This window comes from Pseudomonas brassicae (genome assembly GCF_010671725.1).
GTDB lineage: Bacteria > Pseudomonadota > Gammaproteobacteria > Pseudomonadales > Pseudomonadaceae > Aquipseudomonas > Aquipseudomonas brassicae.
In genome coordinates, this window is record NZ_JAAHBU010000152.1 from 1 (window position 1) to 49592 (window position 49592).

Here is a 49592-nt window from a genome sequence, read left to right on the forward strand (position 1 = left end):
CCAGGCATAAAAAAACCCGGCACAAGGCCGGGTTGATTGAATACGGGGCTCAGTCTTTCTTGGCGAGCTCGACCCGGCTTTTTTCCAGGTCCTCGCAGGCTTTCTTGATCATGTCTTCAGTGATCTCGATTTCCCTGCCCTGGGCATCGATGATCGACCCGCACGCCGGGTTCGGGTGGCCGGGTTGCTTCGCTTCGTTCGTGCTGTTGTGCAAGGTCATTGCCTGTCTCCTCATCAGGTTTCGCGCTCAGACTAGATCTGCGACATGACCGCTCAGTGACAGTTCCATCGACGATCCGTGACGGTTCCCACTCCACCAGAAAGCAGGACAATTCGCAGCGCCACTTTAGAACTAAACGCTCTAGCGACTGCTGCGCATGCTCTGCGCCGGGCTGGTGTAGGCTGTAGCCATCTGTGAATCAACGAAAGCGCCCTATGCCCAGCCTCCTGTCCTCCCGCCAACGCAGGCCCTGCAACTGGCCTGGCGTTTCATTCGACCCTACCGCAGGCAGGCCCTGGCCGCGCTGCTGGCGCTGGTGGTCACCGCCGGCATCACGCTGTCGATGGGGCAGGGCATTCGCCTGCTGGTCGACCAGGGTTTCATGACCCAGTCACCGCACCTGCTCAACCAGTCCATCGGCCTGTTCATGCTGCTGGTGGTGGCGCTGGCGATAGGTACCTTCAGCCGCTTCTACCTGGTGTCCTGGATTGGCGAGCGCTGCGTGGCGGATATTCGCCAGCAGGTATTCGATCACCTGGTGTACCTGCACCCAGGCTTTTTCGAGCGCAACCGCAGCTCGGAAATCCAGTCGCGCCTGACCGCCGATACCACCTTGCTGCAATCGGTGATCGGTTCGTCGCTGTCGTTGTTCCTGCGCAATGCGCTGATGGTGCTGGGCGGCATCGTGCTGTTGTTCGTCACCAACCCCAAGCTCACCAGCATCGTGGTGCTGGCCTTGCCACTGGTGCTGGCGCCGATCCTGATCTTTGGCCGGCGCGTGCGCAGCCTGTCACGCCAGAGCCAGGACCGTATCGCTGACGTCGGCAGCTATGTGGCCGAGACCCTCAGCCAGATCAAGACGGTACAGGCCTACAACCACCAGGCCCGTGACCAGCAGCGCTTCGGCCTGACGGTGGAGGCGGCCTTCACCACGGCCCGCCAGCGCATCGTGCAGCGCGCCTGGCTGATCACCCTGGTGATCGTGCTGGTGCTGGGTGCGGTGGGGGTGATGTTGTGGGTAGGCGGGATGGATGTGATCGCCGGGCGCATTTCCGGTGGCGAGCTGGCGGCGTTTGTCTTCTACAGCCTGATCGTCGGCAGCGCCTTCGGCACCTTGAGCGAGGTGATCGGCGAATTGCAGCGCGCGGCCGGGGCGGCCGAGCGGATTGCCGAACTGCTGGCGGCGCGCAGCGAGATCCATGCGCCCGTGACGGAGCTGGAGCGCCTGCCGGCGCGGGTCAGCGGTCGCCTGGAGCTGCAGGATGTGCATTTCGCCTACCCGTCGCGGCCTACGCCGGCCGCCATCGACGGCTTGAGCCTGAGTGTGATGCCGGGCGAAACGCTGGCGCTGGTCGGGCCTTCCGGCGCGGGCAAGTCGACCTTGTTCGACCTGCTGCTGCGCTTCTACGACCCGCAGCAGGGGCAGATCCTGCTGGACGGCCAGGCGCTGACCCGGCTCGACCCGCAGGACCTGCGTCGCCACTTCGCGCTGGTGGCGCAGAGCCCGGCGCTGTTCTACGGCAGCGTCGAAGACAACATTCGCTACGGCCGTGCCGAGGCCAGCAGCGCCGAGGTGGAGGCCGCTGCGCGCAGTGCGCACGCGCATGAATTCATCCTGCAACTGCCGCAGGGTTACCAGACCCACCTGGGCGATGCCGGGCTGGGCTTGTCCGGTGGGCAGCGCCAGCGCCTGGCGATTGCCCGGGCGCTGCTGGTGGATGCACCAATCCTGTTGCTGGACGAAGCCACCAGTGCCCTCGATGCGCAGAGCGAGCACCTCATTCAACAGGCTTTGCCTGCCCTGATGGCCGGGCGTACCACGCTGGTCATCGCGCATCGGCTGGCCACCGTGCAGCATGCCGACCGGATCGCGGTGATCGACCAGGGGCGCGTGGTGGCGGTCGGTACTCACCGCCAGCTGATTGCCGAAAACCCGTTGTACGCGCGCCTGGCGGCCCTGCAGTTCACGGCGGCATGAAGGAAATGTGACAGGATTTGTGCGGCTGTCACATTTCTGTAGCAATGCCCTGAGACTATCGGATCAGCTGTTGCGTAATGCTCAATGCAGGTTGGCTGCCATCGCTCGATGGCAGCTTTTTTTTGCCCGGTGAACGAGGACAAGGACGTCTTTGACTGGTGACACCTGGCGGTCGCCAGTTCCCCTATCCCTTGTTCCGAGATCCTTTCTGATGTCTCTGCGTAAATCCTTGCGACTGCAAATTCTTGCCCTGCTGGGCGGCAGCCTGTTGGCGATGCTGCTGATTGCCCTGGTGTGCTTCCAGTTCCTCTCGGCCAGTGTGCGCGGCTACGGCCAACTGGTCGAAGGGCCGCTGCAGGCTTCGCAACTGATCGACGAGGCCAACCTGCAATTCAAGGTACAGGTACAGGAATGGAAGAACGTGCTGCTGCGCGGCAAGCAGCCCGCCGAGATGGACAAGTACTGGCAGCAGTTCAGCGCCCGCGAGCAGCAGGTACAGGCGCTGTTGGCGCAACTGGTGCGTGACAACGGCGCGGATGCTGCGCTGCAGGCGCGACTGCAGACCCTCAAGGACAGCCATGCACAACTGGGCAGCGCCTATGCCCGCGGGCGCGATGCGTTCGTGGCCGCCGGGGCCGACCCGGCGGTGGGGGATCAGGCGGTCAAAGGCGTGGACCGTGCCACCAGCGAGCAAATGAGCGAGCTGGTCAGCCAGTTGCGCGCCGATGCCCAGGTCCAGGCTGCCGCCATCAGCGACAGTGCCCAGCGTACGGTATGGCTGGGCTTGCTGGTGATGCTCGGCTCGGCGCTGGGCATTGCGCTGTTCAGCCTGTGGCTGGTCAACCGCAGCCTGATCGAGCCGATCCGCGGCCTGATCGAGTATGTCGCGCACCTCAGCCAGGGCCGCTTCGATGCCCGTGTGGCCAGCGACCGGCAGGACGAGCTCGGACGCCTGGCGGTGGCGGCCAACACCCTGCGTGATTTTCTCGCGGACACGGTGGGGCGCCTGCAGGGCAATGCCGCTGAGCTGGATACGGCCAGTGGTGAGCTGCGCAGCCTTGCGGCCGGCATGGCGCGGGGTACCGAAGACCAGTTCCAGCGCACCGATCAGGTGGCGACGGCGATGCACGAAATGTCTGCCACGGCCCAGGAGGTTGCCCGGCATGCCGCGGATGCCGCCCGCGCCGCCGATGACGCCGACCACAGTGCCCAGGCCGGCGAGCAGGTGATGCAGGCAACCATTGCCACCATCGACGCGGCCAATCAGGAAATTGCCGGCACGGCGGCGGTGATCCGCCATCTGGAGCAGGACAGTGCACGTATCGGCAAGGTGCTGGAGGTGATCCGCGCGATTGCCGAGCAGACCAACCTGCTGGCACTCAATGCGGCGATCGAGGCGGCGCGTGCCGGCGAGGCCGGGCGCGGCTTTGCGGTGGTGGCCGACGAGGTGCGCAATCTGGCCCAGCGTACCGCGGCGTCGATCGCCGAAATCAACCAGATCATCAGCGCCGTGCAGTCCGGTGCGGTCGAGGCGGTCAAGGCCATCGAAAGCGGCCAGGCGCGCAGTGAGGAAGGGGCCGAACAGGTTCAGCGCGCGGGCCAGATGTTGCAGCGCATCACCCATGCGGTGGAGGCGATCCGCGACATGAACCGCCAGATCGCCACGGCCGCCGAAGAGCAGACCAGTGTGGCCGAAGACATTTCGCGCAACCTGGTCGAGATCACCCGCATCGCCACCAGCAACCAGTCTGCCGTGCAGCGCACTGAACAGGCGGGGCATCGCCTGCACGACCTGTCGGGGCAGTTGGGCGAAGTGACGGCGCGGCTCAAGGCCTGATGGGGGAAATCCGCCACATGCTGGCACTGCAGCCTGGCAATGTGGCGGATTGTCGCCAGAAAAACCGCTAAAGATGGGGTGCGACCACACGTCCTAGCTATTAGCCGTTGGTCTTGATGAAGTTGGCCCGTTTCATGCTTAAGGCGACCCAGGCTTAAGCCTTGCAAGATACCCAGGGTTGCCACGGCAGCCACGGCGTTACGACCGTTCCCCCCCGCTACAACGATACCCCAGCCGCCAGCCAGGCCATTGCCTGGGCGTCACGCGCAACAGGCGTGGCCAGCGCGAGCAGAACCATAAGAGACGGGCGTGCATTCAGGGCGTGGCGGTCATTGCCAACTACTTCACTTCAATTGGATTGAACTATGAAAAAAATCCTGCTGACGCTCCTGTGCCTGAGCGTCGTTGGCTGCTCCAAGCCCGGTGAACCGGAAAAAACCGTCGACGTCCTGCTGATCGGCGGCGGCATCATGAGCGCAAGTCTGGGGACCTACCTCAACGAGCTGGAGCCTGAATGGTCCATTGACGTCTACGAGCGCATGGACAAGGTTGCCGAAGAAAGCTCCAACGCCTGGAACAACGCCGGTACCGGCCACTCCGCCTTCTGCGAGCTGAACTACACCAGCGAAGCCGCTGACGGCAGCATGGACATCAGCAAGGCGGTGGGCGTCAACGAACAGTTCGAGATCTCCAAGCAGTTCTGGGCGTACCAGGTCGAGCAGAAGGTGCTGAACAACCCGACGTCGTTCATCAACAACGTGCCGCACATGAGCTTTGTGTGGGGCGACAAGAACGTCGAGTTCCTCAAGAAACGCCACGCCGCCCTGCAACACAGCTCGCTGTTTCGCGGCATGGAGTACTCCGAAGACCACGCGCAGATCCAGAAGTGGGTGCCGATCGTGATGGAAGGCCGTGCCGCCGACCAGAAGATCGCCGCCACCCGCATGCCGATTGGCACCGACGTGAACTTTGGCGAAATCACCCGCCAGCTGTTCGCTTCGCTGACAAAGCACGACAACGTCAAGCTGCACACCTCGCACGAAGTGCGTGACATCGTGCGCAATGCCGACAGCACCTGGACCGTGGTGGTCGCCGACCTCGCCAACAAAGGCGTCGAGTCCAGCGTCAAGGCCAAGTTCGTGTTCATCGGTGCCGGGGGTGGCGCGCTCAAGCTGCTGCAGAAGTCCGGTATCCCTGAAGCAGACGGCTATGCCGGTTTCCCGGTGGGCGGCCAGTTCCTGATGACCGATAACCAGGACATCGTCAAGCGCCACAAGGCCAAGCTGTATGGCAAGGCGTCGGTCGGCGCGCCGCCGATGTCGGTGCCGCACCTGGACACCCGTGTCATCGATGGCAAGGAAGTGCTGCTGTTCGGCCCGTTCGCGACCTTCTCCACCAAGTTCCTGAAAAACGGCTCGTTGCTGGACATGTTCTCGGCACTGACCACCCACAACATCATGCCGATGACCCATGCCGGTATCGACAACATCGACCTGAGCACCTACCTGATGGGCCAGTTGATGCTGAGCTTCGAAGACCGCATGCATAACCTGCGCGAGTACTTCCCGAACGCCAAGAACGAAGACTGGAAGCTGCTGCAGGCCGGCCAGCGCGTTCAAGTGATCAAGAAAGACCCTGTGCACGGTGGCATCCTGCAGTTCGGTACCGAGGTCGTGGCTGCGCAGGACGGCACCATCGCCGCGCTGCTGGGCGCATCGCCAGGTGCCTCGACGGCGGCACCGATCATGCTGACCGTGCTGGAAAAGACCTTCAAGGATCGCATCAAGACCCCTGAGTGGCAGGCCAAGCTGAAAGAGATCGTGCCGACCTACGGCCAGAAGCTCAACAACAACATTGAGCTGACCAACAAGACCCGTGAGTGGAGCAGCTCGCGTCTGAACCTGCTGTTCGTGCCGGTGCTGCCGGACGAGACCGCGGTGGCGGTGTCGCAGTAACGCCAGGTTCATCCCTCGCGGCTCAGGCCTGCGCCCGCTAAGCGCAGGCCTGACCGTGGCAGCACCCGCCAGAAACCACAAAGCCCGCGCATGCGGCTTTGTGGTTTTTGCCAAGCTGGTCGGAGAGACAGGATTCGAACCTGCGGCCTTCTCGTCCCGAACGAGACGCGCTACCTGGCTGCGCTACACTCCGCTAACAAAAAGTCTACTCACAAATCCTCGTTCGGCAAGCCTCTGCTCGTCGCCTGATGCCTGCCGGGCCGGGTGGCCGTTACAGCTCCTTGACGGTGCGGATCTGGTCCTTGTTGATGCGGGTATTCTTGCCATCGAGTTGTTCGAACTCGTAGAAGCCCGAGTCATCGTCGTATTTGGGGGTGTCGACGGCCTGGATCTCACGCCCGTCATTGAGCGTGATCACGGTAGGCGACGCACACCCGGCCAGGGTGCCCAGGCCCAGGGCCAGCAGGAAGGCGGGGAGGGTCCGTTGAATCATGTGCTTTCTCCGATCAGGGGGACGTTTGCGGTTAATGTGTGTGAGACGCGCCAGGTCGCGGCAAGTTCCTTGCAACTTGAGCATAGCGGCTGAACACCGGCATTGACCGGGAACAATGCCAGGCGCCGCAGGCGGGCGGGGTGGCAAAGGCCTGTGATATAACACCGTCCATTCCTCCCCTGTTATGGATGCAAGGCCCCATGAAAGCCAAGGCTGATGTACCGTTCGTGCCGCTCAACATTGCCGTGCTGACCGTCAGCGATACCCGTACCCTGCAAACCGACACCTCTGGCCAGGTCTTCGTCGATCGCCTGAGCGACGCCGGCCACGCCTTGGCCGCACGCGTGCTGCTCAAGGACGACCTCTACAAGATCCGCGCCCAGGTCGCCAACTGGATCGCCGACGAACAGGTGCAGGTGGTGCTGATCACCGGCGGTACCGGTTTCACTGGCCGCGACAGCACCCCCGAGGCGGTCGCCTGCCTGCTCGACAAGCAGGTCGATGGCTTTGGCGAACTGTTCCGCCATATTTCCCTGGCCGATATCGGCACCTCCACCGTGCAGTCGCGAGCCCTGGCCGGCCTGGCCAACGGTACGCTGGTGTGCTGCCTGCCCGGTTCGACCAATGCGGTGCGTACCGGCTGGGACGGGATTCTTGCCGAGCAGTTGGATGCACGTCATCGCCCCTGCAATTTCGTCGCCCACCTCAAGCAAGCCGCTGCGTGTGAAAGCCGTGGCTGAGCCTGGCGTAGCACAGCCGCTACTGCCGGTGGAACAGGCGCTGGAACGCCTGCTGGCGCTGGCCGACGCCGCCCCCATCCGCGACTGTGAAAGCGTGCCGCTGGCCAAGGCCGGGGGGCGGGTATTGGCCGAGGCGCTGGTCGCCGGCCTCGATCTGCCGCCGTGGCCCAACAGTGCCATGGACGGTTACGCGTTGCGCCTGGCCGACTGGCAGGGCGAGCCGCTGGTGGTCAGCCAGCGGATCCTCGCCGGGCATGCACCGGCGCCGCTGCAGCCTGGCACCTGTGCACGCATCTTCACCGGTGCGCCGTTGCCGGCCGGGGCCGACTGCGTCGAGATGCAAGAGAACGCCCAGGTGCTGGACGATCAGCGCGTGCGTTTCACCGAGCCACTGCGCCTTGAGCAGAATGTGCGCCCACAGGGCCAGGAAACCGCGCGGGTGAAACGGTGCTGGACGCCGGCACGCGGCTCGGGCCGATCGAGCTGGGGCTGGCGGCCTCGCTGGGATGTGCGGTGCTTTCGGTGGTGCGCAAAGTGCGTGTGGCGGTGTTGTCGACCGGCGACGAACTGGTCGAGCCGGGCCTGCCGCTGGGGCCGGGGCAGATCTACAACAGCAACCGCCGCCTGCTGCTCAGCTGGTTGCAGCGCCTTGGCTGCGAGGTGGTGGACGCCGGCATTCTGCCGGACGATCTGACGCTGACCCGCGAGCGCCTGGGGCAGCTCAACGATGTCGACCTGATCTTGTCCACCGGCGGGGTGTCGGTGGGTGAGGCCGACTACCTGGGCATCGCCCTGCGCGAAGCGGGCGAGCTGGCGCTGTGGAAGCTGGCGATCAAACCGGGCAAGCCGCTGACGTTCGGGCATTTTCGCGGGGTGCCGGTGATCGGTTTGCCCGGCAATCCGGCCTCGACGCTGGTCACCTTCGGCTTGCTGACGCGTCCGTACCTGCTGCGCCGTCAGGGTGTGCAGGATGTCGCGCCGCTGCAGTTCAGCGTGCCGGCCGGGTTCGACTGGCCAAAGCCGGGCAACCGTCGCGAGTACCTGCGTGGGCGCATGGAGCATGGCCAGGCGCTGATCTACAAGAACCAGAGCTCGGGTGTACTGCGCAGCGCCGCCTGGGCCGAAGGCCTGGTGCAGGTGCGCGAAGGCACCGCGCCAGGCAAGGGCGACAGCGTGCAGTTCATTCCGCTCAGCGAGCTACTCGGCTGATGGCAGCAGGCCTGCGCTGGCACGGTTGTCGCCCAGCGGCACCTGTGCGGCCAGGCGTGCATGCACGCTCTCCAACTGCGCAGCGGCCAGGCTCCAGTCATGCTGCTCACGCACAAACTGGCGTGCGGCGTGTGACAGTTGCTGCATGCGCAGGGGGTGGCTCAGCAGGCGCGTGATGATCATGGCCAGCTCGTCGGCATCATCCCCCGCCAGGTAATGCTCGCCATTGCGTACGGCCAGCCCGGACACGCCCTGCGCGGTGGTCACCACCGGCAAGCCGGCGGCCATGGCCTCGAGCAGCTTGATCTTGCAGCCCCCGGCATGGCGCAGGGGTGCAAAGAACAGCGCGCAATGGCGCTGCAGCTCACGCAGGTCGGGCAGGTAGCCGATCCATTCGATGCGCGGGTCGTTCCAGCGCAGCTTCCAGTGGGCCGGCAGGGCATGCCCGACCACCGCCAGGCGCACCGCAGGGTTGTGTGACCAGACGTGGGGAAGTATGTCCTCCAGTGCCCACTCCAGCGCCTCCAGGTTGGCCCCATACTCGAAATTGCCGACAAACAGCAGGCGCTGGCTGTGCGCGCAGGGGTTGATGTGCTGGTAGTGTTCGGCGTCTACGCCATTGATCACCACCGTGGCCGTGCGTCCGGTAAGGCGACCGATCTGTTCGGCATCGCAGGGGCTGACCGCGACCACCTCGCTGGCCTGGCGCAGCACCCGTGATTCCCAGCGCCGATAGCGCCAGCGGTCGAAGCTGTTGAACGGGCGCAGCCACAGCGGCAGGCGGTCCTGACAGACGGCACCGCCCACCGACTCGACATGATGCTCACTGACCATGAACGCAGGCCGCTGGCCTGCAGTGCCTTCTCGAAGGGTTGGAAGCTGTAGCTGTGTTCGATCTGGATCACGTCCCACGGTTCGCGCAGCAGGCCTTCGAAGCAATGGCGCAGGTGCGGCGCCAGGCCGTTGATGCTGGCCGCATCGGGTAGCTGACATACAGCGCGGCCAGCAGGTTTAGCGGGCTGTGCAAGGGCCTTCGCGGCAACACGATGAGGCGCTCTACCCAGGGCTCGAGTGCCTGGCGGGCGGCGTCGCCAAGGGGCTCCTTCGATTGCGTCAGCAGCGTGATCCGATGCCCGCGCTGGGCCAGGCCGCGCAGCAGGTGATATTGCCGGGTTTTGCTGCCGCTGGTGGTAGGCCAGGGCAGGTAGGGCAGTGTCCAGAGTACGCGCATGAGCCATTTCCTCTCTTGCCCCGGGGGGGGGCGTCGACAGGCAGATACGAAAACGCGCCCTCATGGGCCTCAGCTGATCGCTGCGGCCGGGGCGCGTCCATAGATATCAGTAAAGCGCACGATGTCGTCCTCGCCCAGGTATTCGCCGCTTTGTACTTCGATCATGACCAGCTCGATCACCCCTGGGTTGCTCAGGCGGTGCTCACGCCCCGGTTTGATGAAGGTCGACTCGTTGGTGTCGAGCAGAAACTCCTCTTCACCGTTGGTCACGCAGGCCATGCCGCTGACGACGATCCAGTGTTCGCTGCGGTGGTGGTGCATCTGCAGCGACAGGCACGCCTGCGGGCGGACCATGATGCGCTTGATCTTGAAGCGCGGGCCTTCCTCCAGCACGGTGTAGGTGCCCCAGGGGCGGGTCACGGTGCGGTGCAGGCGGTAGGCGTCGTGGTCCTGGCGCTTGAGTTGCTGGGCAATCAGTTTGACTTCCTGGCTGCGGCTTGCGTCGGCAATCAGCAAGGCGTCGGGGGTGTCGATGATGATCAGGTTGTCCAGGCCGATGCCGCCGACCAGCCGCCGTGGCGAGTCGATGTAGCAGTTGCTGACGTCCAGCAGTACGGTCTCGCCGTTGCACTGGTTGCCCTGGGTGTCGCCCGGCACCAGGCTGCGCACTGCACGCCAGCAGCCGATGTCGCTCCAGCCCAGGTGGCTGGGCAGTACTGCAACCCGGGTGGAGTGCTCCATCACGGCGTAGTCGATGGAGATGTCGGTGACGGCTTCAAAGCTTTGCGGGTCCAGCTCCAGTTGCAGGCAGCCGCTGCCTTGTTTGCTCGGGCTCTGGCGCATGCACTGGCTGACGGCCTCCAGCACCTGTGGGGCGTGGGTTTGCAGCTCGTGCAGGATGGCGTCGACACGCAGGCAGAACATGCCCGCATTCCACAGGTGCTGGCCACCGTCAACGTAGCGCTGGGCAGTGTCGGCGTCGGGCTTTTCGACAAAGCGCGCCACGCGAAAGCCGTGTGCATCCAGCGGCGCGCCTTGCTCGATGTAGCCGAAGCCGGTCTCTGGTTGGGTCGGCACCAGGCCGAAGGTGGTCAGCCAGCCCTGGTCGGCGAGCGCGCGGGCGCGTTCAACGGCCTGCCCGAACGCCGTCAGGTCGGTGATCAGGTGGTCTGCCGGCAGCACCAGCAGTTGTGCATCTTCGCCATACTCGCGGGCACAGTGCAGGGCTGCGGCGGCGATTGCCGGTGCGGTGTTGCGCCCGAAGGGTTCCAGAATGAAGTCCAGGGGCATGCCTGCCTTGTTCAATTGACGGTATTCATCCTGGGTGCGGAAGAACACTTCGCGATTGGTCACCGTCAGTACGCGGGCCACACCCTCCAGCGCGCAGGCCCGGGCGAAGGTCTTCTGCAGCAGGCTCTGGCCGTCGGGCATGCGCATGAACGGCTTGGGCATGGCTTCGCGGGACACTGGCCACAATCGGGTGCCGGCACCGCCGGCAATGATGCAAGGAATCAGTACGCTCATTTCACACAGCCTCGTGTCCGGTGCACTGCGGGTGCAGTGCGATAGCAGGGGAAACCTGGCAGGCATTTGCTCAATGAGTCAAAAAAGTGACTTTTATCACTGGCGACATCCGTGAGGGCCAATTATTTGTCGAATCATGCGCCTCGATTAAAGGTCTTTCAACGCTATTTGTGTGAAAAGGCGGTTTTTCCTGTAGCTGGCATGCAGCAAAAGCGTGGTGTAATCGGTCGATATGACATGTGCCGCCTGGCGCAGGCTGCTGTCGGCAGCGGGTGGTGGACCGGGGAGGTGGTATGAGCGAGCGCAAGGCGTTGTTGATTCTGCATGGCAAGCAAGCCATGAACGAAGCGGTGCGGGAGGCGGTGAACGGTTTGCGCGAGCGCGGCTGGCAGCTTGACGTGCGCCTCACCTGGGAAGGCGGGGATGCACAGCGCCTGGTGCGGGAGGCCCTGGCTGGCGGTTATCCGCACCTGGTGGCCGGTGGTGGCGATGGCACGCTGCGTGATGTGGCGCAGGCCATGGCCCAGGCCGGCACTGCGGCCAGCCTGGCCCTGATGCCGCTGGGCACTGCCAACGATTTTGCCAGGGCCGCCGGTGTGCCGTTGGAACCTGCCCAGGCGCTGGCGCTGCTCGACGTGCCCGCCCAGGCGATCGACCTGGGTGGGGTGGGCGAGCAGGTGTTTCTCAACATGGCCACGGGCGGGTTTGGCAGCCAGGTCACCGCCAACACCTCCGAAGACCTCAAGAAGGTGCTGGGGGCCGCCGCTTACCTGTTTACCGGGCTGTCGCGCTTCAGCGAACTGCGCGCCGCTTCGGTGGCGTTGCAGGGGCCGGATTTTCACTGGCAGGGCGAGCTGCTGGCGCTGGGTATCGGCAATGGACGCCAGGCCGGCGGCGGGCACCTGCTGTGCCCGCAGGCACAGGTGGATGACGGCCTGCTCGACGTCAGTATTCTGCCAGCCCCGCAGGAAGTGGTCGGCACTTTGCGCGACCTGCTCAGCGACGGCCTGGGGCTGGACAACCTGTTCGTGCGGGCACGCCTGCCGTGGGTCGAGCTCAAGAGCGCCGAGGGCCTGGACATCAACCTCGACGGCGAGCCGCTGCAGGGCGACAGCCTGCGTTTCGAGGCGCTGCCCGGGGCGCTGCGGGTGCACCTGCCGCACGACTCGGCGCTGCTCAGTCGTCCAGGCTGATGATCTGCTCGCGCACGGCGAACAGCACCAGACCGGCCACGTCAAAGATCTGCAGGCGCTTCATGATCTGTGAGCGGTGCGTTTCGACGGTCTTGATGCTCAAGCCAAGGCCGTTGGCGATTTCGCGGGTGGATTTGCCGCGCACGATCAGGCGCAGGATTTCCAGCTGGCGCGCCGTGAGGTTGTGGTTCTCGGCGGCGTCAGGCTTGTTGCCCTGGGCGCGCAGCAGCGCCTGGTTGATCACGGTGTGCGCGATGGCCGGGCTCAGGTAGCGTTCGTCGCTGCGCAAGGCTGCCAGCGCCTGCTCCAGCTCGGCTGCGGTGGTGTCCTTGAGCAGGTAGCCGTGCGCGCCCATCTCCAGAGCGCGCATGATCAGATCGGGATCGGTGTGCATCGACAGGATCAGCACCTTGCTGCGACAGCCGGCGGTTTGCAGGCGGCCCAGGGCCTCGAGGCCGCCGGTCGAGCGCATGGAAATATCCAGCAACACGATGTCCGGGTCCAGTTGCACAACCAGTTCGAGCAGTTGACTGCCGTCACTGGCTTCGCCGATGACGGCATAGCCGGGAATGTCGGCCACCAGGGCGCGCACGCCGGCACGAATCAGGGAGTGGTCGTCCACCAGCAACAAATTACAGGTCATGGGGCTTTACTTGTAGTGGCGCGCTCATGGGTGCGCGGTGCCCAGGGGAACAGCACGTCGATATGGGTGCCCTGGCCGGGCTGGCTGGTGACGGTCAGGCGGCCGTTGAGCAGGCCGACCCGCTCACTCATGCCGGCCATGCCGCGCTGGCCTTCGTCGCCAGGGGCGGCTGCCGGGGTGAAGCCCTGACCGTCGTCACTGATCGAGAGGGCCAGCCCTTCAGGGGTGCGTTGGATGCGTACGCTCAGGTTGCGGGCCTGGGCATGGCGCAGCGTATTGGTGACGGCTTCCTGGGTAATGCGAAAGGCCGCAATGGCCATGTCTTCGGGGATGCCGCCCAGGCGTTGCTTGCACTCCAGGCTCCAGTGCACATCGGTGTTCTCGAGCGTGCGCAGCAGGTGCGCGCGCAGGCTGGCCTCAAGGCCCAAGCTGGCGAGTTGGCGCGGGTTGAGTATCGCCGACACGTCGCGCACGTTGGCGAGGGTGTCGTCCAGGGTACTGCGCAGTATGGCGCAGTGTTCCTGCAGTGCTGCCGGCAGGCGCCGTTGCAGCCAGTCGGCTTGCAGCTTGGCGGCTGTCAGCAGTTGGCCGATGTCGTCATGCAGTTCGCGGCTCAGGCGCTGGCGTTCGCTTTCCTGCACTTCAAGCAGGCGATGGGCCAGTTCCTGTGGGCGCATGGCAATCGAGCGTGCGGCCTGGCGCAGTTGCCAGCCGATGGCGAGCAGTGCGGCCAGTTGCAGCGCCAGCAGGCTGCCCGGCATCGGCGCTGCGCGCAGGTACAGGTACAGGTTTGCTGCAGCCGACACCAGGCACAGCAGGGCGCTCAGCCAGTGCAGCAGAGTCGCCCCGGGCAGGCGGCGCTTGAGTGTCTTGAGGCTTGAGAGCATAGGGAATGAAGCCACTGAAGTATCGCTGTTGAAAGCCGGTCAAAGGTCGAACTAGAGACGTTTGTGGTAACGCCTTCAATAACTTTTTACAGTCGCGCGAAGCACCCGCAACAGACACTTCTGAGTACGCTGCAAATGCCGAACTACAGCACTGCAAACTGTCGGTGAGCGGCTCGCGTCGGGCATAGTATCACTTCATTTGGAAATGGTCGCGGGGCATGCAGGTTGTCTTAATGATCAGTTTTTATGGGTGGTACGCCCGTTCCGAATGATGTGAAGTCTAGCATTTTGCCATCATCCGTGGCGATGGCAAACTTTGAGTAGAAGGTCTTCTGTATTTTCTCGGTGCCCTCTGACAGAACTATCTGTGAATTCTGTAAGTTAATTCTTAGTGTTGAGAAAACGCATGCGAAATAATCTGCTGCGCATGCTCTTTCTCAAACGCTTAGTTCAACAAGTTCGTGTGTCGAATGCAGAGGGTAAGGCGGGGGAAGTGTGAGAGGTGGGCAGGTGCTTCAGGCGGGTTTCCAGTTCGCTCAACAGGCTCAGTTGTTCGTGGTTGTCCAGCGACAGTTGCCCGGTGTGCGGGTCGATCAGTTCCAGTTGCCAGGCCAGCAGGCTCAGGCATGCCTGAAGCGTCGGCAGGGCGTAATGCAAACGATTGCGTGATGGCTCTGGTGCGAGCCGGTCTCGCAACTGTTGGCAGAAGTCGGCGATCTGCGGTTGTACGTGCCGTTGTGCCTGCCCGGCCAATGTGCCGAGGGTGCTCACCAGGCAATCGCAGGCATCGGCATCCTCGCCAATCAGGTCGAGGTGCGACAGGCACTCCTGGGCGCGGGTCAGCAAGACGTGGGCGTCGACCAGGAAGTCGGGTAGGGCGCTGATGTCTGCCGTCGTGTCGGGCATCAGTCGTTTCCCGCCGGTGGCAGGCTTTCAAAGGGGGCGAGAACGCTCTGGAATCCGTGGTTTTGCGGGGCGCACGGACTGGACGGCCACAACAAGGCAATAGCAAACAAGAGCCTGACTCCATTCATGCAATGAGAATGGCGTCACATTAATGGCTAAAGGATATTGCGAATATCAGGTCTCACCTGATTGTCGCTAAGGGTTTCCCCGATACCACGCCGCGTTTGCGACACTTTTAGGCGATGTGCGACAGAACGAGGCGTGAGCGCAGTAAACCATGATGCTAAAGTGACATCAATGCCCCCGGCAGCATTTTATTTTGGGGGTCAAGCCACGACGAGTGCGGCCGATACAGGGTCGATCTATTCAATTTTTGCAACACGCCTGGGGGTTGTTTAATGGCTGGCATTCTCGACACGGTAGACCAAAGAACGCAGCTGGTAGGCGAGAACCGCCTGGAAATCCTCATGTTTCGCCTGGCCGGTCGGCAGTTGTTCGCGATCAACGTGTTCAAGGTGCAGGAAGTGCTGCAACTGCCCAAGCTGACGCTGATGCCGCAGCGCCACGCGTACGTGTGCGGTGTGGTCAACCTGCGCGGCCAGACCCTGCCGGTGATCGACCTGTCGCAGGCGATCGGCATGCGTCCGCTGGTGCCGGGCCCCGACAGCACGATCATCGTCACCGAGTACAACCGTTCGGTGCAGGCGTTTCTGGTGGGTGGCGTGGACCGCATCGTCAACATGAACTGGGAGGCGATCATGCCGCCGCCGGCCAGCGCCGGGCGCCAGCATTACCTGACCGCGATCAGCAAGGTCGACGAGCAGTTGGTCGAGATCATCGATGTGGAGAAGGTGCTGGCCGAAATCGTGCCTTACAACGCCAAGGTCTCCCGCGACAAGCTCGAAGATCCGGTGCTGGCGCGAGCGCGCGGGCGCGAGGTGCTGCTGGTGGACGATTCCACCGTGGCCCTGTCGCAGTTGCGCGAAACGCTGGGGCAATTGGGCGTCAAGATGCATGTCGCCAGCGATGGCCTCAAGGCGTTGAAGATGCTCAAGGCGTGGGCTGACGCAGGCGAAGACATGTGCGAAAAGCTGCTCATGATCTTCACCGACGCCGAAATGCCGGAGATGGACGGTTATCGCCTGACCACCGAGATCCGCAACGACCCACGCTTGCGCGGCCTTTACGTGGTACTGCATACATCGTTGTCTGGCAGCTTCAACGAGTCGATGGTGAAAAAGGTCGGCTGCGACAATTTCCTCTCCAAGTTCCAGCCCGACAAACTGGTGGACGTGGTGCGCCAGCGCCTGGTGCTGGATGACGCGACCGTGTGATCCCGTGATGATTGCCGGCAGCCGTTGCCCGGCGCGCGGTGTAAGCTGGCGCCTTTGATCATGAGGGAGCAGGCCCATGCGTCTGAGCGCGTTGTATCGTTACCCCATCAAGTCGGCCCAGGGGCAGTCCTTGAGCCAGGCACCGTCGGGCCCACTGGGCCTGCTCGGGGACCGACGCTGGATGCTCGTCGAGCAGGATAACGGGCGTTTTCTGACCCAGCGTGCCTACCCGCAGATGAGCCAGTTGTCGCGCTTTATGCGACTGACGGCGGTCTGCGCCTGAGTGCTCCGGGGCTTGACCCGCTGCAGGTTGCAGTGCCCGAGCCAGACAGCGACTTGCGCGGTGTGACCATCTGGCGTGACACCTTGCGTGTACCCGATGCGGGTGATGCGGCGGCCGACTGGCTGAGTCACTTCATCGGCAAGCCGGTGCGCCTGGTGCATGTGCCTGAGCCACGTACCCGTTATCTGCCGGCAGGTTACGGCGATAACGCTGATCGGGTGGCGTTCGCCGATGGTTTTCCGCTGTTGCTGATTGGCCAGGCGTCGCTCGATGACCTGGTACAGCGCGTTGGGCGACCGCTGCAGATGCTGCGCTTTCGGCCCAATCTGGTAGTGGAGGGCAGTGCACCGTTCGCCGAGGATGGCTGGGAGCGCATTCGCATTGGCGAGTTGACCTTCCGCGTGCTCAAGCCTTGCACACGTTGCATCCTGACCACCATTGACCCGCAGACGGGCGAGCGCAGCGAAGACCGCGAGCCGCTCACCACGCTCAAGACCTACCGGCAGAAGGAGGGCGATGTGCTGTTCGGGCAGAACCTGGTGGCGGACGGGGAGGGCGTGCTCGAGGTGGGGATGCCGGTCGAGGTGCTATAGACGCCGGCTTTGCCGGCGAAGGGCCTGCGCTGGGCATCAGCTCCACCACAGGCTCGCGCACGGCTGGCGACGCGCTTACTGGTCGTCGAAATACCGCTCATGCCAATCCACCAGCGGCTGCGGCGAATTGAGCTTCTGCCCGTAGATCACCGAGTACGACAGTACGTTCTGCACATACTGGCGGGTTTCGTCGAACGGGATCGACTCCACCCACACGTCAAAGCTCAGGTGGTCGGCACCGCGCAGCCACTGGCGTACGCGCCCAGGGCCGGCGTTGTACGCCGCTGAAGCCAGCACCCGGTTGCCATTGAACTGCCCGTGTACCTGGCTCAGGTACGCCGCACCCAGCTGGATGTTCTTGTCCGGGTTCAGTACCTGCGCCGGCGAGGCCAGCGGTATGTTGAACTTGCGCGCGGTCTCCTTGGCCGTGGCCGGCATCAGTTGCATCAGGCCACTGGCGCCCACATGGGAGCGCGCGTCGTCCATGAAGGCGCTTTCCTGGCGAGTGATCGCGAACACCCAGCTCGAATGCAGGCCGCGCACCTTGGCTTCACGCACCAGTGTGTCGCGGTGGGCCATCGGGAAACGGATGTCCAGGTCGTCCCAGTACTGCGCCTGGCTGATGGTGCGAATGGCCGGGAAGTACCAGCGCATTTCGTAGGCCAGGCGGGCCTGGGCAACCATTTCGTCACGGTTGAAATGACGGCTGACGTGATACCACTCACGGCGCCCGTCGACGATCTGGCCGCGCGCATGGAACTCCAGTGCACGGCGCACGCCTGGGGTATTGCGCACCTTGTTGATCAACTGCTGGCTGAGCACCAGTGGCCGGTTGTTGAGCTGGTATGGCGTTTGCGCCCGGTCGGCGGCGAGGAAGCCGTAGAAATCACGCTCGCGCGCTACGGTCTTGTACAGCAGCGGAATCTGCGGGTTCTTCGGCTGTGCCAGTTCCAGGCTGCGCGCCTGCCAGTAGCGCCAGCGGTTGGTACTGGCCAGGTCTTGCGGCAGGCGTTTGGTCAGCTCGTAGGCGTCTTCCCAGCGTGCCAGGCGCAACAGCAGGCGCAGGCGCCACTCGGTGACGGTGTTGTCACGCAGTTCGGGGTCATATTTGCTCATCAGCGGCAGCGCCCGCGGGTCATAGCGGCGCGCCAGGGTCAGGCCGATCTCGCGTGCAATCGCGACTTTCTCGTCACGCGAGAAATGCATGCGGTTGGCGTAGTCGTCCAGCAGCGCCATGGCCCGCTCCGGGTCTTGCCGGGCCAGGCGGCGCAGGCCCAGGCTGACCACGTCGGACATCGCTTCGTCGGCCGGGGTGAAGCGTGACGGGTTGTTCAGCAGTTCCGGCTTTTGCGCCACGTCGAGCAGCAGTCGACCCTGGGCACCCAGGGTGCTCAGGCCCTTGACCAGGGTATTGGCCAGCGCGTAGTTGCGCGCTTGCGCCGCCAGCTTGGCCCGCTCCCAGCGCTTTTGCTCGGTCAGCTGGCCCTCGGCGGCCCAGCGGTCGAACAGCGCATCGCAGGCCGCCGGCTGCGACTTGCCGACCAGCCAGAGTTTTTCTGCGCTGGCATAACCTTCTGCGCGCAGGTTGTGGCTGAGCTGGTACTGGCCGTTGAGGCAGTCGAGCTCGGTGAAATTCAGTTTCGCGTCGTAGTACTTGACGAAGGGTTGCCAGTCACCGCGTTCGGCCAGCCAGCGCAACCAGCGCAGCTTCATCCAGTTGGCCTGGGGCAGGTCGCCGTGCTCGGCAAGAAACGTCTCGATTTCGGCGTTGCTTGCACTCTTGAGACGTGCGGTCAGTTCGTCGTACGCCAGGTAGGGCTCCAGCGGGTAATCGCGCAGGGCCTGTTCATAGCGCCGGTACGGGCCGCTGTCGCCTTTGGCCAGGGCGCGCTTGGCTTCATCATAGAACTGGCGTTGCTGCACCAGGTCGGCGGCGTGAGCAGTACCGGCCGCCGAGGCGGAAAAAAGCAGACAGGATACGAGGCTGAGCAGGCTGCGGCGCATGATACTTCCGGACAGTTTGAACAAGAACGAGTGTCGGCAGCGCCAGCACTGGTGGGATCACGGGCTTAAGCTTAGCCGGTTGCCGGGGGCGGAAGAAAGCATTGTGCTTGTATTGGCGTGTAAAGAAGACCGCGGGCGGCGACGCGACCATGCGTAATGTGAAGCAGGCCCAACTCAGGTAGAATGCGCCCCCGGTTTTTGGAGAAGATCATGACCCTGCTCAAATTAAGCGATGTGTCCCTTGCGTTCGGCGCCATGCCGTTGCTGGACAAGGTGTCCTGGCAGATCGCCCGTGGTGAGCGGGTCTGCATCATCGGCCGCAACGGCACAGGCAAGTCGAGCATGCTGCGCCTGGTCAAGGGCGACCAGAAGCCCGATGAAGGCGATGTATGGCGCGCCCCAGGGCTCAAGATCGGCGAGTTGCCGCAGGAACTGCCGGTGGCTGACGGGCGGACCGTGTTCGACGTGGTGGCCGAAGGCCTGGACGGCGTCGGGGCGCTGCTCGCCGAATACCATCACCTGAGCCAGAACATCCACACCGATGCCGACCTGGAAAAGCTCATGCACGTGCAGAGCGATCTGGAGGCGCGTGACGGCTGGCGCCTGCAGCAACTGGTCGACAGTACCCTGAGCCGCCTGCAACTGCCGGCCGACAAGACCCTGGCCGAGCTGTCCGGTGGCTGGCGTCGCCGCGTGCTGCTGGCCCAGGCGCTGGTGTCAGAGCCCGACCTGCTGCTGCTCGACGAACCGACCAACCACCTGGACATCGGCGCCATTGCCTGGCTTGAAGATGCCCTCAGCGGTTTTGGCGGCGCCGTGCTGTTCATCACTCACGACCGCTCCTTCCTGCAGAACCTGGCCACACGCATCCTGGAGCTGGACCGTGGCGGCCTGATCGACTGGAACGGCGACTACGCCAGCTTCCTGGTGCACAAGGAAGCTGCGCTGGCGGCCGAAGAAACCGCCAATGCACTGTTCGACAAGAAGCTTGCCCAGGAAGAAGTGTGGATTCGCCAGGGCATCAAGGCCCGGCGTACCCGCAACGAAGGCCGTGTACGTGCGCTCAAGGCGCTGCGCGTCGAGCGTAGCGAGCGCCGCGAGCGCCAGGGCAAGGCCAACATCCTGCTCGATGTCGCGGAAAAATCCGGCAAGCAGGTGATGGTGCTGGAGAACGTGAGCTTCGCCCACCCGGGTGGCCCGTTCCTGGTCAAGGACTTCTCCATGGTGCTGCAGCGCGAGGACCGCATCGGCCTGCTGGGTGCCAACGGTACTGGCAAGACCACGCTGCTCAAGCTGATGCTGGGCGGGCTGGAGCCAAGCGAAGGCAAGGTGGAGGCGGGTACCCGCATCGAAGTCGCGTACTTCGACCAGTTGCGCCATCAGTTGGACCTGGAAAAAACCGTTATCGAGAACATGGCCGAAGGCCGTGATTTCATCGAGATCGATGGGCAGAACCGCCATGTGCTGAGCTACCTGGGCGACTTCCTGTTCAGCCCTCAGCGTGCGCGCACGCCGGTCAAGGCACTGTCTGGTGGTGAGCGTGCGCGCCTGCTGCTGGCCAAGCTGTTCAGCAAGCCGGCCAACCTGCTGGTGCTTGACGAACCGACCAACGACCTGGATGTCGAGACCCTGGAACTGCTCGAAGAAGTGTTGGCTGGCTTCAAGGGCACCGTGCTGATGGTCAGCCACGACCGGGCCTTCCTCGACAACGTGGTGACCAGCACCCTGGTGTTCGAAGGTGATGGCAAGGTACGCGAGTACGTTGGTGGTTATCAGGACTGGATTCGCCAGGGCGGTTCGCCGAAGTTGCTTGGCGTCAGCGAGAGCAAGTCGGGCAAGTCCGAGCTCAACACCGCAGTGGTCGAGGCCGTGCCGGAGCCGGTAGCCGCGCCAGTGGCGACCGAAGGCAAGAAGAAGCTCAGCTACAAGCTGCAGCGCGAGCTGGAAGCCTTGCCAGGCCAGATCGATGCCCTGGAGCAGAAGATGGCTGGCGTGCAGGCGCAGATCGCAGATGCTGGCTTCTATCAGCGTCCGATCGATCAGACTTCGGCGGTGCTGGCTAGCCTTGAGCAGTTGCAGGGTGAGCTGGACACGCTGGTGGAGCGTTGGGCAGAACTGGACAGCTGATGCCTGCAAGGCCCGCTGTGCACAACAGCGGGCCTTGTGGTTTTACTCGGCTTTTTTCTGCAGGCGTACCGCCAGCACATCGCACGGTGCGCCGTGCAGCACGTCATTGGCGGTGGAGCCCAGCAGCAGCGCCAGGCCGTGACGGCCATGGCTGCCCACCACGATCAAATCGCACTTCTGGTCCTTGGCCAACTGGTGGATTTCCTGGCGTGGCTGGCCGTAGGTCAGGTGGGAGTCGCCGCGCACGATATCCGGGTACTTGTTGAACAGCCGGTCCATGCGCTCCTTGGCCTGGTCGAACTGCTGTTGCTGCAATTGCGACAGGTCCATCGGCACGTCGCCGCCAAAGGCCATGGCCATCGGTTCCACGATATGCACCAGCGAGACCTTGGTGCCGCCAGCGACGGCCAGTTCCTTGGCGCGCTTGATCACCGGGTCGCATTCTTCGGTCAGGTCGACGGCGACCAGTATGTGTTCGTAGGGCATGAGAGGCTCTCCTGACAATCGCGATAGTTAAAGTATGGTCGGTTTCAGGCTGATCGCATCCAGATGGCTAACCAGCTCATTTGCAAAGTGTTTATAGGAATAACAGATATGACGGTCTGGGTAGTAGTGTCAATCCTTGCGCTGGTGCTCAGCCCCATGGTCTGGTTGTTGCCGTCGCGCCGTACCAGTGGGCGCATGGCGCTGCGCCTGGAGGCTCGGCGCATGGGCTTGGCGATGCAACTCAAGGCCCAGACCTGGCCGCACTGGCTGCCGGAAGAGCCGCCTCACACCTGTGCACAGTTCCATTGCGCGCGGCGTCGCGGGCGCAGCGACAGCTGGAGCTACTTCCAGGTGGCAGCGGGGGTGTGGCAGAACCAGTGGCAGGAAACCTGTACCGACCAGCGGGTACTGCGCCACTTGGCGCGGCTGCCCGAGAGTGTCTACAAGGTCGAGGCTGATGCACAGATGATTGCAGTGTGCTGGGGGGAGAAGGGTGACGCGGCTGTGTTGCAGGATATTGCGCAGTTGCTGAAGGAGCTGGCCTGAGATGAATGCCGAGCCCTGCGCCGGCTACGCCACGCTGGCTGTAGGCGCCGGCCTCGGCGGCGAAGGGCATCAAGCAGATGCAGCAGAATAAAAAAGGCCAGGCAGGCCGGAATCTCTTCAGTACGTCCCCAGTGTAGTCGCTCACGTTTATCCCGCCCCGCGCATTCTGCGATTTGTGCACCCATCACCTGCATGAATGTTCATCGATCACTGTCATCGTGGTTGGGCGCCCGTGCGCGCAAAATGACCGCAAAGTCGCGTTTTGTCTGTACTTAAGGGTATTTGACAACGGCAGCCATTTCGGTGAATGTGTGCGTACCCAAATCAAACGGGCGTATGAATTGAGCGTTTGTATGTCAGAAGACGCTTACAGAATCCCGACTATCGCGCTGACGGGTGTGCCTGGTGCAAGCGTTCGTACCAGCGTTTGGCGTGTACAGTTCAGCTTCCATATCGTGGAGATCAGTTGATGATTTACGAAGGTAAAGCCATCACGGTTAAGGCTCTTGAAAGTGGCATCGTCGAACTGAAGTTCACCTCAAGGGTGAGTCCGTCAACAAGTTCAACCGTCTTACCCTGAACGAATTGCGTCAGGCCGTAGACACCATCAAGGCAGATGCGTCGGTCAAGGGTGTGATCGTCAGCAGCGGCAAGGACGTGTTCATTGTCGGCGCCGACATCACCGAATTCGTCGACAACTTCAAGCTGCCCGATGCAGAGCTGGTTGCAGGCAACCTCGAAGCCAACAGAATCTTCAGTGATTTCGAAGACCTCGACGTTCCCACGGTGGCTGCGATCAACGGCATCGCCCTGGGTGGCGGCCTGGAAATGTGCTTGGCGGCCGACTTTCGGGTCATGTCCAGCAAGGCCAAGATCGGTCTGCCTGAAGTCAAGCTGGGTATCTACCCGGGCTTCGGCGGCACCGTGCGCCTGCCCCGCCTGATCGGTGCCGACAATGCCATCGAGTGGATTGCCGCCGGCAAGGAAAACCGCCCAGAAGACGCGCTGAAAGTCGGCGCAGTCGATGCCGTGGTCGCCCCTGAGAAACTGCAGGAGGCCGCGCTGGCGCTGCTCAAGCGTGCCATCAGTGGCGAGCTGGACCACAAGGCCAAGCGCCAGCCCAAGCTCGAGAAGCTCAAGCTCAACGCCATCGAGCAGATGATGGCGTTCGAAACCGCCAAGGGCTTCGTTGCCGGCCAGGCCGGCCCGAACTACCCGGCCCCGGTCGAGGCGATCAAGACCATCCAGAAAGCCGCGAACTTCGGTCGCGACAAGGCGTTGGAAGTCGAAGCAGCCGGCTTCGTCAAGCTGGCCAAGACCTCGGCCGCGCAGAGCCTGATCGGCTTGTTCCTGAACGATCAGGAGCTGAAGAAAAAGGCCAAAGCCTATGACGAAATTGCCCAGGACGTGAAGCAGGCCGCCGTGCTCGGCGCCGGCATCATGGGCGGCGGCATCGCCTACCAGTCGGCGTCCAAAGGCACGCCGATCCTGATGAAGGACATCAACGAGCACGGCATCGAGCAGGGCCTGGCCGAAGCGGCCAAGCTGCTGGTCAGCCGTGTCGACAAAGGCCGCATGACCGCCGCGAAAATGGCCGAAGTGCTCAACGGCATTCGTCCGACCCTTTCCTATGGTGACTTCGGTCACGTCGATCTGGTGGTCGAAGCCGTCGTCGAGAACCCCAAGGTCAAGCAGGCCGTGCTGGCTGAAGTGGAAGACCAGGTCAAGGCGGACACCATCCTTGCCTCCAACACCTCGACCATTTCCATCAGCCTGCTGGCCAAGGCCCTCAAGCGTCCGGAAAACTTCGTCGGCATGCACTTTTTCAACCCGGTGCACATGATGCCGCTGGTGGAAGTGATCCGTGGCGAGAAGTCCAGTGAGCTGGCCGTGGCCACCACCGTTGCCTATGCCAAGAAAATGGGCAAGAACCCGATCGTGGTCAATGACTGCCCGGGCTTTTTGGTCAACCGCGTGCTGTTCCCGTACTTCGGCGGTTTTGCCAAGCTGGTGAGCGCGGGCGTGGACTTCGTGCGTATCGACAAGGTCATGGAAAAATTCGGCTGGCCGATGGGCCCGGCGTACCTGATGGACGTGGTCGGCATCGACACCGGCCACCACGGCCGTGACGTGATGGCCGAGGGTTTCCCGGACCGCATGAAGGATGACCGTCGTTCGGCCGTGGACGTGCTCTATGAAGCCAAGCGCCTGGGCCAGAAGAACGGCAAGGGCTTCTATGCCTACGAGACCGACAAGCGCGGCAAGCAGAAGAAGGTCGCCGACCCGTCGGTACTCGAAGTGCTCAAGCCGATTGTGTACGAGCAGCGCGAGGTCACCGACGACGACATCATCAACTGGATGATGGTCCCGCTGTGCCTGGAAACCGTGCGTTGCCTGGAAGACGGCATTGTCGAGACGGCTGCCGAGGCCGACATGGGCCTGGTCTACGGTATCGGTTTCCCTCCGTTCCGCGGCGGTGCGCTGCGCTACATCGATTCGATCGGGGTGGCCGCGTTCGTTGCCCTGGCTGACCAGTACGCCGACCTGGGCGCGCTGTACCACCCCACCGAGAAGCTGCGCGAGATGGCCCGCAACGGCCAGAGCTTCTTCGGTTAAGCGCCCATCGACTAGAGCGAGAATATTGTATGAGCTTGAATCCAAGAGACGTCGTGATCGTCGACTTCGGTCGTACGCCGATGGGCCGCTCCAAGGGCGGCATGCACCGTAACACCCGCGCCGAAGACATGTCGGCGCACCTGATCAACAAGCTGCTGGAGCGTAACGCCAAGGTCGACCCGACTGAAGTCGAGGACGTGATCTGGGGTTGCGTCAACCAGACCATGGAGCAGGGCTGGAACATCGCGCGCATGGCCTCGTTGATGACCCAGATCCCTCACACTGCGGCCGGCCAGACCGTCAGTCGCCTGTGCGGCTCGTCGATGAGTGCGCTGCACACCGCTGCCCAGGCGATCATGACCGGCAACGGTGATGTGTTCGTGATCGGCGGCGTGGAGCACATGGGGCACGTCAGCATGATGCACGGGGTCGACCCGAACCCGCACATGTCACTGCATGCGGCCAAGGCCTCGGGCATGATGGGCCTGACTGCCGAAATGCTCGGCAAGATGCACGGCATCAGCCGTGAGCAGCAAGACGCCTTTGGCTTGCGTTCGCACCAGCTCGCCCACAAGGCGACGGTCGAAGGCAAGTTCAAGGATGAGATCATCCCGATGCAGGGTTATGACGAGAACGGCTTCCTCCAGGTCTTCGACTACGATGAAACCATTCGTCCGGACACCACGCTGGAAAGCCTGGCGGCCCTCAAGCCAGCGTTCAACCCCAAGGGTGGCACGGTGACTGCGGGCACATCGTCGCAAATCACCGACGGTGCCTCGTGCATGATCGTGATGTCGGCCCAGCGCGCCCAGGACCTGGGTATCCAGCCGCTGGCGGTACTGCGTTCGATGGCGGTAGCCGGTGTAGACCCGGCGATCATGGGCTACGGCCCGGTGCCGGCAACCCAGAAAGCCCTCAAGCGCGCGGGCCTGAGCATTGCCGATATCGACTTCTTCGAGCTCAACGAAGCCTTCGCTGCACAGGCTCTGCCGGTGCTCAAAGATCTGAAAGTACTCGACAAGATGAATGAGAAGGTTAACCTGCACGGCGGCGCAATCGCCCTGGGTCATCCTTTCGGTTGCTCCGGTGCGCGGATTTCCGGCACGCTGCTCAATGTCATGAAGCAGAATGGCGGGACCTTGGGCGTGTCGACCATGTGCGTCGGCCTGGGCCAGGGGATCACCACCGTCTTCGAACGCGTGTAAGCGTTTCGTTGTCGGAAGCCGGGGCCCTGTGCCCCGGTTTTTGTTTTTTGCGGATTTTTTTCAAGAGGGTGGGCAGCATGCAGATACAACCAGGCGTTTACCGGCATTACAAAGGGCCTGAGTATCGTGTATTCGGCGCCGCACGCCATTCCGAGAGCGAGGAGTGGGTGGTGTTCTACCAGGCTTTGTATGGTGATTTCGGCCTGTGGGTTCGGCCCTTCTCGATGTTCACCAGTGCGGTCGAGGTTGACGGCGAGCAGGTGCCGCGCTTTGCTTTGGTCAAGGCCGAAAGCGAGCTGTTTTCGCGCCCCGATGCACGAGGCGGCTGAACTTCGGCGCTTGACCTCACTCTGTTGCCACTATATATAGCGGTGCCACGTCAGGTACCTGCCGTGTTTTTATTTTCGTTATTCAGGAATTTTCCGATCCATGGGCAAATCGCTGGTCATTGTGGAATCCCCGGCTAAGGCCAAGACCATCAACAAGTACCTGGGCAACCAGTACGTGGTGAAGTCGAGTATCGGCCATATCCGAGACCTGCCCACCAGCGGTTCCGCCAGCAAGGAGCCTGCTGCCAAGCGCGGCAAGGCTGCTGCCGGCGAGGCACCCGCGCTGTCGCCGAAAGAAAAGGCACGCAAGCAGTTGGTGGCGCGCATGGGCGTCGACCCGGACCACGGCTGGAAGGCCAAGTACGAGATCCTTCCGGGCAAGGAAAAGGTCATCGAGGAGTTGCGCCGCCTGGCCAAGGATGCCGACACCATCTATCTCGCAACCGACTTGGACCGCGAGGGGGAAGCCATTGCCTGGCACCTGCGCGAAGCCATTGGTGGGGATGACAGCCGCTACAAGCGCGTGGTGTTCAACGAAATCACCAAGAAGGCCATCCAGGAGGCTTTCTCCCAGCCGGGCGAACTGGACATCGACCGGGTCAACGCGCAACAGGCCCGTCGTTTCCTCGACCGGGTGGTGGGCTACATGGTCTCGCCGCTGCTGTGGCAGAAGATCGCCCGCGGCCTGTCTGCCGGCCGTGTGCAGTCGGTGGCGGTCAAGCTGGTGGTTGAGCGCGAGCGCGAGATCCGTGCCTTCATCCCCGAAGAGTACTGGGAAGTGCATGCCGACCTGGGCACGGCCAAGGACGCCAAGGTGCGCTTCGAAGTCGCGCGCCACAACGGCGAGGCCTTCAAGCCGCTGAACGAAGCCCAGGCCATGGCCGCGTTGGAGAAGCTCAAGGCTTCCAGCTACACCATCGCCAAGCGCGAAGACCGTCCGACCAGCAGCAAGCCCTCGGCACCGTTCATCACCTCCACCTTGCAGCAGGCTGCGAGCAACCGTCTTGGCTTCGGCGTGAAGAAGACCATGATGATGGCCCAGCGTCTGTACGAAGCGGGCTACATCACCTACATGCGTACTGACTCGACCAACCTGTCGGTCGACGCCGTGGAGATGGCCCGCAGCTACATCGAAAGCGAATTCGGCAAGAAGTACCTGCCCGAAGCGCCGATCGTGTACGGCAGCAAGGAAGGCGCCCAGGAGGCGCACGAAGCGATCCGCCCTTCGGACGTGGCCACGCACCCGACCAAGCTCAGCGGCATGGAGCGTGATGCCGAGCGTCTGTACGAGCTGATCTGGCGCCAGTTCCTGGCCTGCCAGATGCCACCGGCGCAGTACCTGTCGACCACCGTCAGCGTGACCGCTGGCGAGTACGAGCTGCGCGCCAAGGGCCGTATCCTCAAGTTCGACGGTTATACCCGTGTGCTGGCGCAGCAGAGCAAGCCGGGCGATGACGATGTACTGCCAGACATGAACCAGGGTGAAGTGCTCAAGCTGATCAAGCTCGATCCGAGCCAGCACTTCACCAAGCCACCGGCGCGCTTCTCCGAAGCCAGCCTGGTCAAGGAAATGGAAAAGCGCGGTATCGGTCGCCCGTCGACCTATGCGGCGATCATCTCGACCATCCAGGACCGCGGCTATGTGACCTTGCACAACCGGCGCTTCTATTCCGAGAAGATGGGCGACATCGTCACCGAGCGTCTCTCCGAGAGCTTCTCCAACCTGATGGACTATGGCTTCACCGCCGGCATGGAAGAGAACCTCGATGACGTGGCCCAGGGCGAGCGCGACTGGAAAAACGTGCTGGACGAGTTTTATGGCGACTTCAGCAACAAGCTGAAGCTGGCCGAAGACGCCGAGAAGGGCATGCGTGCCAACCAGCCGACGCCGACCAGCATCGCGTGCAAGGAATGCGGTCGCCACATGATGATCCGTACCGCCTCCACTGGTGTGTTCCTCGGTTGCTCGGGTTACAGCCTGCCACCCAAGGAGCGCTGCAAGGCCACTGTGAACCTGGTGCCGGGTGACGAGATTGCCGCCGACGACGAAGGTGAGTCCGAGTCGCGCGTGCTGCTGGGCAAGCACCGTTGCCCGATCTGCTCGACGGCGATGGACGCCTACCTGCTGGACGAGAAGCACAAGCTGCACATCTGCGGTAACAACCCGGACTGCACGGGCTATGAAATCGAAGAGGGCAGCTACCGGATCAAGGGCTACGAAGGCCCGAGCCTGGAATGCGACAAGTGCGGCAGCGAGATGCAGCTCAAGACCGGCCGTTTCGGCAAGTTCTTCGGCTGTACCAATGCCGAGTGCAAGAACACCCGCAAGCTGCTCAAGAGCGGTGAAGCGGCACCGCCGAAGATGGATGCGGTGAAGATGCCTGAGCTCAAGTGCGAGAAGGTCAATGACACCTACGTGCTGCGTGATGGTGCTTCGGGCTTGTTCCTGGCCGCCAGCCAGTTCCCGAAAAACCGCGAAACCCGCGCACCGCTGGTGATGGAGATCGTGCCACACAAGGACGAGATCGATCCGAAGTATCACTTCCTGTGTGATGCGCCGAAGAAGGACCCTGAAGGTCGCCCGGCGGTGATTCGCTACAGCCGCAAGACCAAGGAGCAGTACGTGCAGACCGAGGTGGACGGCAAGCCGACCGGCTGGAAAGCGTTCTATGACGGCAAGGCGTGGAAGGTCGAAGACAAGCGCTAAGCGATAGCCCGAGCGCGCAAGGCCGTACCCGCAACCGCTGAGGTTGCAGGTATGGCCTTTTTTGTGCGCGTTTGAAAAAGCCATTGCCGCTATTTTTCTTGCGCCTGCGCAATCCATCGCAGAAACTGATCCACCCGCTGTGCAGTCTTTCGGAGCGCGCCTCGATGGCCCAGGAACTCTATACCCGCACCAATCAGAAAATCTATTTTGCGGGCCTGGCCCTCGAAGCGCTGGGCAAGGCACAGGAGAGCCGGGCGATGAATGCCCAGGCGCTGATCCAGGCTGAGCGCGAGTCGGCGCTGTTTCACCTGTACGGTGCCTGCTCGGGTTGTGCCATGAGATTGCAGGTTTCTATCGCCTGCCTCAGGCTGGCGCACCGCGTGCCGAACTGCTGTTGACCCGCGAAGCGCTGGCCGCCATCGCCATTCCGGAAATGGCCGAGCTGGTGGAGTTGGCCGAACAGCCAGAAACCTGGCTGGCGCAATTGCTCAGGGCTTATGCCGATTTGTTCCGACCGCCGGTCGCGGTAAAAGCGCCTAAAGGTGACGTGACGCAGCCCTTGATTCAGGCCGTGAGCCTGGATGAACCCGAGGTTGCAGCGCTGTCGCGCGATGAGTTGGAAAGCTGGCGGCAAAATCTCAAGGGTCTGACCGTGCGCTTTCGTGAAGGCCTGAGTGAGTGCTGATCGTGCCAGTGGCTGGTACAATGCCGCCTTTCCTGGAGAACAGTCTTTTATGCCCACGTCCTTTCTTGAAATTGTCGAGTTGCCTGATGGTCGCATCGAGCTGCGCCGCGCTGAGGACGAGGGTTCGTTGGTAACCCTGGATTTTTCGGAGGACGCCAAGGCGTTCCTGCAGGGGCAACACGTCGAGGTGGCCAAGGCCATGCTCAGTGTCGGCGTGCAAATGGCTGGCAAGCTGGTGGAAGGCGAGATCGAGCACGAGCATGAGGGCCCGCGGGTCCTGCACTGATCGTCAACACCCGGCTTCCTCGTCCTGAGGAAGCCCGTTGTCTACCCAATGAGTGTGACGCGAATATCAGCCCAGGCGGATGTTCAGGCTTTGTGCGTCTCCCGCACGCGCGGCATTGGTCAGTTGCAGGCGAGCGCCACTGCCGACCGGGTTGAACCAGGTCACCACGGTATGGCTGCGGCCCAGGCGCAGGGCATCGCAGGCCAACTGCAGGGCGCTCTGGTTGCCGCGTGGCTGTAGCAGCAGGATGCGTTCGCGGTTGAGGCCGGCATCGCGCAGCCAGGCTTGGGTGAGGCTGGTGGGCGGGGCGATCAGGGTCAGCCAGCGGGCGTCCTGTTCTTCGCTCAGCTCGCTCAGGTCACGCAGCACCGGTGCCAGCAGGCTTTGGCAGTGCTCCAGTGCACCACGCAGGGACAATTCGCTGAACGCTTGCGGCTTGCTGCTCTGCCGGGCGGGCGCCTTGGCCTTGACGCGTGGCAGTACCGGCTGGGCCAGGAATGCTTCGAACAAGGGCAACTGTGCTTGCTGTGGTGCGTGGGGGAACTGCATGACGCCTCCTTATTAGCGGCGGATAACGCCGACGCTCAAGCCCTCGATTACCAGGTCCTGCTCTTTCAGGTTGACTTCGATAGGGGCGAATTCGGGGTTCTCGGCAATCAGCCAGACTTTATTGCCTTCACGTTTGAAGCGCTTGACCGTGACTTCGTCACCCAGGCGGGCTACGACGATCTGACCATTGCGCGCTTCGCGGCAGGTGTGTACGGCCAGCAGGTCGCCGTCGACGATCCCGACATCTCGCATGCTCATGCCGTGTACACGCAGCAGGTAATCGGCGCGGGGATGGAAAAACGCCGGATTGATGTTGCACGACTCCTCGATGTGCTGCTGCGCAAGAATCGGTGCGCCCGCGGCGACACGGCCAATGATCGGCAGGGCGTTGTCATCGGGTTTGCTTTCGAGGCCGGGAATGCGGATGCCGCGCGAGGCGCCCGGGGTCATTTCGATCGCGCCCTTGCGGGCCAGTGCCTTGAGGTGCTCTTCGGCGGCGTTGGGAGACTTGAACCCCAGCTCCTGGGCGATTTCGGCGCGGGTCGGGGGGAAACCGTTATCTTCAAGGCATCGCTTGATAAAAGCCAGAATCTCAGCTTGGCGTGGCGTCAGTTTTAGCATCTCGATCGCTCTGTCTTTTTATACAGTGACTGGGATTATATACAGTGTCGGCAGAAAGCTACAAGCGTCAAGCGGTACGCCCGTGCGCCTTTACTTGTGGCGTGAAACTTGTGGCTTGAAGCTGGCTTCAATACCATGACCCGTCAGGCATAAAACGGCCGTACATACTTGACAGAACAGTGCCTTGAAACGTATGTTTCAAACAAGTGTTTGTCAGGCGGAAAAGTCATGGCCCAGTCGGAAACCGTTGAACGCATTCTCGATGCTGCCGAGCAGTTGTTCGCGGAAAAAGGTTTTGCTGAAACCTCATTGCGGCTGATCACCAGCAAGGCCGGGGTCAACCTGGCAGCAGTAAACTACCATTTCGGTTCGAAGAAGGCGTTGATCCAGGCGGTCTTCTCGCGCTTCCTCGGGCCATTCTGCCAAAGCCTGGAGCGTGAGCTCGAACGGCGCCAGGCGCGCCCCGAGCAGAAGCCCACCCTCGAAGAGCTGCTGGAGATGCTGGTCGAGCAGGCGCTGGTGGTACAGCCACGCAGCGGCAACGACCTGTCCATCTTCATGCGCCTGCTGGGCCTGGCCTTCAGTCAGAGCCAGGGCCATTTGCGCCGTTACCTCGAAGACATGTATGGCAGGGTGTTCCGCCGCTACATGCTGCTGGTCAACGAAGCGGCGCCGCAAATCCCGCCTATCGAACTGTTCTGGCGCGTGCACTTCATGCTGGGTGCTGCGGCGTTCAGCATGTCGGGCATCAAGGCGTTGCGCGCGATTGCCGAAACCGATTTCGGGGTCAACACGTCGATCGAGCAGGTCATGCGCCTGATGGTGCCGTTTCTGGCCGCTGGCATGCGCGCCGACAGCGGGGTCACCGACCAGGCGATGGCCGCAGCGCAGTTGCGTGCGCGCAGCAAGTCGACGGCGGTGCCGGCCAAGGCCTGATTCACGACTGGGCGCCAAGGCTGGCTTGGGCTAAGCTAGCGCCCATGCCTATTCTCGACCTGCTGCACATCTCCCTTGCCGACCAATGCCTGTACGGGTTCGCCCAAGGCCGCCTGGTCGAGCGTATTGCGGTGTCCACCGCACTCAATGGCCCCGGTGAGCACAATGGCTCTGGCTGCACCCCGCGCGGGCGGCACCAGGTGCGTGCAAAAATCGGCGCCGGGCTGCCCCAGGGCGCGGTATTGCGCGGGCGGCGCTGGACCGGCGAGACCTGGACGCCCACGCTGCACGAGCAGTACCCGGGGCGTGACTGGATCCTTTCACGCATCCTGTGGCTCAGTGGCCGCGAGCCGGGGCGCAACCGTCTGGGCCCGGTGGACACCTTTCGCCGTTACATCTACCTGCACGGCACCCCGGACAACGAGCCCATGGGCATTCCCTTGTCCCATGGCTGCATACGCCTGCGCAATGCCGACCTGGTGCGACTGTTCGACCAGGTGCCTGCGCACTGCCCGGTACAGATCGAAGAAGCTGCTTGCCCCGCCTGGGCGAGCGCCCCCCTGAACTGAAGGATCGTTTATGAGTGTCAGCCTGCAAGGCTCCCTGATGGTGGATATCGCCGGTACCTGGCTGAGCGCCGAAGATCGCCACCTGCTGCGCCAGCCAGAAGTGGCCGGCCTGATCATCTTTGCCCGCAACATTCAGTCGCCGCGCCAGGTGCGTGAGCTGAGCGCGTCGATCCGCGCCGTACGGCCTGACCTGATACTGGCGGTGGACCAGGAGGGCGGTCGTGTGCAGCGCCTGCGCCAGGGCTTCGTGCGGTTGCCGGCGATGCGCGCGATTGCCGACAACCCCAATGCTGAATACCTGGCCGAGCAATGTGGCTGGCTGATGGCCACAGAGGTCCTGGCCGTCGGGCTCGACCTGAGTTTCGCGCCCGTGCTGGACCTGGATCACCAGCGCAGCGCGGTGGTCGGCAGTCGTGCCTTCGAAGGCGACCCGCAGCGTGCCACGCTGCTGGCCGGTGCGTTCATTCGCGGGATGAACGCCGCTGGCATGGCCGCCTGTGGCAAGCACTTTCCCGGGCATGGCTGGGCAGAGGCGGACTCGCATGTGGCGATCCCCACTGACGAGCGTAGCCTGGCGCAGATTCGTGCTGCGGACCTCGTGCCGTTCACGCGCTTGAGCGGGCAGTTGGCGGCAGTGATGCCGGCGCACGTCATCTATCCGCAGGTCGACAATCAGCCGGCGGGGTTCTCGCGGCGCTGGCTGCAGGACATCCTGCGCGGCGAGCTGGGTTTTGCCGGGGTGATCTTCAGTGATGACCTGTCGATGGCCGGCGCGCATGTGGTGGGTGATGCGGCCAGCCGTATCGAAGCGGCCTTGAGTGCGGGTTGCGACATGGGGCTGGTGTGCAATGACCGGGCGGCTGCCGAGCTGGCGTTGTCGGCGGCGCAGCGGCTGAAGGTGCGGCCGTCGCCGCGGATCGCGCAGATGCGCGGGCAAGGTTTTGCCCGCACCGATTACCGCGAGCAGCCGCGTTGGCTGCAGGCGCTCGGGGCGCTCAAAGAGGCGCAACTGATCGATTGAGGGTGGCTTGTCTGGCCCTTTTGCTGGCAAGCCAGCTCCCACAGGTACACCACTGATTTCAAGGGTAGTGGGCAGCCTGTGGGAGCTGGCTTGCCAGCGAAGGGGTCAACCTGATTTTGTTGCCTGGCGCCGTCCTGGCAGCGGCGCAAACAGCGCGTCGATATCTTCGTCTGCCAGCTTCCAGTCCCCGGCCTGGCGACCGTCCAGCAGCCCCGCAGCCAACGCTGCTTTCTCCTGCTGCAGTTTCTGGATCTTCTCTTCCACCGTGCCGCGCGTGATCAGCTTGTACACGAACACCGGTTTGTCCTGGCCAATGCGGTAGGCGCGATCGGTGGCCTGGTTCTCGGTGGCCGGGTTCCACCAGGGGTCGTAGTGGATCACCGTATCGGCCGCTGTCAGGTTCAGGCCGGTACCGCCCGCCTTGAGGCTGATCAGGAACAGCGGCGTCTGCCGCGATTGAAACTGCTGTACCGGCGTGCGCCGGTCACGCGTATCACCCGTCAGCAGGCTGTAGCTCACGCCGCGCTTGTGCAGTTCCTGCTCGATCAGTTCGAGCATCGAGGTGAACTGCGAAAACAGCAGGATGCGCCGCCCTTCGCTGAGCAACTCGTCAAGCATTTGCATCAGGCTGGCCAGCTTGCCCTTGTCCGAGTGTACGGTGCGGGTGGTCACGCTTTTCACCAGGCGCAGGTCGCAGCACACCTGGCGCAGCTTGAGCAGTGCATCGAGAATCACGATCTGGCTGCGGGCTGCGCCATTGCGGGTGATTTCCTCGCGGACTTTCTTGTCCATCGCCACCCGTACCGTTTCATAGGTATCGCGCTGTGCATCGCTGAGCTCCACCCAGTGCACGATCTCGGTCTTGGCCGGCAGCTCGCGGGCGACCTGCTCCTTGGTGCGGCGCAGCAGGAACGGGCGTACGCGTGCCGCCAGGTGGGCCATGCGCTCGGCATCGCCGTGGCGTTCGATGGGAGTGCGATAGTCGCGGCTGAAGCGCTTGCTGTCACCCAGCCAGCCGGGCAGCAGGAAGTGGAAGATCGACCACAGCTCGCCCAGATTGTTTTCCATCGGCGTGCCGGTCAGGCACAGGCGCTGGCTGGCCTGGATCTCGCGGGCGGCTTCGGCGGCCTTGCTGGTGGCGTTCTTGATGTTTTGCGCTTCGTCCAGAATCAGCAGGTGCCAGGGTTGCGCGGTAAAATGCGGCAGGTCGCGGGGCAGCAGAGCGTAGGTGGTGAGCACCAGGTCGTATTGGTCGATGTCGCCAAAGTGCTTGGTGCGCCCGGCACCATGCAGCGCCAGCACGCGCAGTTGTGGCGTGAAGTGCTGCGCTTCATCAAGCCAGTTGGGGATCAGGCTGGTCGGCATCACCGCCAAGGCGGGGCGTTGCAGGCGGCCGGCATTTTTTTCGGTGAGCAGGTGCGCCAGGGTCTGCAGGGTCTTGCCCAGGCCCATGTCGTCACCCAGGATCCCGCCCACGTCCAGCTCGCGCAAGGTCTGCAGCCAGTTCAGGCCTTCAAGCTGGTAGGGTCGCAAGGTCGCGTTGAGGCCCTCGGGCGCCGCCACCTCGACTCGGTTGGACTCGCGCAGGCGTCGGGCGAAATCACGTACCCGGTCGCCGCCGCGCCAGGTCATGGCCATGTCGTCGATGCTGCTCAGGCGCGCGGCATCGGGGGCGGCCAGGCGCAAGGACGGGCCGCTGTCGTTGCCCAAATAGAGTTCGCCCAGGGTGGCCATCAGCGGCTTGATGCGTGCGTACGGCAAGGCCACGCGCAGCGCCGGGCTGTCGTGGCGTGCGCGATTGAGGTCGATCAGCAGGTGTTCGTCGTCACCGCGCCTGGCCAGTTCGCTGGCACGCAGCAGCTCGGGATTGCTGCGCAGCAGGTGCAGCACGATCGGCAGCAGGCTGTGGCGCTGGCCGTTGACCACGATGCCCAGTTCCAGGTCGAACCATTCACGCCCCGGTGCTTCCTCGACGTCGGCATACCAGTCGTCGATGTCATGCAGGTTGAACGCGAAGTCGGGCTTGATCTCCACTTCCCAGCCGGCTTCACGCAGTGCGCCGATACCCTGGCGAGCGAACTCCAGCCAGGCCTGCTCGTCGGCCATCTGCAGCATTTCGCCGGCCGTGTCGGGTAACGCCTTGCTCTGTCGGGTAGCAACGCTGAAACCCATTTTCTTGAGGGTTTGGCGCAGCGCGGCTTCGGCATCGGGCTGGCGCTGGATGCGCTGGCGGACAGTGCCGTCGATGCGGGTGATCTCACTTGTGCTTCTGGGGTTGGTGCGCAGGCCGTCATAGGTGAATGCCAGTGCGGCGCGGTGCTGCAGCTGGCGTTGCATCTTGCCGGTCTTGGGCATGTAGGCGGTGAATTCGTAGCTGCCCAGGGTCAGGTGAGGCGCGGCAGGCACGTTGTCGATGAGGTGGTCCTGGTACGTCGCTGAAACGCTGCGCGGCTCAGGCATCTGCGACAGCGACGGGTTGTGCGCAAACCACCTCATGAGGTGGAACAAGGCGGCTGCGCAATGCTTGCAATCTGTTTTTACCGGGCAACTGCACTTGGCCGTCAGGCGCAGATAACTGCCGGCTTTCACACGCAAGGTCTGCCGGTAGACATTGCCGCCCGAGCCGCGGCAGGTGGTGACGGCGCCTTCAGCGTCGACCGAAACGAGGGTGATGCGCTTTTCGTCCTCGTATTTCGAGCCTCGGGAAAGCACTCTGGGCCCGAACTGCTCAAGCCAGAAGTCATCCGCGAGTGCACGCTGCAGTGGAGTCGACATGTCTCTACTGCTCCATCATCTCCGCTGCGGCGGGAGAGCTGGTGCGGGTGCCTGCGGCGATGACCTTGAACAGCACGGCCAGGTGCCCGCCGTCGAGGAAGGTCAGTTCGTTGTTCTTCACCGTGCTGTTGACCTGCTTGAGCTGTTCGCTCTGGATCACGCTGCCATTGCCGTCGAGCTGGTTGACCCAGAAGTTGGCTTCTACCTCGATGAAGCGGCCTTGCTTGAGGCTGAAGTTGCCCTCGATCGGGAAGTGGCCGAACTGCTCCTGGCCTTCGCTGATGGCGACCCGCGACGGCTCGCTGCCGACCTGCTGTTGCCAGGCCTTGTGCAGCAGCACGGTGTAGTTGCTGTCGGCAGCCAGCTTCTCGGCCTGGTCGGTCAGCACCGGTTTGCGCACGTCGTAGTCGCTGGGCGCCTTGGCCCCCTGGCGCCAGTCTTCCGGGGCGAACTGGCTGGTGATGGCCGGCACGGCGTTCTGGCGTACCAGGAACATCTCGACCTGGTACTGGGTGTCGGCGAAGGCGGCCGGCGCAACCAGCGCCAGCAGCAGGGTCAAGCTACGAATTGCACGCATGGATCTTCCTTCAAGCGGTTTTCGGGGCGAGTCGTTCGAACAGCGCCTCCACAGTAGTAAAGCGTTCATCGGCGCGCTCCATGGGCACCATGAACTTGAACAGCGTCGCACCTTCGAACTTGTAGCGCTTGGGCTGGCCCTGGATCAGTTTGATCAGCACCAGCGGGTCGACCGGGGTTTCGGCTTCGAACTCCACGCGACCGCCTTGCGGGCCGGCATCGACCTTCTTGATGCCGAGCTTTTCTGCCTGCAGCTTGAGCAGGGTCAGGCGCACCAGGTTCTTGGTCGGCTCGGGCAGCAGGCCGAAGCGGTCGATCATCTCGACCTGCAGATCCTTGAGGCCGTCCTCGTCGACCGCCGAGGCGATGCGCTTGTACAGGATCAGGCGCGCATGCACATCGGGCAGGTAGTCTTCGGGGATCAGGGCCGGCAGGCGCAGGTTGATCTCCGGGCCGCCGCCCAGCGGCTGGTCGAGATTGGGCTGGGTGCCCTTGCGAATGGCCTTGACCGCGCGCTCGAGCATTTCCATGTAGAGGGTGAAACCCACCGCCTGGATCTGGCCGCTCTGGCCTTCGCCAAGCAGCTCGCCGGCGCCGCGGATTTCCAGGTCGTTGGTGGCCAGCACGAAGCCGGCGCCCAGGTCCTGGGTATTGGCAATGGCTTCCAGGCGCTTCTCGGCGTCGGGGGTGATCTGCTGGCGCGGCGGGGTCAGCAGGTAGGCATAGGCCTGGTGGTGGCTGCGCCCCACGCGCCCGCGCAACTGGTGCAGCTGTGCCAGGCCGAACTTGTCGGCGCGCTCGATGATGATGGTGTTGGCGCTGGGCACGTCGATGCCGGTCTCGATGATGGTCGAGGCAATCAGCACGTTGAAGCGCTTGTGGTAGAAGTCGCTCATGACCTGTTCGAGTTCGCGCTCGCGCATCTGCCCATGGCCGATGCCGATACGGGCTTCGGGCACCAGCTCGGCGAGGTCGGCTGCACATTTCTCGATGCTCTTCACATCGTTGTGCAGGTAGTACACCTGGCCGCCACGCAGCAGTTCGCGCAGCAGCGCCTCCTTGATGGTGCTCTTGTTCTGCTCCATCACGAAGGTGCGCACCGACAGCCGGCGTGCCGGCGGGGTGGCGATGATCGACAGGTCGCGCATGCCGGCCACGGCCATGTTCAGGGTGCGCGGGATCGGCGTGGCGGTCAGGGTAAGAATGTCGACTTCGCTGCGCAGGGCCTTGAGCTGTTCTTTCTGGCGCACGCCGAAGCGGTGTTCTTCGTCGATGATGACCAGGCCCAGGTCCTTGATCTTGACGTCGTCCTGCAGCAGCTTGTGGGTGCCGATGACGATGTCGATCTTGCCTTCTGCAAGGTCGGCCACGGCGGCGCTGACCTCTTTGGCCGACTTGAAGCGGCTCATCACCTCCACGGTCACCGGCCAGTCGGCAAAGCGGTCGCGGAAGCTGTTGTAGTGCTGCTGGGCGAGCAGGGTGGTGGGCACCAGGATGGCGACCTGGCGACGCCGTGCACGGCGATGAACGCCGCGCGCATGGCCACTTCGGTCTTGCCGAAGCCGACGTCGCCGCACACCAGGCGGTCCATCGGCTTGGCGGCGAGCATGTCCTCGCGCACCGCTTCGATGGCCGATTGCTGGTCGGGCGTCTCTTCGAACGGGAAGCCGGCACTGAAGGTGGCGTAGTCCACCGATGGGTCGGCGAACGCGTAGCCTTTGCGCGCGGCACGGCGGGCGTAGATATCGAGCAATTCGGCGGCCACGTCGCGCACCTGTTCGGCGGCCTTGCGCTTGGCTTTCTGCCAGGTCTCGGAGCCGAGCCGGTGCAGCGGGGCCAGGGCGTCGTCGCTGCCGGTGTAGCGTGCGATCAGGTGCAGGTTGGCCACCGGCACATACAGCTTGGCGTTCTCGGCGTATTCGAGGGTGAGGAACTCGGCGGCCTGGCCGTCGATCTCCAGGGTCGCCAGGCCCAGGTAGCGGCCTACGCCGTGGTCGATGTGCACCACCGGGGCACCTTCGCGCAGCTCGGTGAGGTTCTTGATCACCGCGTCGTTATTGACGTCGCTGCGTTTTTCGCGGCGCCTGCGCTGCATCACGCGCTGGCCGAACAGTGGGCTTTCGGCAATCAGTGCCAGCGCCGGGTCGTCCAGCAGCAGGCCATCGTCCAGCGGGGCGATGGTGATCGCCAGGCGCTGCTTGCTGTTGACGAAGTCGTGCCAGCTGTCGACGGTGTGCGGGCGCAGCTTCAGGCGTTCGAGCAGCTCCAGCAGGACTTCGCGTCGCCCGGCCGACTCGGCGGTGAACAGCACGCGGCCGGGGAACTGCTCAAGAAAGCCCGACAGCGCTGCCAGCGGCTGGTTGGCCTTGGCCTCGATGGCCAGGTTGGGCAGTGTCTGTGCGGCAAAACGTTCACGGCCGGGGCCGCTGTCGAGGTCATCCTGGCTGACCACCACACGTGGCCAGCCCTTGAGTCGGGCAAAGCAGTCTTCCACCGGCATGAACAGCTCGGCCGGGGGCAGCAGTGGCCGGTTGGGGTCGATGCGGCGTTCTTCGTAGCGGTTGCGCACGTCGCTCCAGAAGTGCTCGGCGGCCTGTTCCACGCCGGGCAGCGAGAACACCTGGGTGTTTTCGGGCAGGTAGTCGAACAGCGTCGAGGTGTCTTCGAAGAACAGCGGCAGGTAGTACTCGATGCCTGCGGGGATGATCCCGCTGGTGAGGTCCTGGAAGATCGGGCTGCGCCGGAAGTCCACGTCGAAGCGCTCGCGAAAGCGTGCCTTGAAGCGGGTCACTTCGTCTTTTTGCAGCGGGAACTCGCGTGCTGGCAGCAGGCGCACCGAATCGACCTTGTCGATCGAGCGCTGGGTTTCCGGGTCGAAGGTGCGCAGGGTCTCGATCTCGTCATCGAACAGGTCGATGCGGTACGGCAGCTTGCTGCCCATCGGGAACAGATCGATCAGCGCCCCGCGCACGGCGAACTCGCCGTGTTCGTACACGGTGTCGCCGCAGCGGTAGCCGCTGGCCTCCAGGCGCGTACGCATCTGCTCCACGTCGAGTTTCTGGCCGATGTCCAGCACCAGGCTGCTGCCGAGCAGAAAGCGCGTCGGTGCCAGGCGGTGCAGTGCCGTGGTGATCGGCACCACCAGTATCCCGTGGTCCAGCTCCGGTAGCCGGTATAGGCTGGCGATGCGCTGCGAGATGATGTCCTGGTGCGGCGAGAACAGGTCGTAGGGCAGGGTTTCCCAGTCGGGAAACGGCAGCACGGCCAGTTCCGGGGCGAAGAAACGCAGCTCTTGCTCCAGCCGGTCAGCGCTCTGGCTGTCGGCGGTCAACAGCAAGGTAAAGCGCTTCGCGGCGCTGGCAGCCTCGGCGATGGCCAGGCTCAGGGCGGCTCCGGGCAGGTTGCCCCAGGTGTGTTTGCCGGCAGTGGCCGGAAGGTGCGGTAGACGCAGAACAGGCACGGGAGGTCGAGCTCCAAGCGTTGCGACAAAACGCCGATTGTACCGGGCGCGGGGCGTTGCTGTCAGGTTTCGGCCAGCGGAATATCAGGGGTAAATCGTGTAGTGCGGTAGTGGCGACAGGCGCTCATTGCTCGAAGCGGCGCGGGGCGTCATAATGTAGCCCCTTTTTTCTGTCCCTACATGTGGAAGGTTCCCGTGACTCAGAAGCCCGACCAGTGTCTTGGTGAGTGGATCGATCGTGAAGCGCTTGCAGAAGCGATGATCCCGCTTATCGGTCAGCTCTACCGCAATAACAATGTGGTGAGCTCGATCTATGGCCGTAGCCTGATCAACCGTTCGGTGATCGCGATCCTCAAAGCCCACCGCTTTGCCCGTCATCGCCAGACCGACGAAACCGAACTGTCTGTCCACGAGACATTCCCGCTGCTCAAGGCCATGAGCGAGCTCAAGCTGGGCGCCGCTTCTGTCGACCTGGGCAAGCTGGCCAACAAGTTCAAGCAAGAAGGCCGCGGCCGCAGCGCCGAGCAGTTCGTGCGTGAAGAAATGGCCGATGTGGTTGGTCAGCAGAACGCCTCTGCACGCAAGGGCACCGACGTGGTCCTGTACGGCTTCGGTCGTATCGGCCGTCTGCTGGCGCGCATCCTGATCGAGAAGACCGGTGGTGGCGACGGCCTGCGCCTGCGCGCCATCGTGGTGCGCAAAGGTGCCGAGAACGACCTGGTCAAGCGTGCCAGCCTGCTGCGCCGCGACTCGGTGCACGGCCCGTTCGATGGCACCATCACCATCGACGAAGAAAACAGCACCATCACCGCCAACGGCAACCTGATCCAGGTTATCTACGCGAAGAACCCGAGCGAAGTCGACTATACCCAGTACGGTATCGAGAACGCCCTGATCGTCGACAATACCGGCGTATGGCGTGATGCCGACGGTCTGGGCCAGCACCTGGCCTGCCCGGGCGCTTCACGCGTGATCCTCACCGCACCCGGCAAGGGCGCGCTGAAGAACATCGTGCACGGCATCAACCATGGCGAAATCAGCGCGGACGACAAGATCATTTCGGCCGCTTCGTGCACCACCAACGCCATCGTGCCGGTGCTCAAGGCGGTCAACGACAAGTTCGGCATCGTCAATGGCCACGTTGAAACGGTTCACTCGTACACCAACGACCAGAACCTGATCGACAACTTCCACAAAGGCAGCCGCCGTGGTCGTTCCGCTGCACTGAACATGGTCATCACCGAGACCGGCGCAGCCACTGCCGCCGCCAAGGCGCTGCCTGTGCTCAAGGGCAAGCTGACCGGTAATGCGATCCGTGTACCGACGCCGAACGTGTCGATGGCGATCCTGAACCTGAATCTGGAAAAGGCCACCAGCCGCGACGAGATCAACGAGTACCTGCGCCAGATGGCCATGCACTCGGACCTGCACAAGCAGATCGACTTCGTCAGCTCGCAGGAAGTGGTTTCCAGCGACTTCGTGGGTTCGCGCCACGCAGGCGTGGTCGACGCCGAAGCCACCATCTGCAATGACAACCGTGTTGTGCTGTACGTCTGGTACGACAACGAATTCGGTTACAGCTGCCAGGTAGTGCGTGTGATGGAAGACATGGCTGGGGTCAACCCGCCAGCCTTCCCACGCTAAGCTTTACGCTGCGTTGAAAAAACGGGAACCTTCGGGTTCCCGTTTTTTTTTGCTCTACAGGAGGCGCCGAGTGAAGTGTGCAGGGATGGCAGTGCTGGCCTGCGCGGCAGTGCTGGCGGGGTGCGGGCAAGGCGACGCGCTGGAGCGCATCAGTGGCCCGACCATGGGCAGCAGCTATACCGTGCAGTACGTGCGGCGTGCCGGTGGCCCTGCACCCGCGACGGTGAAGGGCGAGGTGCAGGTGGTCCTGGAGGGTATCGACCAGCGCTTTTCCACCTATCGCAGTGATTCGCTGATCGGGCAGTTCAATCAATTGCCGGCCAACCGTTGCCAGGCAATGCCCGCCGATGTGTTGCAACTGGTGCGCGTGGGCGAGCAGCTGTCGCGTCAGAGCGACGGTGCGTTCGACCTGACGGTGGAACCATTGCTGGACCTGTGGGGCTTCGGTCCGCAGGCGCGTGCCGAGGCGGTTCCCGAGGCCGGGGTGTTGGCCAGGGTGCGTGAGCGTGTGGGCTACCAGCACCTGCATATCGACGGCCAGCAGTTGTGCAAGGACGCCGCTGTCGAAGTCGATTTCAACAGTATTGCCGCCGGCCACGCGGTCGACCTGATTACCGAGCGCTTGCGTGCCCTGGGGCTGGACAGTTTTCTGGTGGAGGCCACCGGCGAGCTGAAGGCCGTGGGGCGCAAGCCTGATGGCAGCGCCTGGCGCGTCGCACTCGAACTGCCTCGCGATGACCGCCAGATTGCCCAGCAGGTGGTGCCGGTGGATGGCCATGGGGTGTCCACGTCGGGTGACTACCGCCACTATTTCGAGGACAATGGCCGGCGTTATTCACATACCTTCGATGCGCGCCTGGGGCGGCCGGTGAGCCACGCTCTGGCGTCGGTGACCGTGCTGGCGCCGACGGCGCTGATGGCCGACGGCTATTCGACCCTGCTGCTGATACTGGGGCCCGAGCAGGGCTGGCGCTTTGCGCTGGAGCACCAGATTGCGGCGGTGTTCGTGAGCCGTGTCGAGGGTGGGTTTGTTTCCCGGGCCACGCCGGCGTTCAATATGATCGCAGGGGAATGAGGCGAGCCGGGCAGCGCTGAATAGATGTAGTGCAGAGAAAAATAGCCTACGACGCGACCAAGGGTTAATGTGCGCGGCGTTCAAGCTTGATTAGACTGCACCCGAATTTTTGCATGGCGCCGCTGGCGACATGATGTAGCCCCGGAGGTCAATGTGGCGTCCGGGCCTGTTCTGAAGGAGTACGCATGGCTGTCTACAACTACGACGTAGTGGTGTTGGGTTCCGGCCCGGCAGGAGAAGGGGCGGCAATGAACGCCGCCAAAGCAGGACGCAAGGTAGCGATGGTCGATAGCCGTCGCCAGGTCGGCGGTAACTGCACCCATCTGGGCACCATCCCGTCCAAGGCCCTGCGTCACTCGGTGCGCCAGATCATGCAGTTCAACACCAACCCGATGTTCCGGGCCATTGGTGAGCCGCGCTGGTTCTCCTTCCCCGACGTGCTGAAAAGCGCCGAGAAGGTCATCTCCAAGCAAGTCGCCTCGCGTACCGGCTACTACGCGCGCAACCGTGTCGACGTGTTCTTCGGCACCGGCAGCTTCGCCGACGAGCAGACCATCGAAGTGGTCTGCGCCAATGGCGTGGTCGAGAAGCTGGTGGCCAAGCACATCATCATCGCCACCGGCTCGCGCCCGTATCGCCCGGCCGACATCGACTTCCACCACCCGCGTATCTACGATAGCGACACCATCCTGAGCCTGGGCCACACCCCGCGCAAACTGATCGTGTACGGCGCCGGTGTGATCGGTTGCGAATACGCCTCGATCTTCAGCGGCCTGGGTGTGCTGGTCGAGCTGGTGGACAACCGCGGCCAGTTGCTGAGCTTCCTCGACTCCGAGATTTCCCAGGCGTTGAGCTACCACTTCAGCAACAACAACATCACCGTGCGCCACAACGAAGAGTACGAGCGTGTCGAAGGCCTGGACAACGGGGTGATCCTGCACCTGAAGTCGGGCAAGAAGATCAAGGCCGACGCCTTGCTGTGGTGCAACGGGCGTACCGGCAACACCGACCGCCTGGGCCTGGAAAACATCGGCGTGAAGGTCAACAGCCGTGGCCAGATCGAAGTGGACGAGGCCTATCGTACCTGTGTGCCGAACATCTACGGCGCCGGTGACGTGATCGGCTGGCCAAGCCTGGCCAGTGCGGCGCATGACCAGGGCCGTTCGGCCGCTGGCAGCATCGTCGACAATGGCAGCTGGCGCTTCGTCAACGACGTGCCCACGGGCATCTACACCATTCCCGAGATCAGCTCGATCGGCAAGAACGAGCAGGAGCTGACCCAGGCCAAGGTGCCGTACGAAGTGGGCAAGGCGTTCTTCAAGGGCATGGCGCGCGCGCAGATCGCCGGTGAGCCACAGGGCATGCTGAAGATCCTGTTCCACCGCGAAACCCTGCAGATCCTGGGCGTGCACTGCTTCGGCTACCAGGCCTCGGAGATCGTGCACATCGGCCAGGCCATCATGGACCAGCCGGGTGAGCAGAACACGCTGAAGTACTTCGTCAACACCACGTTCAACTACCCGACCATGGCCGAAGCCTATCGGGTTGCCGCCTACGACGGCCTCAACCGGCTTTTTTGAGCGGCTCCGGCCGGTGGCCTGAGCCGGCCGGGGAGACCGATTTCAGCGATTCTCGAGGGTGGCGCTGGCCAAACCGGGAAAGTCTGTAATCAGGCTGTCTACGCCGAAGTCAGCGAGCCGCAGCATCAGCGCCGGCTCGTTGACTGTCCATACCGACACATGCAACCCCTGACGCTGGGCCTTGGCCAGGCGCTCGGGGGTGCAGTGCGTCCAGTTCAATGCCAGCAGATTGCAGCCATAGTTCTGTGCGACCTTCAACGGGTCGAGCCAGGTGTATTCGGCGACCAGGCCGCGGGCAATGTCCGGGGTCAGCTCCAGGGCTGCGCCCAGCACTTCCCGTGAGCTGGAGGTGATGGTGACCTTGTCCAGCAGGCCGAAGCGCTGGGCCATTTCGCGAATCGCCAGCACCGTGGTAGCGGCGCGGGTACGTGAGGCGCTTTTGACCTCAAGCTGCCAGTGTTCGAAATCACACTGCTCGAACAGCGTCTCCAGGCGCGGGATCGGGCAGGGCGTGACCCATCCAGGGCCGCCCTTGCGCGCATCGTAGGTCGCCAGGTCGGCGGCGCTATGTTCCACCACCTTGCCGCCACGACCGGTGGTGCGTTTGAGGCTGGGGTCGTGGATGACCATCAGCTCGTTGTCGGACGACAGGTGCAGGTCCAGCTCGCAACGGCGAACGCCGTGGCTCAGGCATTGCTGGAAACTGCTCAGGGTGTTCTCGGGGGCTTCGCCCTTGGCGCCGCGGTGGCCGTAAATCTGGGTCACGTTTGTTCCTTCAAGAAAAGTGAAACTCAGGAGGCGCTCGGATCGTTCTGTTCCAGAGCCTGGCGACGTTGCTGCGCCTGCTTCTGGAGGATATAGCGTGCCAGCAGCTGGCGTTGCGCGTCGGTCATGTCGACGAACTCGGTGCCGATCTCGAACAGGCCGTCGGCCTTGCTGTCGCAGTGGGTCACCTTGGCCCGCAGCAGCAGCCCGAGCGCCTGGGGCATCAGCACCATCTTCACCGCCACGCGGCTGCCGGCCGTGATGGGCTGGGCCTGGCGCACTTCGATGCCGCCCTCCGAGAGCACCACCGCGCGTGCTTCGCCGATCTGCCCCAGCAGCGTCTGTGCAACCACGGCACTGAGCAGGTCGATGCGCTTGTTCTGCGCCTTGAGAAAGGCGGCCAGGGTGCGGTCCTTGTCACTGAGTTGGCGCAGCAGGTGCTGGGACTCGAACTCGCTCAGGTGCAATTCGCTGAGCAGGTTGAACAGTGGCGAAGCATCCTGCAACAACTCGCCGCCCAAGGCCTCTGCGGCGCTCAGCGGGGTAATTTCCAGTGCGATCCGATCCTCGATACGGTAGTATTCGCGGCGATCTTCTTCATCTAATGTCGACATGGCGAACCCATGGTAGCGGCGGTGGTCTGAGTGTAAAGCTGCTATTCAAGCCCCGCCACAAGGACGTTCCTCTTTCCTCCGAACAAGCCCCGACATGTTCAGACCTCTTTTCGTATTTATCGGTACGCGTTACACCCGTGCCAAGCGTCGCAACCACTTCGTCTCGTTCATTTCGCTGACCTCGATGATCGGCCTCGCCCTGGGCGTGGTGGTGATGATCGTGGTGCTGTCGGTGATGAATGGCTTCGATCATGAGATGCGTACCCGCGTGCTGGGCATGGTGCCCCATGCCACCCTCGAAACCGGGCAGCCGATCAGCGACTGGCCGGCCCTTGCCGATACAGTAAAGCAGAACCCGGCGGTGCTGGCGGTGGCGCCGTTCACCCAGATGCAGGGCCTGCTGACCCATGACGGCAAGGTACAGAAGGTGCTGCTCAACGGCATTGACCCTGCGCAAGAACGTCAGGTGTCGATCATCGACGACTTCGTGCGCGAGGGTAAGCTCGATGCACTGGCCCCCGGCAGCTTCGGCATCATGATCGGCGACAAGGCCGCGACCAAGCTGGGCGTGGGCATCGGTGACAAGCTGACCTTCGTTGCCCCCGAGGTCACCGTGACCCCGGCCGGCATGTTCCCGCGCATGAAGCGCTTTACCGTGGTCGGCATCTTCCACGTGGGGGCTGGCGAGATCGACGGCTACCTGGGCCTGACCAACCTGTCCGACCTGTCGCGCCTGCACCGCTGGAAAGCCGATCAGGTGCAGGGCCTGCGCCTGAAGTTCGACGACCTGTTCCAGGCGCCGCGGGTGGCCTGGAACATTGCCCAGAACCTGGGCGAGCACGAGTTCTATGCGCGTGACTGGACCCGCAGCCACGGCAACCTGTACCAGGCCATCCGTATGGAGAAAGCCATGATCGGCCTGCTGTTGCTGCTGATCGTGGCGGTGGCGGCGTTCAACATCATTTCCACCCTGGTGATGGTGGTCAACGACAAGAAGGGTGACATCGCCATCCTGCGCACCCTGGGCTCCACGCCGGGGCAGATCATGGCGATCTTCATGGTGCAGGGCACCGTGATCGGCGTGGTCGGCACCCTGATCGGCGCGGTGGTCGGCATTGCCGCGGCGTTGAACGTGAGCGCGGCGATTGCCGGCCTGGAGCGGCTGATCGGGCACAAGTTCCTGAGCGCCGACGTGTACTTCATCGATTACCTGCCGTCGCAGGTCATGGCCGAAGACGTGTGGATGGTCTGCGGCGCGGCGCTGGTCCTGAGTTTCCTCGCCACCCTGTATCCGGCCTGGCGTGCGGCACGCACCCAGCCTGCGGAGGCGCTACGTTATGAGTGAGTTGGGCATGAGTGATAAAGCAGTGCTGAGTTGCCGCAACCTGGGCAAGTCCTACGAGGAAGGCCCGGAGTCGGTGCAGGTGTTGTCGGGCTTGCAGCTGGAGTTGCACCCCGGTGAGCGCGTCGCGATCGTGGGCAGTTCGGGCTCGGGCAAGAGTACCTTGCTCAACCTGCTGGGCGGTCTCGATACGCCGACCAGCGGTAGCGTATGGCTGGCCGGTGAAGAGCTGTCGGCACTTGGCGAGCGTGCGCGCGGCCTGCTGCGCAACCGTGCGCTGGGCTTCGTCTACCAGTTCCACCACTTGCTGCCGGAGTTCACCGCGCTGGAGAACGTGTGCATGCCCCTGTTGATCGGCCGCACGCCGATCCCCGAGGCCCGCGAGCGTGCCGAGGCATTGCTCAAGCGCGTTGGCCTGGGCCACCGCCTGACCCACAAGCCGGCCGAACTGTCCGGTGGCGAGCGTCAGCGTGTAGCGATTGCAAGGGCGCTGGTCAACCGGCCGGGCCTGGTGATGCTCGACGAGCCTACCGGCAACCTCGACCATCACACTGCCCAGGGCATTCAGGACCTGATGCAGGAACTGAGCAGCTCGTCGCAGACGGCGTTCCTGGTGGTGACCCACGACCTCAACCTGGCGCGCCAGATGGACCGCGTGCTGCGTCTGGAAGACGGGCGACTGGTGTCGATCTGAGCTGGCAGTACAGGTGGCCCGCCGAGCGTGGTGGGCCCCGTGTTTCTTTTCTTTACCTGGGTGCTTCAGTTCATGTTCAGACCCTTGTCAATTTTCATCGGTGCGCGTTACACCCGTGCCAAGCGTCGCAATCACTTCATCTCGTTCATCTCGATGACGTCGATGATCGGCCTGTCCCTGGGCGTGCTGGCAATGATCGTGGTGCTGTCGGTGATGAACGGCTTCCAGCGTGAAATGAGCGCGCGGATCCTGGGCATGGTGCCGCATGCGGCGGTGCTCGGTGCCACGCCGCTGGACAACTGGCAGGCAGTGGCCGATGCCGCGTCGAAGAACCCCGAGGTGGTGGCCGCCGCGCCGCTGACCGAAATGGAAGGCATGCTGTCGTACAAGGGCTCGATGCAGCCGATCCAGATCAGCGGCATCGACCCGGCGCAGGAAGGCAAGGTTTCGATCGTCGCCGACCACATCGTGCAAGGGCGTCTCGATGACCTCAAGCCGGGTGAGTTCGGCGTGGTGGTGGGCGAGATGACGGCACGCCGCTTTCGCTTGAATGTCGGCGACAAGTTGACCCTGATCGTGCCAGAGGTGAGCTCAGCACCCGGGGGCATCACCCCGCGCATGCAGCGCCTTAACGTGGTGGGCGTGTTCAAGGTGGGCGCCGAGCTGGATGGTTCCATGGGCCTGATTCACATGGCCGATGCGGCGACCATGCAGCGCTGGGAGCCTGGCCAGGTGCAGGGCGTGCGGCTCAAGGTCAAGGACCTGTACAGCGCGCCGCAGGTATCGGCGGCAATCGTCGCGCAGCTGGGCGGCCAGTACCGTGCCGATGACTGGACGCACACACAGGGCAGCCTGTTCAGTGCCATGAAGATGGAAAAGACCATGATCGGCCTGCTGCTGATGATGATCATCGCGGTAGCGGCGTTCAACATCATTGCCACCCTGATCATGGTGGTGAACGACAAGGGCGCGGATATCGCCATCCTGCGCACCATCGGCGCGACGCCAGCGCAGATCATGGGCACGTTCATGGTGCAGGGCAGCCTGATCGGCGTGGTCGGTACGTTGATCGGCGGCGTGCTGGGCGTGATTGCCGCGCTCAACGTGAGCCAGATCGTCGGCTGGCTGGAGCGGGTGAGTGGGCAGCATATCTTCACCTCCGATGTGTACTTCATCAGCACCTTGCCATCGGAGCTGCAATGGGGTGATGTGGCGCTGATCTGCAGCGCCGGGCTGGTGATGAGTTTTCTTGCGACGCTGTACCCGGCGTGGCGCGCTTCGCAGGTCGAGCCGGCGTACGCCTTGCGTTACGAGTAATGCCCATGGGCCGCTGCGCGGCCATTCGCTGGCAAGC

General features: G+C 63.3%; 34 protein-coding genes, 1 tRNA gene and 8 pseudogenes. 26 read left to right on the plus strand and 17 right to left on the minus strand.

The window, feature by feature from the left end:
- Nucleotides 1–49: 49 nt before the first annotated feature.
- Entirely contained in the window at nucleotides 50–220 is a 171-nt protein-coding gene (locus tag G3436_RS27015; protein ID WP_178116431.1) for a PA1571 family protein, read from the minus strand.
- Nucleotides 221–435: 215 nt separating this feature from the next.
- On the opposite strand from G3436_RS27015, the pseudogene G3436_RS12005 reads away from it, so the two are divergent.
- From G3436_RS12005 to mqo, 4 genes and pseudogenes are all read left to right on the plus strand, one after another.
- A pseudogene (locus G3436_RS12005) lies at nucleotides 436–2198 on the plus strand (ABC transporter transmembrane domain-containing protein).
- 793 nt (nucleotides 2199–2991) lie between these two features.
- Nucleotides 2992–3102: pseudogene (locus G3436_RS28895) on the plus strand (hypothetical protein); the annotation flags it as partial.
- A 228-nt stretch (nucleotides 3103–3330) separates the two neighbouring features.
- A complete protein-coding gene (locus G3436_RS28900) occupies nucleotides 3331–4035 on the plus strand; it encodes a methyl-accepting chemotaxis protein (protein ID WP_420801202.1) in 705 nt (234 codons plus the stop codon).
- A 365-nt stretch (nucleotides 4036–4400) separates the two neighbouring features.
- On the plus strand, nucleotides 4401–5990 hold the full coding sequence (mqo, locus tag G3436_RS12015) for a malate dehydrogenase (quinone) (protein ID WP_163945124.1): 1590 nt from the start codon (nucleotides 4401–4403) through the stop codon (nucleotides 5988–5990).
- A gap of 116 nt (nucleotides 5991–6106) precedes the next feature.
- Here the strand turns inward: mqo and G3436_RS12020 are convergent.
- Together G3436_RS12020 and G3436_RS12025 are read right to left on the minus strand one after the other, a co-directional pair.
- Nucleotides 6107–6183, minus strand: a tRNA-Pro gene (locus G3436_RS12020).
- Between the two features lie 78 nt (nucleotides 6184–6261).
- A complete protein-coding gene (locus tag G3436_RS12025; RefSeq protein ID WP_163945127.1) occupies nucleotides 6262–6483 on the minus strand; it encodes a YgdI/YgdR family lipoprotein in 222 nt (73 codons plus the stop codon).
- Nucleotides 6484–6683: 200 nt separating this feature from the next.
- On the opposite strand from G3436_RS12025, the gene moaB reads away from it, so the two are divergent.
- Both moaB and G3436_RS12035 read left to right on the plus strand, forming a co-directional pair.
- Nucleotides 6684–7223 carry a molybdenum cofactor biosynthesis protein B gene (gene moaB / locus G3436_RS12030; RefSeq protein WP_163945130.1) on the plus strand — a complete coding sequence of 180 codons (540 nt, stop codon included), beginning with the start codon at nucleotides 6684–6686 and terminating at the stop codon, nucleotides 7221–7223.
- Nucleotides 7207–8432: pseudogene (locus tag G3436_RS12035) on the plus strand (molybdopterin molybdotransferase MoeA). Before moaB ends, G3436_RS12035 begins: the two are co-directional and overlap by 17 nt.
- On the opposite strand, the pseudogene G3436_RS12040 reads toward G3436_RS12035, so the two are convergent.
- Both G3436_RS12040 and G3436_RS12045 read right to left on the minus strand, forming a co-directional pair.
- Nucleotides 8421–9663: pseudogene (locus tag G3436_RS12040) on the minus strand (glycosyltransferase family 4 protein). The pseudogenes G3436_RS12035 and G3436_RS12040 sit on opposite strands and share 12 nt — an antisense overlap.
- A 69-nt stretch (nucleotides 9664–9732) precedes the next feature.
- Nucleotides 9733–11187: a mannose-1-phosphate guanylyltransferase/mannose-6-phosphate isomerase gene (locus G3436_RS12045; RefSeq protein WP_163945133.1), complete on the minus strand. Its 1455-nt coding sequence runs from the start codon at nucleotides 11185–11187 to the stop codon at nucleotides 9733–9735.
- A 293-nt stretch (nucleotides 11188–11480) separates the two neighbouring features.
- On the opposite strand from G3436_RS12045, the gene yegS reads away from it, so the two are divergent.
- The gene (gene yegS / locus G3436_RS12050) at nucleotides 11481–12380 is read left to right on the plus strand and encodes a lipid kinase YegS (protein ID WP_163945136.1); all 900 of its coding nucleotides are present in this window, start codon (nucleotides 11481–11483) and stop codon (nucleotides 12378–12380) included.
- Here the strand turns inward: yegS and G3436_RS12055 are convergent.
- The 3 genes from G3436_RS12055 to G3436_RS12065 all read right to left on the minus strand — a co-directional run bounded on the left by G3436_RS12055 (nucleotide 12364) and on the right by G3436_RS12065 (nucleotide 14816).
- Nucleotides 12364–13023 carry a response regulator gene (locus G3436_RS12055; protein WP_163945139.1) on the minus strand — a complete coding sequence of 220 codons (660 nt, stop codon included), beginning with the start codon at nucleotides 13021–13023 and terminating at the stop codon, nucleotides 12364–12366. The two genes, yegS and G3436_RS12055, sit on opposite strands and share 17 nt — an antisense overlap.
- Complete coding sequence (locus G3436_RS12060) at nucleotides 13020–13910, minus strand: sensor histidine kinase (RefSeq protein ID WP_163945197.1); 891 nt, start codon at nucleotides 13908–13910, stop codon at nucleotides 13020–13022. Before G3436_RS12060 ends, G3436_RS12055 begins: the two co-directional genes overlap by 4 nt.
- 450 nt (nucleotides 13911–14360) lie before the next feature.
- On the minus strand, nucleotides 14361–14816 hold the full coding sequence (locus tag G3436_RS12065) for a histidine kinase (RefSeq protein ID WP_163945141.1): 456 nt from the start codon (nucleotides 14814–14816) through the stop codon (nucleotides 14361–14363).
- Between the two features lie 398 nt (nucleotides 14817–15214).
- On the opposite strand from G3436_RS12065, the gene G3436_RS12070 reads away from it, so the two are divergent.
- Together G3436_RS12070 and G3436_RS12075 are read left to right on the plus strand one after the other, a co-directional pair.
- Nucleotides 15215–16150 (plus strand): chemotaxis protein CheV, encoded by a 936-nt coding sequence (locus tag G3436_RS12070; protein ID WP_163945143.1) that lies wholly within the window; start codon nucleotides 15215–15217, stop codon nucleotides 16148–16150.
- A gap of 76 nt (nucleotides 16151–16226) precedes the next feature.
- Nucleotides 16227–17026 (plus strand): annotated as a pseudogene (locus G3436_RS12075) (MOSC domain-containing protein).
- 75 nt (nucleotides 17027–17101) lie between these two features.
- On the opposite strand, the gene G3436_RS12080 reads toward G3436_RS12075, so the two are convergent.
- On the minus strand, nucleotides 17102–19030 hold the full coding sequence (locus tag G3436_RS12080) for a transglycosylase SLT domain-containing protein (RefSeq protein WP_163945145.1): 1929 nt from the start codon (nucleotides 19028–19030) through the stop codon (nucleotides 17102–17104).
- 210 nt (nucleotides 19031–19240) lie between these two features.
- Between G3436_RS12080 and G3436_RS12085 the strand changes: the two genes are divergently transcribed.
- On the plus strand, nucleotides 19241–21157 hold the full coding sequence (locus G3436_RS12085; protein WP_163945148.1) for an ATP-binding cassette domain-containing protein: 1917 nt from the start codon (nucleotides 19241–19243) through the stop codon (nucleotides 21155–21157).
- 42 nt (nucleotides 21158–21199) lie between these two features.
- Here the strand turns inward: G3436_RS12085 and G3436_RS12090 are convergent, their stop codons facing one another.
- The gene (locus tag G3436_RS12090) at nucleotides 21200–21643 is read right to left on the minus strand and encodes a universal stress protein (protein WP_163945150.1); all 444 of its coding nucleotides are present in this window, start codon (nucleotides 21641–21643) and stop codon (nucleotides 21200–21202) included.
- 108 nt (nucleotides 21644–21751) lie between these two features.
- Between G3436_RS12090 and G3436_RS12095 the strand changes: the two genes are divergently transcribed.
- The 7 genes and pseudogenes from G3436_RS12095 to G3436_RS12125 all read left to right on the plus strand — a co-directional run bounded on the left by G3436_RS12095 (nucleotide 21752) and on the right by G3436_RS12125 (nucleotide 30017).
- Nucleotides 21752–22189, plus strand: a complete 438-nt coding sequence (locus G3436_RS12095) for a hypothetical protein (protein ID WP_163945151.1) — start codon at nucleotides 21752–21754, stop codon at nucleotides 22187–22189.
- Nucleotides 22190–22658: 469 nt separating this feature from the next.
- Nucleotides 22659–24805: pseudogene (gene fadB, locus G3436_RS12100) on the plus strand (fatty acid oxidation complex subunit alpha FadB).
- Nucleotides 24806–24834: 29 nt separating this feature from the next.
- Nucleotides 24835–26010, plus strand: coding sequence for an acetyl-CoA C-acyltransferase FadA (gene fadA, locus G3436_RS12105; protein WP_163945153.1), 1176 nt, complete (start codon nucleotides 24835–24837; stop codon nucleotides 26008–26010).
- 77 nt (nucleotides 26011–26087) lie between these two features.
- Nucleotides 26088–26339: a DUF1653 domain-containing protein gene (locus tag G3436_RS12110; RefSeq protein ID WP_163945155.1), complete on the plus strand. Its 252-nt coding sequence runs from the start codon at nucleotides 26088–26090 to the stop codon at nucleotides 26337–26339.
- A gap of 100 nt (nucleotides 26340–26439) precedes the next feature.
- Complete coding sequence (gene topA, locus G3436_RS12115) at nucleotides 26440–29046, plus strand: type I DNA topoisomerase (RefSeq protein WP_163945157.1); 2607 nt, start codon at nucleotides 26440–26442, stop codon at nucleotides 29044–29046.
- Between the two features lie 164 nt (nucleotides 29047–29210).
- Nucleotides 29211–29731, plus strand: a pseudogene (locus tag G3436_RS12120) (DUF6586 family protein).
- 49 nt (nucleotides 29732–29780) lie between these two features.
- Nucleotides 29781–30017: a hypothetical protein gene (locus G3436_RS12125; protein ID WP_163945160.1), complete on the plus strand. Its 237-nt coding sequence runs from the start codon at nucleotides 29781–29783 to the stop codon at nucleotides 30015–30017.
- Between the two features lie 66 nt (nucleotides 30018–30083).
- Here G3436_RS12125 and sulA read toward each other — a convergent pair whose 3' ends face one another.
- Nucleotides 30084–30566, minus strand: a complete 483-nt coding sequence (sulA, locus tag G3436_RS12130; RefSeq protein WP_163945162.1) for an SOS-induced cell division inhibitor SulA — start codon at nucleotides 30564–30566, stop codon at nucleotides 30084–30086.
- Between the two features lie 12 nt (nucleotides 30567–30578).
- Nucleotides 30579–31187, minus strand: a complete 609-nt coding sequence (lexA, locus tag G3436_RS12135; protein ID WP_163945164.1) for a transcriptional repressor LexA — start codon at nucleotides 31185–31187, stop codon at nucleotides 30579–30581.
- A gap of 228 nt (nucleotides 31188–31415) precedes the next feature.
- Here lexA and G3436_RS12140 point away from each other — a divergent pair, with 228 nt between their 5' ends.
- Genes G3436_RS12140 through nagZ form a run of 3 tightly spaced genes read left to right on the plus strand, consistent with a single transcriptional unit; the run spans nucleotide 31416 to nucleotide 33713 of the window.
- Entirely contained in the window at nucleotides 31416–32123 is a 708-nt protein-coding gene (locus G3436_RS12140; protein WP_163945166.1) for a TetR/AcrR family transcriptional regulator, read from the plus strand.
- 44 nt (nucleotides 32124–32167) lie between these two features.
- Nucleotides 32168–32692, plus strand: a complete 525-nt coding sequence (locus G3436_RS12145) for a L,D-transpeptidase (RefSeq protein WP_178116432.1) — start codon at nucleotides 32168–32170, stop codon at nucleotides 32690–32692.
- A 22-nt stretch (nucleotides 32693–32714) separates the two neighbouring features.
- Nucleotides 32715–33713, plus strand: a complete 999-nt coding sequence (gene nagZ / locus G3436_RS12150) for a beta-N-acetylhexosaminidase (protein ID WP_178116435.1) — start codon at nucleotides 32715–32717, stop codon at nucleotides 33711–33713.
- 105 nt (nucleotides 33714–33818) lie between these two features.
- On the opposite strand, the gene G3436_RS12155 is transcribed toward nagZ, so the two are convergent.
- From G3436_RS12155 to mfd, 3 genes and pseudogenes are all read right to left on the minus strand, one after another.
- Complete coding sequence (locus tag G3436_RS12155; RefSeq protein ID WP_163945171.1) at nucleotides 33819–36488, minus strand: DEAD/DEAH box helicase; 2670 nt, start codon at nucleotides 36486–36488, stop codon at nucleotides 33819–33821.
- Between the two features lie 4 nt (nucleotides 36489–36492).
- The gene (locus G3436_RS12160) at nucleotides 36493–37065 is read right to left on the minus strand and encodes a CsiV family protein (RefSeq protein ID WP_163945173.1); all 573 of its coding nucleotides are present in this window, start codon (nucleotides 37063–37065) and stop codon (nucleotides 36493–36495) included.
- Nucleotides 37066–37075: 10 nt separating this feature from the next.
- A pseudogene (gene mfd, locus G3436_RS12165) lies at nucleotides 37076–40524 on the minus strand (transcription-repair coupling factor).
- A 180-nt stretch (nucleotides 40525–40704) separates the two neighbouring features.
- Between mfd and G3436_RS12170 the strand changes: the two are divergent.
- From G3436_RS12170 to sthA, 3 genes are all read left to right on the plus strand, one after another.
- Nucleotides 40705–42168: a glyceraldehyde-3-phosphate dehydrogenase gene (locus G3436_RS12170; RefSeq protein WP_163945175.1), complete on the plus strand. Its 1464-nt coding sequence runs from the start codon at nucleotides 40705–40707 to the stop codon at nucleotides 42166–42168.
- Between the two features lie 85 nt (nucleotides 42169–42253).
- Nucleotides 42254–43243: an FAD:protein FMN transferase gene (locus tag G3436_RS12175; protein ID WP_163945201.1), complete on the plus strand. Its 990-nt coding sequence runs from the start codon at nucleotides 42254–42256 to the stop codon at nucleotides 43241–43243.
- A 185-nt stretch (nucleotides 43244–43428) separates the two neighbouring features.
- Complete coding sequence (gene sthA, locus G3436_RS12180; RefSeq protein WP_163945178.1) at nucleotides 43429–44823, plus strand: Si-specific NAD(P)(+) transhydrogenase; 1395 nt, start codon at nucleotides 43429–43431, stop codon at nucleotides 44821–44823.
- A 42-nt stretch (nucleotides 44824–44865) separates the two neighbouring features.
- Here sthA and G3436_RS12185 read toward each other — a convergent pair whose 3' ends face one another.
- A complete protein-coding gene (locus G3436_RS12185) occupies nucleotides 44866–45588 on the minus strand; it encodes a glycerophosphodiester phosphodiesterase family protein (protein ID WP_163945181.1) in 723 nt (240 codons plus the stop codon).
- A 26-nt stretch (nucleotides 45589–45614) separates the two neighbouring features.
- A complete protein-coding gene (locus tag G3436_RS12190) occupies nucleotides 45615–46202 on the minus strand; it encodes a PilZ domain-containing protein (protein ID WP_163945184.1) in 588 nt (195 codons plus the stop codon).
- A 94-nt stretch (nucleotides 46203–46296) separates the two neighbouring features.
- Here G3436_RS12190 and G3436_RS12195 point away from each other — a divergent pair, with 94 nt between their 5' ends.
- The 3 genes from G3436_RS12195 to G3436_RS12205 all read left to right on the plus strand — a co-directional run bounded on the left by G3436_RS12195 (nucleotide 46297) and on the right by G3436_RS12205 (nucleotide 49555).
- Entirely contained in the window at nucleotides 46297–47547 is a 1251-nt protein-coding gene (locus G3436_RS12195) for a lipoprotein-releasing ABC transporter permease subunit (protein WP_163945187.1), read from the plus strand.
- A 7-nt stretch (nucleotides 47548–47554) separates the two neighbouring features.
- Nucleotides 47555–48238, plus strand: a complete 684-nt coding sequence (gene lolD / locus G3436_RS12200) for a lipoprotein-releasing ABC transporter ATP-binding protein LolD (RefSeq protein ID WP_178116433.1) — start codon at nucleotides 47555–47557, stop codon at nucleotides 48236–48238.
- 72 nt (nucleotides 48239–48310) lie between these two features.
- Nucleotides 48311–49555 (plus strand): lipoprotein-releasing ABC transporter permease subunit, encoded by a 1245-nt coding sequence (locus G3436_RS12205; protein WP_163945193.1) that lies wholly within the window; start codon nucleotides 48311–48313, stop codon nucleotides 49553–49555.
- Nucleotides 49556–49592 lie beyond the last annotated feature (37 nt).

Excerpts from the sequence above, each read along its gene's own strand:
- G3436_RS27015 (WP_178116431.1), bottom strand. The coding sequence starts at position 220 with ATGACCTTGCACAACAGCACGAACGAAGCGAAGCAACCCGGCCACCCG.
- G3436_RS28900 (WP_420801202.1), top strand. The coding sequence starts at position 3,331 with ATGTCTGCCACGGCCCAGGAGGTTGCCCGGCATGCCGCGGATGCCGCC.
- mqo (WP_163945124.1), top strand. The coding sequence starts at position 4,401 with ATGAAAAAAATCCTGCTGACGCTCCTGTGCCTGAGCGTCGTTGGCTGC.
- G3436_RS12025 (WP_163945127.1), bottom strand. The coding sequence starts at position 6,483 with ATGATTCAACGGACCCTCCCCGCCTTCCTGCTGGCCCTGGGCCTGGGC.
- moaB (WP_163945130.1), top strand. The coding sequence starts at position 6,684 with ATGAAAGCCAAGGCTGATGTACCGTTCGTGCCGCTCAACATTGCCGTG.
- G3436_RS12045 (WP_163945133.1), bottom strand. The coding sequence starts at position 11,187 with ATGAGCGTACTGATTCCTTGCATCATTGCCGGCGGTGCCGGCACCCGA.
- yegS (WP_163945136.1), top strand. The coding sequence starts at position 11,481 with ATGAGCGAGCGCAAGGCGTTGTTGATTCTGCATGGCAAGCAAGCCATG.
- G3436_RS12055 (WP_163945139.1), bottom strand. The coding sequence starts at position 13,023 with ATGACCTGTAATTTGTTGCTGGTGGACGACCACTCCCTGATTCGTGCC.
- G3436_RS12060 (WP_163945197.1), bottom strand. The coding sequence starts at position 13,910 with ATGCTCTCAAGCCTCAAGACACTCAAGCGCCGCCTGCCCGGGGCGACT.
- G3436_RS12065 (WP_163945141.1), bottom strand. The coding sequence starts at position 14,816 with ATGCCCGACACGACGGCAGACATCAGCGCCCTACCCGACTTCCTGGTC.
- G3436_RS12070 (WP_163945143.1), top strand. The coding sequence starts at position 15,215 with ATGGCTGGCATTCTCGACACGGTAGACCAAAGAACGCAGCTGGTAGGC.
- G3436_RS12080 (WP_163945145.1), bottom strand. The coding sequence starts at position 19,030 with ATGCGCCGCAGCCTGCTCAGCCTCGTATCCTGTCTGCTTTTTTCCGCC.
- G3436_RS12085 (WP_163945148.1), top strand. The coding sequence starts at position 19,241 with ATGACCCTGCTCAAATTAAGCGATGTGTCCCTTGCGTTCGGCGCCATG.
- G3436_RS12090 (WP_163945150.1), bottom strand. The coding sequence starts at position 21,643 with ATGCCCTACGAACACATACTGGTCGCCGTCGACCTGACCGAAGAATGC.
- G3436_RS12095 (WP_163945151.1), top strand. The coding sequence starts at position 21,752 with ATGACGGTCTGGGTAGTAGTGTCAATCCTTGCGCTGGTGCTCAGCCCC.
- fadA (WP_163945153.1), top strand. The coding sequence starts at position 24,835 with ATGAGCTTGAATCCAAGAGACGTCGTGATCGTCGACTTCGGTCGTACG.
- G3436_RS12110 (WP_163945155.1), top strand. The coding sequence starts at position 26,088 with ATGCAGATACAACCAGGCGTTTACCGGCATTACAAAGGGCCTGAGTAT.
- topA (WP_163945157.1), top strand. The coding sequence starts at position 26,440 with ATGGGCAAATCGCTGGTCATTGTGGAATCCCCGGCTAAGGCCAAGACC.
- G3436_RS12125 (WP_163945160.1), top strand. The coding sequence starts at position 29,781 with ATGCCCACGTCCTTTCTTGAAATTGTCGAGTTGCCTGATGGTCGCATC.
- sulA (WP_163945162.1), bottom strand. The coding sequence starts at position 30,566 with ATGCAGTTCCCCCACGCACCACAGCAAGCACAGTTGCCCTTGTTCGAA.
- lexA (WP_163945164.1), bottom strand. The coding sequence starts at position 31,187 with ATGCTAAAACTGACGCCACGCCAAGCTGAGATTCTGGCTTTTATCAAG.
- G3436_RS12140 (WP_163945166.1), top strand. The coding sequence starts at position 31,416 with ATGGCCCAGTCGGAAACCGTTGAACGCATTCTCGATGCTGCCGAGCAG.
- G3436_RS12145 (WP_178116432.1), top strand. The coding sequence starts at position 32,168 with ATGCCTATTCTCGACCTGCTGCACATCTCCCTTGCCGACCAATGCCTG.
- G3436_RS12155 (WP_163945171.1), bottom strand. The coding sequence starts at position 36,488 with ATGTCGACTCCACTGCAGCGTGCACTCGCGGATGACTTCTGGCTTGAG.
- G3436_RS12160 (WP_163945173.1), bottom strand. The coding sequence starts at position 37,065 with ATGCGTGCAATTCGTAGCTTGACCCTGCTGCTGGCGCTGGTTGCGCCG.
- G3436_RS12170 (WP_163945175.1), top strand. The coding sequence starts at position 40,705 with ATGTGGAAGGTTCCCGTGACTCAGAAGCCCGACCAGTGTCTTGGTGAG.
- G3436_RS12175 (WP_163945201.1), top strand. The coding sequence starts at position 42,254 with ATGGCAGTGCTGGCCTGCGCGGCAGTGCTGGCGGGGTGCGGGCAAGGC.
- sthA (WP_163945178.1), top strand. The coding sequence starts at position 43,429 with ATGGCTGTCTACAACTACGACGTAGTGGTGTTGGGTTCCGGCCCGGCA.
- G3436_RS12190 (WP_163945184.1), bottom strand. The coding sequence starts at position 46,202 with ATGTCGACATTAGATGAAGAAGATCGCCGCGAATACTACCGTATCGAG.
- G3436_RS12195 (WP_163945187.1), top strand. The coding sequence starts at position 46,297 with ATGTTCAGACCTCTTTTCGTATTTATCGGTACGCGTTACACCCGTGCC.
- lolD (WP_178116433.1), top strand. The coding sequence starts at position 47,555 with ATGAGTGATAAAGCAGTGCTGAGTTGCCGCAACCTGGGCAAGTCCTAC.
- G3436_RS12205 (WP_163945193.1), top strand. The coding sequence starts at position 48,311 with ATGTTCAGACCCTTGTCAATTTTCATCGGTGCGCGTTACACCCGTGCC.